Annotated in this window: 49 protein-coding genes and 2 tRNA genes (1 of these 51 only partly in view); 30 read left to right on the plus strand and 21 right to left on the minus strand. The window is 60.7% G+C overall.

Going from position 1 to position 56973, the window contains the following annotated elements; translation table 11 throughout:
• The 8 genes from dnaE to ispD all read left to right on the plus strand — a co-directional run.
• Positions 1-3060, plus strand: the 3' portion of a protein-coding gene (gene dnaE, locus ACZZ0Q_RS05200; RefSeq protein WP_463539855.1) for a DNA polymerase III subunit alpha. The gene continues 462 nt to the left of window position 1, outside the view; the window shows 3060 of its 3522 coding nt (coding positions 463-3522); its start codon lies off the left edge, out of view; it ends in the stop codon at positions 3058-3060.
• Between the two features lie 138 nt (positions 3061-3198).
• Positions 3199-4146: an acetyl-CoA carboxylase carboxyltransferase subunit alpha gene (locus ACZZ0Q_RS05205; protein ID WP_463542232.1), complete on the plus strand. Its 948-nt coding sequence runs from the start codon at positions 3199-3201 to the stop codon at positions 4144-4146.
• A 1-nt stretch (position 4147) separates the two neighbouring features.
• Entirely contained in the window at positions 4148-5461 is a 1314-nt protein-coding gene (tilS, locus tag ACZZ0Q_RS05210) for a tRNA lysidine(34) synthetase TilS (RefSeq protein ID WP_463539854.1), read from the plus strand.
• 185 nt (positions 5462-5646) lie between these two features.
• Positions 5647-7278 carry a CTP synthase gene (locus ACZZ0Q_RS05215; RefSeq protein WP_463539853.1) on the plus strand — a complete coding sequence of 544 codons (1632 nt, stop codon included), beginning with the start codon at positions 5647-5649 and terminating at the stop codon, positions 7276-7278.
• Positions 7275-8120: a 3-deoxy-8-phosphooctulonate synthase gene (gene kdsA / locus ACZZ0Q_RS05220; protein WP_122452614.1), complete on the plus strand. Its 846-nt coding sequence runs from the start codon at positions 7275-7277 to the stop codon at positions 8118-8120. Before ACZZ0Q_RS05215 ends, kdsA begins: the two co-directional genes overlap by 4 nt.
• Before the next feature lie 145 nt (positions 8121-8265).
• Entirely contained in the window at positions 8266-9555 is a 1290-nt protein-coding gene (eno, locus tag ACZZ0Q_RS05225; RefSeq protein WP_122494066.1) for a phosphopyruvate hydratase, read from the plus strand.
• A 61-nt stretch (positions 9556-9616) separates the two neighbouring features.
• Positions 9617-9895, plus strand: coding sequence for a cell division protein FtsB (gene ftsB / locus ACZZ0Q_RS05230; protein WP_122452616.1), 279 nt, complete (start codon positions 9617-9619; stop codon positions 9893-9895).
• The gene (gene ispD / locus ACZZ0Q_RS05235; protein WP_463539852.1) at positions 9892-10602 is read left to right on the plus strand and encodes a 2-C-methyl-D-erythritol 4-phosphate cytidylyltransferase; all 711 of its coding nucleotides are present in this window, start codon (positions 9892-9894) and stop codon (positions 10600-10602) included. The genes ftsB and ispD overlap by 4 nt, the downstream gene beginning before the upstream one ends.
• A 94-nt stretch (positions 10603-10696) precedes the next feature.
• Here the strand turns inward: ispD and ACZZ0Q_RS05240 are convergent, their stop codons facing one another.
• Positions 10697-11575 (minus strand): LysR family transcriptional regulator, encoded by an 879-nt coding sequence (locus tag ACZZ0Q_RS05240; protein ID WP_463539851.1) that lies wholly within the window; start codon positions 11573-11575, stop codon positions 10697-10699.
• 136 nt (positions 11576-11711) lie between these two features.
• Here ACZZ0Q_RS05240 and ACZZ0Q_RS05245 point away from each other — a divergent pair, with 136 nt between their 5' ends.
• The 8 genes from ACZZ0Q_RS05245 (at position 11712) to rpoS (ending at position 18869) form a co-directional block, all read left to right on the plus strand.
• Positions 11712-12824: an S-(hydroxymethyl)glutathione dehydrogenase/class III alcohol dehydrogenase gene (locus ACZZ0Q_RS05245; RefSeq protein ID WP_463539850.1), complete on the plus strand. Its 1113-nt coding sequence runs from the start codon at positions 11712-11714 to the stop codon at positions 12822-12824.
• A gap of 17 nt (positions 12825-12841) precedes the next feature.
• On the plus strand, positions 12842-13684 hold the full coding sequence (gene fghA / locus ACZZ0Q_RS05250; RefSeq protein WP_463539849.1) for an S-formylglutathione hydrolase: 843 nt from the start codon (positions 12842-12844) through the stop codon (positions 13682-13684).
• Positions 13685-13861: 177 nt separating this feature from the next.
• Positions 13862-14335 (plus strand): 2-C-methyl-D-erythritol 2,4-cyclodiphosphate synthase, encoded by a 474-nt coding sequence (ispF, locus tag ACZZ0Q_RS05255; protein ID WP_122452621.1) that lies wholly within the window; start codon positions 13862-13864, stop codon positions 14333-14335.
• On the plus strand, positions 14332-15390 hold the full coding sequence (gene truD / locus ACZZ0Q_RS05260) for a tRNA pseudouridine(13) synthase TruD (protein WP_463539848.1): 1059 nt from the start codon (positions 14332-14334) through the stop codon (positions 15388-15390). The genes ispF and truD overlap by 4 nt, the downstream gene beginning before the upstream one ends.
• On the plus strand, positions 15378-16127 hold the full coding sequence (gene surE, locus ACZZ0Q_RS05265; protein ID WP_463539847.1) for a 5'/3'-nucleotidase SurE: 750 nt from the start codon (positions 15378-15380) through the stop codon (positions 16125-16127). The genes truD and surE overlap by 13 nt, the downstream gene beginning before the upstream one ends.
• 41 nt (positions 16128-16168) lie before the next feature.
• A complete protein-coding gene (locus ACZZ0Q_RS05270) occupies positions 16169-16804 on the plus strand; it encodes a protein-L-isoaspartate(D-aspartate) O-methyltransferase (RefSeq protein ID WP_463384742.1) in 636 nt (211 codons plus the stop codon).
• A 79-nt stretch (positions 16805-16883) separates the two neighbouring features.
• The gene (locus tag ACZZ0Q_RS05275) at positions 16884-17759 is read left to right on the plus strand and encodes a peptidoglycan DD-metalloendopeptidase family protein (RefSeq protein ID WP_463539846.1); all 876 of its coding nucleotides are present in this window, start codon (positions 16884-16886) and stop codon (positions 17757-17759) included.
• Between the two features lie 105 nt (positions 17760-17864).
• Positions 17865-18869 carry an RNA polymerase sigma factor RpoS gene (gene rpoS / locus ACZZ0Q_RS05280; RefSeq protein WP_463560343.1) on the plus strand — a complete coding sequence of 335 codons (1005 nt, stop codon included), beginning with the start codon at positions 17865-17867 and terminating at the stop codon, positions 18867-18869.
• A gap of 521 nt (positions 18870-19390) precedes the next feature.
• On the opposite strand, the gene fdxA is transcribed toward rpoS, so the two are convergent.
• Both fdxA and mutS read right to left on the minus strand, forming a co-directional pair.
• A complete protein-coding gene (gene fdxA, locus ACZZ0Q_RS05285) occupies positions 19391-19714 on the minus strand; it encodes a ferredoxin FdxA (protein ID WP_122494056.1) in 324 nt (107 codons plus the stop codon).
• Positions 19715-19856: 142 nt separating this feature from the next.
• On the minus strand, positions 19857-22424 hold the full coding sequence (gene mutS / locus ACZZ0Q_RS05290; protein ID WP_463539845.1) for a DNA mismatch repair protein MutS: 2568 nt from the start codon (positions 22422-22424) through the stop codon (positions 19857-19859).
• Positions 22425-22495: 71 nt separating this feature from the next.
• On the opposite strand from mutS, the gene ACZZ0Q_RS05295 reads away from it, so the two are divergent.
• The 3 genes from ACZZ0Q_RS05295 (at position 22496) to recX (ending at position 24609) form a co-directional block, all read left to right on the plus strand.
• Positions 22496-22996 carry a CinA family protein gene (locus ACZZ0Q_RS05295; RefSeq protein WP_463539844.1) on the plus strand — a complete coding sequence of 167 codons (501 nt, stop codon included), beginning with the start codon at positions 22496-22498 and terminating at the stop codon, positions 22994-22996.
• Between the two features lie 85 nt (positions 22997-23081).
• Positions 23082-24140 (plus strand): recombinase RecA, encoded by a 1059-nt coding sequence (gene recA / locus ACZZ0Q_RS05300; RefSeq protein ID WP_122452630.1) that lies wholly within the window; start codon positions 23082-23084, stop codon positions 24138-24140.
• A 7-nt stretch (positions 24141-24147) separates the two neighbouring features.
• Complete coding sequence (gene recX / locus ACZZ0Q_RS05305; protein WP_463539843.1) at positions 24148-24609, plus strand: recombination regulator RecX; 462 nt, start codon at positions 24148-24150, stop codon at positions 24607-24609.
• A 108-nt stretch (positions 24610-24717) separates the two neighbouring features.
• On the opposite strand, the gene ACZZ0Q_RS05310 is transcribed toward recX, so the two are convergent.
• Positions 24718-25791 carry an LOG family protein gene (locus ACZZ0Q_RS05310; RefSeq protein WP_463539842.1) on the minus strand — a complete coding sequence of 358 codons (1074 nt, stop codon included), beginning with the start codon at positions 25789-25791 and terminating at the stop codon, positions 24718-24720.
• Between the two features lie 89 nt (positions 25792-25880).
• Positions 25881-26279 (minus strand): quorum-sensing-regulated virulence factor family protein, encoded by a 399-nt coding sequence (locus ACZZ0Q_RS05315; protein ID WP_463539841.1) that lies wholly within the window; start codon positions 26277-26279, stop codon positions 25881-25883.
• A gap of 53 nt (positions 26280-26332) precedes the next feature.
• Here ACZZ0Q_RS05315 and ACZZ0Q_RS05320 point away from each other — a divergent pair, with 53 nt between their 5' ends.
• From ACZZ0Q_RS05320 to ACZZ0Q_RS05330, 3 genes are all read left to right on the plus strand, one after another.
• The gene (locus ACZZ0Q_RS05320) at positions 26333-26575 is read left to right on the plus strand and encodes a hypothetical protein (RefSeq protein ID WP_463539840.1); all 243 of its coding nucleotides are present in this window, start codon (positions 26333-26335) and stop codon (positions 26573-26575) included.
• A 359-nt stretch (positions 26576-26934) separates the two neighbouring features.
• Positions 26935-28584: an OmpP1/FadL family transporter gene (locus tag ACZZ0Q_RS05325; protein ID WP_463539839.1), complete on the plus strand. Its 1650-nt coding sequence runs from the start codon at positions 26935-26937 to the stop codon at positions 28582-28584.
• Between the two features lie 143 nt (positions 28585-28727).
• Complete coding sequence (locus ACZZ0Q_RS05330) at positions 28728-29438, plus strand: tRNA-uridine aminocarboxypropyltransferase (protein ID WP_463539838.1); 711 nt, start codon at positions 28728-28730, stop codon at positions 29436-29438.
• A 139-nt stretch (positions 29439-29577) separates the two neighbouring features.
• On the opposite strand, the gene ACZZ0Q_RS05335 is transcribed toward ACZZ0Q_RS05330, so the two are convergent.
• On the minus strand, positions 29578-30477 hold the full coding sequence (locus ACZZ0Q_RS05335) for a DMT family transporter (RefSeq protein WP_463539837.1): 900 nt from the start codon (positions 30475-30477) through the stop codon (positions 29578-29580).
• Between the two features lie 159 nt (positions 30478-30636).
• On the opposite strand from ACZZ0Q_RS05335, the gene erdR reads away from it, so the two are divergent.
• Positions 30637-31287, plus strand: a complete 651-nt coding sequence (gene erdR, locus ACZZ0Q_RS05340; RefSeq protein WP_122494047.1) for a response regulator transcription factor ErdR — start codon at positions 30637-30639, stop codon at positions 31285-31287.
• Positions 31288-31370: 83 nt separating this feature from the next.
• On the plus strand, positions 31371-31736 hold the full coding sequence (locus ACZZ0Q_RS05345; RefSeq protein ID WP_463539836.1) for a diacylglycerol kinase: 366 nt from the start codon (positions 31371-31373) through the stop codon (positions 31734-31736).
• A 76-nt stretch (positions 31737-31812) separates the two neighbouring features.
• Here the strand turns inward: ACZZ0Q_RS05345 and ACZZ0Q_RS05350 are convergent, their stop codons facing one another.
• A complete protein-coding gene (locus ACZZ0Q_RS05350; RefSeq protein ID WP_122494045.1) occupies positions 31813-32739 on the minus strand; it encodes a LysR family transcriptional regulator in 927 nt (308 codons plus the stop codon).
• A gap of 120 nt (positions 32740-32859) precedes the next feature.
• Between ACZZ0Q_RS05350 and fpr the strand changes: the two genes are divergently transcribed.
• Positions 32860-33639, plus strand: coding sequence for a ferredoxin-NADP reductase (fpr, locus tag ACZZ0Q_RS05355; RefSeq protein ID WP_122494044.1), 780 nt, complete (start codon positions 32860-32862; stop codon positions 33637-33639).
• A gap of 198 nt (positions 33640-33837) precedes the next feature.
• On the opposite strand, the gene tsaA is transcribed toward fpr, so the two are convergent.
• From tsaA to rimO, 6 genes are all read right to left on the minus strand, one after another.
• The gene (gene tsaA / locus ACZZ0Q_RS05360) at positions 33838-34530 is read right to left on the minus strand and encodes a tRNA (N6-threonylcarbamoyladenosine(37)-N6)-methyltransferase TrmO (RefSeq protein ID WP_463539835.1); all 693 of its coding nucleotides are present in this window, start codon (positions 34528-34530) and stop codon (positions 33838-33840) included.
• A gap of 128 nt (positions 34531-34658) precedes the next feature.
• Positions 34659-35429, minus strand: coding sequence for an SDR family oxidoreductase (locus ACZZ0Q_RS05365; protein WP_463539834.1), 771 nt, complete (start codon positions 35427-35429; stop codon positions 34659-34661).
• Between the two features lie 177 nt (positions 35430-35606).
• Positions 35607-36071 (minus strand): YehS family protein, encoded by a 465-nt coding sequence (locus tag ACZZ0Q_RS05370; RefSeq protein ID WP_463539833.1) that lies wholly within the window; start codon positions 36069-36071, stop codon positions 35607-35609.
• 38 nt (positions 36072-36109) lie between these two features.
• Positions 36110-36820: an rRNA pseudouridine synthase gene (locus ACZZ0Q_RS05375; RefSeq protein WP_463539832.1), complete on the minus strand. Its 711-nt coding sequence runs from the start codon at positions 36818-36820 to the stop codon at positions 36110-36112.
• A 129-nt stretch (positions 36821-36949) separates the two neighbouring features.
• Complete coding sequence (locus ACZZ0Q_RS05380) at positions 36950-37891, minus strand: alpha/beta hydrolase (RefSeq protein WP_463539831.1); 942 nt, start codon at positions 37889-37891, stop codon at positions 36950-36952.
• Between the two features lie 172 nt (positions 37892-38063).
• Positions 38064-39392: a 30S ribosomal protein S12 methylthiotransferase RimO gene (gene rimO, locus ACZZ0Q_RS05385; RefSeq protein WP_463539830.1), complete on the minus strand. Its 1329-nt coding sequence runs from the start codon at positions 39390-39392 to the stop codon at positions 38064-38066.
• Between the two features lie 309 nt (positions 39393-39701).
• Between rimO and ACZZ0Q_RS05390 the strand changes: the two genes are divergently transcribed.
• Positions 39702-41588, plus strand: coding sequence for a potassium transporter Kup (locus ACZZ0Q_RS05390; RefSeq protein WP_463539829.1), 1887 nt, complete (start codon positions 39702-39704; stop codon positions 41586-41588).
• 85 nt (positions 41589-41673) lie between these two features.
• On the opposite strand, the gene ACZZ0Q_RS05395 is transcribed toward ACZZ0Q_RS05390, so the two are convergent.
• The 5 genes from ACZZ0Q_RS05395 to ACZZ0Q_RS05415 all read right to left on the minus strand — a co-directional run bounded on the left by ACZZ0Q_RS05395 (position 41674) and on the right by ACZZ0Q_RS05415 (position 46855).
• Positions 41674-42222 carry a cytochrome b gene (locus tag ACZZ0Q_RS05395; protein WP_463539828.1) on the minus strand — a complete coding sequence of 183 codons (549 nt, stop codon included), beginning with the start codon at positions 42220-42222 and terminating at the stop codon, positions 41674-41676.
• Positions 42223-42329: 107 nt separating this feature from the next.
• Entirely contained in the window at positions 42330-43592 is a 1263-nt protein-coding gene (locus ACZZ0Q_RS05400; RefSeq protein ID WP_463560345.1) for a virulence factor family protein, read from the minus strand.
• Positions 43592-46228, minus strand: coding sequence for a bifunctional lysylphosphatidylglycerol flippase/synthetase MprF (gene mprF, locus ACZZ0Q_RS05405; protein ID WP_463539827.1), 2637 nt, complete (start codon positions 46226-46228; stop codon positions 43592-43594). Before mprF ends, ACZZ0Q_RS05400 begins: the two co-directional genes overlap by 1 nt.
• Positions 46229-46573: 345 nt before the next feature.
• Positions 46574-46650, minus strand: a tRNA-Met gene (locus ACZZ0Q_RS05410).
• A gap of 128 nt (positions 46651-46778) precedes the next feature.
• Positions 46779-46855, minus strand: a tRNA-Met gene (locus ACZZ0Q_RS05415).
• A 137-nt stretch (positions 46856-46992) separates the two neighbouring features.
• Here ACZZ0Q_RS05415 and dinB point away from each other — a divergent pair.
• Positions 46993-48048, plus strand: a complete 1056-nt coding sequence (dinB, locus tag ACZZ0Q_RS05420; RefSeq protein ID WP_463539826.1) for a DNA polymerase IV — start codon at positions 46993-46995, stop codon at positions 48046-48048.
• A gap of 369 nt (positions 48049-48417) precedes the next feature.
• On the opposite strand, the gene ACZZ0Q_RS05425 is transcribed toward dinB, so the two are convergent.
• From ACZZ0Q_RS05425 to ACZZ0Q_RS05435, 3 genes are all read right to left on the minus strand, one after another.
• A complete protein-coding gene (locus ACZZ0Q_RS05425; RefSeq protein WP_463539825.1) occupies positions 48418-48822 on the minus strand; it encodes an META domain-containing protein in 405 nt (134 codons plus the stop codon).
• A 9-nt stretch (positions 48823-48831) separates the two neighbouring features.
• Positions 48832-49275 carry a hypothetical protein gene (locus tag ACZZ0Q_RS05430; RefSeq protein WP_122494033.1) on the minus strand — a complete coding sequence of 148 codons (444 nt, stop codon included), beginning with the start codon at positions 49273-49275 and terminating at the stop codon, positions 48832-48834.
• A gap of 85 nt (positions 49276-49360) precedes the next feature.
• Positions 49361-52120 (minus strand): response regulator, encoded by a 2760-nt coding sequence (locus ACZZ0Q_RS05435; protein WP_463560347.1) that lies wholly within the window; start codon positions 52118-52120, stop codon positions 49361-49363.
• A gap of 243 nt (positions 52121-52363) precedes the next feature.
• On the opposite strand from ACZZ0Q_RS05435, the gene cysM reads away from it, so the two are divergent.
• From cysM to relA, 3 genes are all read left to right on the plus strand, one after another.
• Positions 52364-53272: a cysteine synthase CysM gene (gene cysM, locus ACZZ0Q_RS05440; RefSeq protein WP_463539824.1), complete on the plus strand. Its 909-nt coding sequence runs from the start codon at positions 52364-52366 to the stop codon at positions 53270-53272.
• Positions 53272-54624: a 23S rRNA (uracil(1939)-C(5))-methyltransferase RlmD gene (rlmD, locus tag ACZZ0Q_RS05445; protein ID WP_463539823.1), complete on the plus strand. Its 1353-nt coding sequence runs from the start codon at positions 53272-53274 to the stop codon at positions 54622-54624. Before cysM ends, rlmD begins: the two co-directional genes overlap by 1 nt.
• A 77-nt stretch (positions 54625-54701) precedes the next feature.
• The gene (relA, locus tag ACZZ0Q_RS05450; protein WP_463539822.1) at positions 54702-56945 is read left to right on the plus strand and encodes a GTP diphosphokinase; all 2244 of its coding nucleotides are present in this window, start codon (positions 54702-54704) and stop codon (positions 56943-56945) included.
• The last annotated feature ends 28 nt before the right edge of the window (positions 56946-56973 follow it).

The following is a 56973-nucleotide window of genomic DNA, read 5'->3' on the forward strand; positions in this document are numbered from 1 at the left end:
CGCGAATGGCAGGAGGTGTTCCCGGATCGCTTCTACCTCGAGCTGCAACGCACCAGCCGTACTAATGACGAAGAATATTTGCACCTGGCCGTCGACCTCGCCGGTCGCTGCGACGCGATGCTGGTGGCCACCAACGACGTGCGCTTCATCAAGCAGGGCGACTTCGAAGCCCACGAAACCCGCGTCTGCATCGGTGAAGGCCGCGCCCTCGACGACCCTCGTCGTGCGCGCACTTACAGCGATCAGCAGTACCTGAAATCGCCGGAAGAAATGTGGGAACTGTTCAGCGACATTCCCGAGGCGCTGGAAAACACCGTCGAAATCGCTAAGCGCTGCAACATCGAAATTCTGCTGGGCAAGAGCTTCTTGCCGAACTTCCCCGTGCCCGATGGCATGACGATGGACGAGTTCTTTCGCAAGATCTCGTTCGAGGGTCTGGAAGAGCGCCTGGCGGTGTTGTGGCCGAAAGAAACCACGCCCAACTACGAAGAGAAACGTCAGGTTTACATCGATCGGCTGAATTTCGAGCTGGATATCATCATCCAGATGGGCTTCCCCGGTTACTTCCTGATCGTGATGGACTTTATCCAGTGGGCCAAACGCAACGGCATCCCGGTCGGCCCGGGACGGGGGTCAGGTGCCGGTTCGCTGGTGGCCTATGTGCAAAAAATTACCGACCTCGATCCGCTGCAGTACGACCTGCTGTTCGAACGCTTCCTGAACCCCGAGCGGGTATCGATGCCCGACTTCGACATCGACTTCTGCATGGACGGCCGCGACCGCGTTATCGAATACGTGGCCCAGGCCTACGGGCGCAACGCGGTTAGCCAGATCATCACCTTCGGTACCATGGCCGCCAAGGCCGTGGTGCGAGACGTGGCGAGGGTCCAGGGCAAGTCGTACGGCCTGGCGGATCGTTTGTCGAAGATGATTCCGTTCGAGGTCGGCATGACCTTGGAAAAAGCCTACGAGCAAGAAGAAGCGCTGCGCGATTTCCTCAAGATTGACGAGGAAGCGGCGGAAATCTGGGAGATGGCCAAGAAGCTTGAAGGCATCACCCGTAACGTCGGCAAGCACGCCGGTGGTGTGGTTATCGCGCCGACCAAACTCACTGACTTCGCCGCGATTTATTGCGATGACGAAGGCGGTGGTCTGGTTACCCAGTTCGACAAAGACGACGTGGAAGCCGCCGGCCTGGTGAAGTTCGACTTCCTCGGCCTGCGCACCCTGACCATCATCGACTGGGCGCTGAAAACCATTAACCGCGAACAGGCCAAGGCTGGCCTGGAACCGCTGAACATCGACTTCATTCCGCTGGACGACAAGCCGACGTACGCCTTGCTGCAAAAGGCGGAAACCACCGCCGTGTTCCAGCTTGAATCGCGCGGCATGAAAGAGCTGATCAAAAAGCTCAAGCCCGACTGCCTGGAAGACCTCATCGCACTGGTGGCCCTGTTCCGTCCGGGCCCGTTGCAGTCCGGCATGGTGGATGACTTTATCAACCGTAAGCACGGTCGCGCCGAGTTGGCGTATCCGCATCCTGACTATCAGTACGACGGTTTGCGCCCGGTATTGGCGCCGACTTACGGCATCATCCTGTACCAGGAACAGGTGATGCAGATCGCCCAGGTAATGGCCGGCTACACCCTCGGCGAGGCGGACATGCTGCGCCGCGCCATGGGTAAGAAAAAGCCCGAGGAAATGGCCAAGCAGCGCGGCGGTTTCATTGAGGGTTGCGCGAACAACAATATCGACGCGGACCTGGCCGGTAACATTTTCGACCTGGTGGAAAAGTTCGCCGGTTACGGCTTCAACAAATCTCACTCCGCCGCCTATGGCCTGGTTTCGTACCAGACGGCGTGGCTGAAAGCGCATTACCCGTCGCCGTTCATGGCGGCCGTGCTGTCGGCGGATATGCACAACACCGATAAGGTGGTTACGTTGATCGAGGAGTGCCGCAGCATGAAGCTGCGCCTCGATGCGCCGGATGTGAACACCTCGGAATTTAAATTCACCGTGAACGACGATGGCCGCATCGTCTACGGTCTAGGCGCCATTAAAGGCGTGGGCGAGGGGCCGGTGGAGGCGATTGTTGAATCGCGCCAGGCCGGTCCGTTCAAAGACCTGTTCGACTTCTGCGCCCGCGTTGACCTCAAGCGCATCAACAAACGCACCACTGATGCGCTCATTCGCAGCGGCGCGCTGGATCGTCTGGGCCCGTATTTCCACGACGAAATCAAAGCCTACCAAGCCAACATCGACCGCAATCGCGCGGTGCTGTTGGCGTCGATGGAAGAAGCCATTCAGGCCGCCGAGCAGACTGCCCGCAGCCATGACAGCGGCCACGCCGACCTGTTTGGCGGCGTGTTCGCCGATACCGATGCCGACGTCTATGCCAAGCACAAGAAGGCCAAAGAGCTGTCGCTGAAAGAACGCCTGCGCGGCGAGAAAGAAACCCTCGGCCTGTACCTGACCGGTCACCCGATTGACGAATACGAAGGTGAAATCCGCCGCTTCGCCCGCCAACGAATTATTGATCTGAAACCCGCCCGCGACAGTCAGACCATTGCTGGCTTGATCGTTAACCTGCGGGTGATGAAGAACAAGAAGGGCGACAAGATGGGCTTTATCACCCTCGACGATCGCTCGGGGCGCATCGAGGCCTCGCTGTTTGCCGAGGCCTTCAACTCGGCGCAAGCCTTGCTGCAAACCGATGCGTTGGTGGTGGTGGAAGGCGAGGTGAGCAACGACGACTTTTCCGGCGGCCTGCGCCTGCGGGCCAAGCGCGTGATGAGCCTGGAAGATGCGCGTACGGGCCTGGCCGAAAGCCTGCGCGTACGGGTGAAAAGCGATGCCTTGAAAGGTGATCGCCTACGCTGGTTGGCGGAGCTGTGTAAGCGTCACCGTGGCGGTTGCCCTATCACGCTCGACTACACCGGCAGCGAAGCCAAGGCGCTGCTGCAGTTCGGTGAAGGCTGGCGGATCGACCCGGCTGATGGATTGATTCAAACATTGCGTGACCAGTTCGGGCGCGACAACGTCTTTTTGCACTATCGCTAGCAAGTGCCACTTGATCGCTAGTAAGCGAGCGGCGCCGAGCGCCATTTTTACTCTCGACCTGAATGCGCCTGTTCCCGTAAGGTAAGGCGCTCAACGGACTCAGCCGCCGGCCCCTGGCCAGGCGCAAGACGGATGACTATGAACCCGAATTTTCTCGATTTCGAACAGCCGATTGCCGATCTCCAAGCAAAGATCGAAGAGCTGCGCCTGGTCGGTAACGACAACTCGCTGAACATCAGCGATGAAATTGCCCGTCTGCAAGACAAGAGCAACACGCTGACCGCCAGCATTTTCGGCAGCCTCACCAGCTGGCAAATCGCCAAGCTGGCCCGCCATCCCCGTCGGCCTTACACGCTCGACTACATCGAACATATCTTCACCGAGTTCGACGAACTGCACGGCGACCGTCACTTCTCCGACGACCCTGCCATCGTCGGCGGCGTGGCCCGTTTGAACGATCAGCCCGTCATGGTCATCGGTCACCAGAAAGGCCGCGAAGTGCGTGAGAAGGTTCGCCGCAACTTCGGCATGCCACGCCCTGAAGGCTATCGCAAAGCTTGCCGTCTGATGGAGATGGCCGAGCGTTTCAAAATGCCGATCCTGACCTTTATCGACACGCCCGGCGCCTATCCAGGTATCGACGCGGAAGAGCGCGGCCAGAGTGAAGCAATTGCCTGGAACCTGCGCGTGATGGCGCGGCTGAAAACCCCGATCATCGCCACCGTTATTGGCGAAGGTGGTTCGGGTGGTGCATTGGCCATCGGCGTGTGCGACCAGCTGAACATGCTGCAGTACTCCACCTACGCGGTGATTTCGCCAGAAGGCTGCGCCTCTATTCTGTGGAAAACCGCCGAGAAGGCGCCGGACGCTGCCGAGGCCATGGGCATTACGGCAGAGCGCCTGCGAGGCCTGGGCATCGTCGACAAAGTGATCGACGAGCCGTTGGGTGGCGCACATGCGGCCCCGGCCGTTGCTGCTGAATCGATCCGGGCGGCCCTGAGCGAGCAGCTGCAATCGCTGCAAAAGTTCGATATCGATGGGTTGCTGACCCGCCGTTACGAGCGCCTGATGAGCTACGGCGTCTAAGGTGAAGCTTCACGCCAGGTTGCTAGCGGGTCTGGCACCCTGGCGCAGCGCACCGGCCTGGCATGTGGCCTTGTCCGGTGGGCTTGATTCCACCGTGTTACTCCATCTTCTGGCTTCGCTCGGCAAAACCGAGCGCCTGCCGCCTCTCTCCGCCCTTCATATCCATCACGGCCTTCAGGCTTCGGCCGACGCGTGGCCGGCGCATTGCCAACAATTGTGCGACGGGCTGGGTGTGCCATTACGCGTGGCGAATGTGCAGGTTGCCGCTGGCGCGAGTGTCGAACGGGCGGCGCGGGAAGCTCGGTATCAGGCGTTCGCTCAGGTGTTGGGGCAGGGCGAGGTATTGCTGACGGCGCAGCATCGCGATGATCAGGCAGAAACGCTGCTGTTCCGCTTGTTGCGTGGCGCTGGGGTGCGGGGACTGGCGGGCATTCCGCCGAGTCGGCCGTTGGCGGCAGGTGTTGTGGTGCGGCCATTGCTGGATTGCTCGCGTGCCGAGCTGTTGGCGTATGCGCTCGAGCATGGTCTGAGCTGGGTGGAAGACCCCAGCAATAGCGATACCGGTTTTGCGCGCAACCATTTGCGTCACCAAGTCTTCCCGCAACTCGCCGTGCATTGGCCGCAAGCGGCGCAGACCATGGCCCGCACGGCTGCGCATTTACGCGAGGCGCAGGGGCTGCTGGATGACCTGGCTGCGCTCGATCTCGCTGCGGCGCGAACCGCCAATCCGCTGCCGTGGCTGAGCGTGCCATCGCTTGAACTGCAGCCGCTGCTCGGCCTTTCCCCCGAGCGCCAACGCAACGCGCTGCGCCATTGGCTGGCGCCGCTGACGCTGCTGCCCGACAGCGAGCATTGGGCGGGTTGGAACGGCCTGCGCGACGCGGCGGGCGATGCGAGACCGGTGTGGCGTTTAGCCGATGGCGAGTTGCATCGCAGTGGCGGGCGGCTGTGGTGGCTCGCGGGCAGTTGGCTCGCGGCACCCGAGCTGGCACCCGAGTGGACTCATCCGGGCCAGCCGTTGGCCTTGCCCGGCAATGGCGAGCTGCACATTGAGGGCGAGGCGCCGCAGGGTCCGTTGCGCGTTTGTTATCGCCAGGGCGGCGAAGTGATGAATGTGCCAGGCCGAGGCCATCGCGACCTCAAACGGCTGCTCAACGAACACGCCATGCCGACATTTGTGCGCAAGCGATTGCCCCTGTTGTATCGCGGCGACGAGCTTCTGGCGGTGGCAAACCTGTCTGCAATCCGCGGCCCTGCTGACGCTGGCTTGCGATTGCATTGGCAGCCACCGACGAATGACCAACGTTTGAGCTGAAAGGGTAGTTCCGGTAGACTACGCTCCCGTCTCATACAGCTAATGCGCAGACCTTCTGGTTCTCTGCACGGCTATCAATTTTCAAGGCACGGCCAACAGGCTTTGCTGGTAATGGTGGGCAGCAGCCCTCATTCAGCTTTCCCCGGCGGCGCAAACCGCCTAAACGCAGACTTCTAGGGTTTTTCATGACGCGCTACATATTCGTCACGGGCGGTGTTGTTTCTTCATTGGGGAAAGGCATCGCCTCGGCTTCATTGGCGGCTATCCTGGAGGCGCGGGGCCTGAAGGTCACGATGCTCAAACTGGACCCTTATATCAACGTCGATCCGGGCACGATGAGCCCGTTCCAGCACGGTGAAGTTTTCGTCACTCACGACGGTGCCGAGACCGACCTCGACCTTGGCCACTACGAGCGGTTCATCCGCACCACCATGACCAAGGGCAACAACTTCACCACCGGCCGCGTCTACGAAGACGTGCTGCGCAAAGAGCGCCGTGGTGATTACCTGGGTGCGACCATTCAGGTTATTCCGCACATTACCGACGAAATCAAACGCCGCATCATCAAGGGTGCCGGCGATGCCGACGTGGCCATGGTGGAAATCGGCGGTACCGTTGGCGACATCGAGTCCCAGCCGTTCCTCGAAGCCATTCGCCAACTGCGCGTGGAAGTGGGCGCCAAGCGCGCAATGCTGATGCACCTGACGCTGGTGCCGTACATCGCCACGGCAGGCGAAACCAAAACCAAGCCGACCCAGCATTCGGTTAAAGAACTGCGCTCTATTGGCCTGCAACCTGACGTGCTGATCTGCCGTTCCGACCACCCGATCGACGTGTCCTCGCGCCGCAAAATCGCCCTGTTCACCAACGTGGAAGAGCGCGCGGTAATCGGTCTGGAAGACGTCGACACCATCTACAAAATTCCTTCCGTGTTGCACGCCCAGGGCCTGGACGATTTCGTCGTCGAGCGTTTTGGCCTGGAATGCGGCGGTGCCGATTTGTCCGAGTGGGAGCGCGTAGTCGACGCCAAGCTCAACCCGGAAAAAGAAGTCAACATCGCCATGGTCGGTAAGTACATGGAGCTGCTGGACGCTTACAAATCGCTGATCGAAGCGATGAGCCATGCCGGCATCCAGAACCGCACCAAGGTCAATCTGCGTTACATCGACTCTGAAGACATCGAGCAAAAAGGCACCGGCCTGCTGGAAGGTGTGGACGCCATTCTGGTGCCCGGCGGCTTCGGTCTGCGCGGCGTGGAAGGCAAGATCACCACCGTGCAATACGCCCGTGAAAACAAGATTCCGTACCTGGGCATCTGCCTCGGCATGCAAGTGGCGGTTATCGAGTTCGCCCGTAACGTGCTGGGCTGGACCGACGCCAACTCCACCGAATTCGACAAGGTCAGCGGCCATCCTGTCGTGGGTTTGATCACCGAGTGGGAAGACGCCGGCGGCGGTGTGGAAATTCGCACCGAAGCCTCCGACCTTGGCGGCACCATGCGCCTCGGCGCGCAAGACTGCCACCTGGAAGCGGGCTCGAAAGTATTCGATTGCTACGCCAAAGAAACCATTGTCGAGCGTCACCGTCACCGCTACGAAGTGAACAACAACCTGCTGCCGCAACTGAAGGACGCCGGCCTGAAAATCACCGGTCGCTCCGCTGACGGCGCTCTGGTGGAAGTGGTTGAGGCGCCGGATCACCCGTGGTTTGTGGCCTGCCAATTCCACCCCGAGTTCACCTCCACGCCGCGCGATGGTCACCCATTGTTCAGTGGTTTCGTTAACGCCGCACTGGCGCAGAAAGCGAGAAAGGCATGACCCAGAAAGTTGTCAAAGTTGGCGCCATCGAAATCGCCAACGACAAACCCTTCGTGCTGTTCGGCGGCATCAACGTTCTAGAGTCGCGCGACCTGGCCATGAAGGCCTGTGAAGAGTACGTACGGGTTACCGAAAAGCTCGGCATCCCTTATGTATTCAAAGCCAGCTTCGACAAAGCCAACCGCTCTTCCGTCAGCTCTTTCCGTGGCCCAGGCCTGGAAGAGGGCATGAAGATTTTCGAGGAAGTGAAGAAAACCTTCGGCGTGCCGGTCATCACCGACGTGCACGAGCCTGAGCAAGCGGCGCCAGTCGCTGCCGTGTGCGACATCATTCAGTTGCCCGCTTTCCTGTCGCGTCAAACCGACCTCGTCGTGGCCATGGCCAAGACCGGCGCGATCATCAACATCAAGAAAGCCCAGTTCCTCGCTCCGCAAGAAATGAAACATATCTTGGCCAAATGCGTCGAAGCCGGGAATGACCAGTTGATCCTGTGCGAACGCGGTTCCAGTTTTGGCTACAACAACCTCGTGGTAGACATGCTCGGCTTCGGCATCATGAAGTCGTTCGAATACCCGGTGTTTTTTGACGTGACCCACGCCCTGCAAATGCCGGGCGGACGCTCCGATTCGGCAGGCGGTCGTCGTGCGCAAGTAACCGACCTCGCCAAAGCGGGCATGAGTCAGGGCCTGGCGGGCTTGTTCCTCGAAGCCCACCCGGACCCGGACAACGCCAAGTGCGACGGTCCGTGCGCCTTGCGTCTGGACAAGCTGGAGCCGTTCCTCACCCAGCTCAAAGCGCTGGATGATCTGGTCAAGAGCTTCCCGCCGATTGAGACTGCCTAAGCGCAGGAATCTTCGGTAAAGTGCCGCTCGGGCGAGCTCTGACCCGTGAGTCAGAGAGTCGTCGAGCGGGCTGGTTTGGTTTCAGGCAGCCTGCATCAACCTCTCTGCAGCGCCGTTTTCGTCAAATTTTGGAGTGTTAACAACAATGGCAAAGATCGTCGACATCAAAGGTCGTGAAGTTCTCGACTCCCGTGGCAACCCGACCGTCGAAGCGGACGTCATTCTCGACAACGGCATCGTCGGCAGCGCGTGCGCACCGTCGGGCGCTTCCACCGGTTCGCGCGAAGCGCTGGAACTGCGTGACGGCGACAAGAGCCGCTACATGGGCAAAGGCGTATTGAAAGCCGTGGCCAACATCAACGGCCCGATCCGCTCCCTGCTGCTGGGCAAAGACCCGGTTGATCAGAAGGCCCTCGACCACGCGATGATCGCCCTCGACGCCACTGAAAACAAAGCCAGCCTGGGCGCCAACGCCATTCTCGCTGTGTCGCTGGCCGCTGCCAAAGCTGCCGCACAAGACCAGGACCTGCCGCTGTACGCGCACATCGCCAACCTCAACGGCACTCCGGGCGTTTACTCCATGCCGGTGCCGATGATGAACATCATCAACGGCGGCGAGCACGCAGATAACAACGTCGACATCCAGGAATTCATGGTTCAGCCCGTTGGCGCGAAAACCTTCGCCGATGGCCTGCGCATGGGCACCGAAATTTTCCACCACCTCAAAGCCGTCCTGAAAGCACGCGGCCTGAGCACTTCGGTGGGTGACGAAGGCGGTTTCGCACCAAACCTGGCCTCCAACGAAGACGCGCTGGCTGCCATCGCCGAAGCCGTTGCCAATGCCGGTTACAAGCTGGGCACTGACGTGACCCTGGCCCTGGACTGTGCTTCGAGCGAGTTCTTCGAAGGCGGCAAATACGACCTGGCCGGCGAAGGCAAAGTGTTCGACGCCGCCGGTTTCGCTGACTACCTGGCTGGCCTGACCCAGCGTTACCCGATCATCTCCATCGAAGACGGCATGGACGAGTCGGACTGGGACGGCTGGAAAGTGCTGACCGATAAGATCGGCGACAAAGTCCAACTGGTCGGCGACGATCTGTTCGTCACCAACACCAAGATCCTCAAAGAAGGCATCGACAAGTCGATCGCCAACTCGATCCTGATCAAGTTCAACCAGATCGGCACCCTGACCGAAACCCTGGAAGCCATTCAAATGGCCAAGGCTGCCGGTTACACCGCCGTGATCTCGCACCGTTCGGGTGAAACCGAAGACAGCACCATCGCCGACCTGGCCGTGGGCACCGCTGCCGGCCAGATCAAAACCGGTTCGCTGTGCCGCTCGGACCGCGTGTCCAAGTACAACCAACTGCTACGCATCGAAGAGCAGTTGGGTGCAAAAGCACCGTACCGTGGTCGCTCCGAATTCCGCGGCTAAGCTGACGGTGGTAAAAGGGGCAGCGAAAGCTGCCCTTTTCATATGAGAAAAAGCCCGATTCATGCGTAGCCCCTATTGGTTATTCGTCGTTCTGATCCTTGTGCTGGCAGGCCTGCAGTACCGCTTGTGGGTGGGCGAGGGCAGCTTTGCGCAGGTCACCGACTTGCAGCGACAAATCGCCGAACAAAAGGGCGAAAACGAAAACCTGCTGGAACGTAACCGTATCCTCGAAGCTGAAGTCATGGAGCTGAAGAAAGGTATGGAAACCGTGGAAGAACGTGCCCGCCACGAACTGGGCATGGTGAAAGAGGGCGAAACCCTCTATCAGCTAACCGAATGACCTCTCCTGTTTTGCCTGCCTTCTGGGCCTTGATCCCAGCCGCAGGCGTCGGCGCTCGAATGCTCGCCGACCGGCCCAAGCAGTACCTGCAACTGGCCGGTAAAACCATTCTCGAACATACCCTCGACTGCTTCCTGGACCACCCGCAATTGCGCGGTTTAGTGGTGAGTGTGTCGGCGGACGATGCCTATTGGCCGACACTGCCCTACGCCCGTAACGAACGTATTCAGCGCGCGGATGGTGGTGCCGAGCGTGCCGACTCGGTGCTCAACGGCCTGATTCGACTGGCCGAACTGGGCGCCGGTGAAAACGACTGGGTGCTGGTGCACGACGCCGCACGGCCGAACCTGTCGCGCTACGACCTGGACTTGTTGCTCGCCGAACTGGCCGACGACCAAGTCGGCGGCCTGCTGGCCGTGCCAGCGCGCGACACTTTGAAACGTGCCGGAGCCGATGGCCGCGTCGCCGAGACAGTCGACCGCTCGGTGATCTGGCAGGCCTTCACGCCGCAAATGTTTCGCCTCGGCACATTGCACCGCGTGCTGGCGGATGCGTTGGTGTCCGGCGTGCAGGTCACCGACGAAGCCTCGGCCATCGAATGGGCCGGGCAATCGCCGCGCTTGATTGAAGGGCGGGCGGATAACCTCAAAGTGACCCGGCCGGAAGATTTGGAGTGGCTGCGTCAGCGGTGGGCGCATAAATCGTAGGAGCCAGCTTGCTGGCGAACCCTGCAAACGCTGATTGCGAATGTCGTTTCCACGGTTCGCCAGCAAGCTGGCTCCTACAGATAAATCGTGCCGTCTAACCCAAATGCCCCAACCCCGCCTTCAAGTGATCCACCAACTGCCTCACCTTCGGCGACAGATGCCGCTGCTGCGGATACAACGCCCACACCGCCGTATTCGGCGCCTGATGCTTTTCCAGCAGCGACACCAGCGCGCCACTGCTCAAGTGCTCCTGCACGTAGTAGTCCGGCAACTGGCACAACCCCAACCCTTGTAGCGCCGCGTCCAGAACCGCTTGCCCGCTGTTGCAGCGCCAGTTGCCGTGCACCCGTTGCGACACCTCGCGGCCTTCCTGCTGAAAGCTCCAACTGTCGCTGCTGCCGATCAGGCAGTTGTGCTGGTTGAGCTCCGACAAACTGTGCGGCCGCCCATAACGCTGCACATAGCCGGGCGCGGCGCACAGGTACATGCGGCGCGGCGCCAGGCGCGTGGCCACCAGTCGCGAGTCTTGCAAACGCCCCAGGCGAATGGCCAGGTCGAGGCCGTCCTGAACCATATCGAGGGTGCGGTTGCTCAGTTCTATATCCACCTTCAGCTGCGGATGGCGGCTCATAAATTGCGTCACCAGCGGCACGATAAAACGTTCGCCATAGGCCACCGCGCAGGTCATGCGCAGCAACCCTTTGGGCTCGCTGCCTAAATCGCCGACCGCACGCAGCGCTTCTTCGCGGGCATCTTGCAGGCGTTGGCAATGCTGCAAAAAGGTTTGCCCTGCTTCGGTCAGCGCGACGCGCCGGGTGCTGCGGTAGAACAGGCGGGTCTGCAGGCTTTCTTCGAGGCGAGCAATTTGCCGGCTGACTTGCGACGAAGAAAGCCCCAAGCGCTGCGCCGCCGCGGTGAACTGCCCGCATTCGGCCACCGCGACAAACTCGTCCAGCCCATCCCAACTGCTCATGGCGCGCCCCGTACCGTGTTGGTAAAGCCGTGATTATCCCTCACTGGCAATAATGTTTTGCTAACTCCGCGATTATTTACAGAAAGCACTGTGGACTACACTCTGCGCCACTGTTTAAACCCGCTGGAGAGCCACCATGATCAAGTCCCGTGCTGCCGTAGCCTTTGCCCCGAACGAGCCGCTGAAAATTGTCGAAGTCGACGTCGAAGCGCCGAAGGCCGGCGAAGTGCTGGTGCGCATTGTCGCCACCGGCGTGTGCCATACCGACGCGTACACCCTGTCGGGCGCTGACTCCGAGGGCGTGTTCCCAGCCATTCTCGGCCATGAAGGCGGCGGCATTGTTGAAGCCGTCGGCGAGGGCGTGACCTCCGTAAAAGTCGGCGACCATGTGATTCCGCTGTACACCGCCGAATGCCGCGAGTGCAAATTTTGCAAATCTGGCAAAACCAACCTGTGCAGCTCGGTGCGCGCTACTCAAGGCAAAGGCCTGATGCCCGATGGCACCAGCCGCTTCTCTTACCAAGGCCAGCCGATTTATCACTACATGGGCTGCTCGACCTTTTCCGAATACACCGTGCTGCCGGAAGTATCGCTGGCGGTCATCCCTAAAGAAGCGCCGCTGGAAAAGGTCTGCCTGCTGGGCTGTGGCGTCACCACCGGCATCGGCGCCGTGTTGAACACCGCAAAAGTGGAAGAGGGCGCCACCGTCGCCATCTTCGGCCTGGGCGGCATCGGCTTGGCGGCGATCATCGGCGCGAAAATGGCCAAGGCCTCGCGCATCATCGCCATCGACATCAATCCGGCCAAGTTCGATGTGGCTCGCGAACTGGGCGCCACTGACTTCGTCAATCCGAGGGACTACGACAAGCCGATTCAAGACGTCATCGTCGAACTCACTGACGGCGGCGTGGATTACAGCTTTGAATGCGTCGGCAATGTGCAACTTATGCGCGCCGCCCTGGAGTGCGCGCACAAAGGCTGGGGCGAGTCGGTGATCATCGGCGTAGCCGGTGCCGGTCAGGAAATTAGCACCCGTCCGTTCCAACTGGTGACCGGTCGCGTATGGCGCGGTTCAGCGTTCGGCGGCGTCAAAGGCCGCACCGAATTGCCGAGCTACGTGGAGAAAGCGCAGAAGGGTGAGATTCCGTTGGACACATTCATCACCCACACCATGGGCCTGGACAAAATCAACGAGGCGTTCGACCTGATGCACGAAGGCAAGAGCATCCGCACCGTCATCCATTACTGATCAGGGCGGGCTTTTCCATGACCCTTGAAATCGTTTCCAGCAACAAAGCGTTCGGCGGTTGGCACAAGCGTTATCGCCACCGCTCCAGCTCCCTTAATTGCGACATGGTGTTCGCCGTCTACCTGCCGCCTCAAGCCGAGCAGGGCGCCAAGCTGCCAGTGCTGTATTGGCTCAGCGGCCTGACCTGCACCGATGAAAACTTTATGCACAAAGCCGGTGCCCAACGCCTGGCGGCCGAGCTGGGCTTGATCATCGTCGCGCCGGATACCAGTCCGCGCGGCGAAGGTGTGCCGGACGACGCAGCCGGCGCTTATGACTTCGGTCTGGGTGCGGGCTTTTACGTCAACGCCACGCAGGAACCGTGGGCGCGCCACTATCGGATGTACGACTACGTGGTGCAGGAGTTGCCCGAGCTGATCGAAGCCAACTTCCCGGTTTCTGACAAACGCGGCATCAGCGGCCACTCCATGGGCGGCCATGGCGCGTTGATTTGTGCGTTGAAAAATCCGGGGCGTTACCAGTCGGTGTCGGCGTTCGCGCCGATTGCCAATCCGCTGAATTGCCCGTGGGGCGAGAAGGCCTTAGGCAACTACCTGGGCGCCGACCGTTCGCGTTGGCGTGAATGGGACGCCAGCGTGTTGATCGCTGATGCCAGCGAAAAGCTGCCGATTCTGGTGGACCAAGGCGACCGCGACGATTTTCTCGAAGGGCAACTTAAACCTCAGGCACTGGAAGCAGCAGCCAAGGCGGCGGGCCATCCGCTGACCCTACGGATGCAGCCGGGGTATGACCACAGCTATTACTTCATCGCCAGCTTTATTGATGACCACTTACGCCACCATGCGGCGGCATTGAAGTAGCACAAGGGCTGAGACGCCGATTGCCCGATCGAGGCTGAAGCCTCTCCTGCATGAGAACCGCGGTTCTTGTGGGAGAGGCTTCAGCCTCGATGCTTTTGCTCTAGCGGTTTCAAGTGCCAGCGGCGCTCACGGGGCCCTTCGGGTAAACTCCCGACTTTTCCCAGGACCCCTCGGCTCATGCGTATCGGCCACGGCTACGATGTTCACCGCTTTTGCGACGGCACCTTTATTACCCTGGGTGGCGTGCAGATTCCTCACAAGTTCGGGCTGCTCGCCCATTCCGACGGCGACGTGCTGCTGCATGCCTTGAGCGATGCCTTGTTGGGCGCTGCGGCGCTTGGCGATATCGGCAAACATTTCCCCGATACCGACCCGAACTTCAAAGGTGCCGACAGCCGAGTGTTGCTGCGTCATGTGGTCGGGCTTATTAAGGCCAAGGGTTGGAAAGTCGGCAACGTCGACGCCACCATTGTTGCCCAGGCGCCAAAGATGGCGCCGCATATCGAAACCATGCGCGCCGCCATCGCCGCCGACCTTGAGGTCGCGCTGGATCAGGTCAACGTCAAAGCCACCACCGAAGAAAAACTCGGCTTTACCGGCCGTGAAGAAGGTATCGCCGTGCACGCCGTCGCGTTGTTGGTGGCGCAATGAACGAGTTCGAATTGCTCGGTCCACGTGCGTTTGGTGAGGCGGCCGGGCGCGCGGTATTGAAGGCCACTGCCGAAGATTTTCAAGTCGACGAAGTGCTCGACATCCCGCTCGCTGGCGAAGGCGAACACTTGTGGCTGTGGGTGGAAAAACGCGGTCTGAATACTGAAGACGCCGCGCGCCGCCTGGCTAAAGCCGCTGGCGTGCCGTTGCGCATGATCAGCTACGCCGGGCTGAAAGACCGGCAGGCGCTGACCCGTCAGTGGTTCAGCCTGCACCTGCCCGGCAAGGCCGATCCGGATTTTTCCGCCGCGCAAAGTGACAGCCTGATCATCGTTAAAACCGCACGGCACAAGCGCAAGCTGCAACGCGGCGCCCACTCGGCCAACGGTTTCACCTTGCGGCTCACGCAACTGCAAGGCGACAGCGCCGCACTCGATGCGCGTCTGGAGCAGATCAAGGCCCATGGCGTGCCGAACTATTTCGGTGAGCAACGCTTCGCCTATCAGGGCGGCAACGTGGTGCATGCCCGCGATTTCGCCAGTCGCGGCGAGCTGCCGGATGCGCGCAATGTTCGCTCGCGTTTGCTCTCGGCGGCGCGCAGTTACGTGTTCAATCAGGTGTTGGCCGCACGTGTCGCCGACGGCAGCTGGCAGCGCGCGCAGGTCGGCGACTTGCTGGCCTTTACCGACAGCCGCAGCTTTTTCCCGGCCGGTGAGGCCGAGTGCAGCGACCCGCGCTTAGCCATTCTCGATCTGCATCCCACCGGTCCACTGTGGGGCGAAGGGCCTTCGCCAGCAGCCGGTGCGACCCATGAAATCGAACAAGCGGTCGCGGCAAAAGAGGCGGCGTTGTGCGACTGGTTAATCTCTGCGGGCATGGCTCACGAACGGCGTATCCTGCGCCTCCCCATCGGCGGTTTGACGTGGCATTATCCCGAGCCTGACATTCTGCAACTGGAATTCGTCTTGCCGGCTGGATGCTTCGCCACCGCTGTTGTGCGTGAAGTCGTCGAGTTGTTGCCGGCAGGGCAGACGGACAACTCATGCGTATTCTGATTTCAAACGACGATGGGGTGATGGCTCCCGGCCTCGCCGCGCTGCATGGCGCGCTGGCGGATTACGCCGAGTGCGTGGTGATCGCCCCCGACACGGACAAGAGCGGCGCCAGCAGCTCGTTGACACTCGATCGTCCGCTGCACCCGATGGTGTTGCCCAACGGTTTTATCAGCATCAACGGAACGCCAACCGACTGCGTGCACCTGGGCCTAAACGGCTTGTTGCCCGAGCTGCCAGATATGGTGGTTTCCGGCATCAACCTGGGCGCCAACCTGGGCGACGACGTGTTGTATTCCGGCACCGTGGCGGCGGCGCTCGAAGGGCGCTTCATCGGTTGCCCGGCCTTTGCCTTTTCTTTGGTTTCCCGGCAAACCGACAACCTGCCGGCCGCTGCGTACATCGCCCGCCGTCTGGTGGAAGCGCGAGGCAAACTCGATTTGCCGCCGCGTACCGTGCTCAACGTGAACATTCCCAACTTGCCGCTGGACCACATTCGCGGCATTCAGCTGACGCGCCTGGGCCACCGCGCCCGTGCCGCAGCGCCAGTGAAGGTGGTTAACCCGCGCGGCAAGGAAGGCTATTGGATTTCGGTGTCGGGTGATGCTGAAGACGGCGGTCCCGGCACCGACTTCCATGCGGTGGTGCAAGGCTACGTGTCGATCACGCCGCTGCAACTGGACCGCACCTTTAACGAGGCGTTTGCAACGATCACGCCTTGGTTGGAGGGGTTGCTCTGATGTCGCGCGGGCAAGACGATCTGCAACACCGTGGTATCGGCATGACCTCGCAGCGCACCCGCGAGCGCCTGATCCAACGCTTGTACGACGAAGGCCTTTCCAACGCCCGAGTGCTTGAAGTTATTCGCCGTACGCCGCGTCATCTGTTTGTCGATGAAGCGTTTGCGCACCGTGCCTACGAAGACACCGCGCTGCCCATCGGCCACAACCAGACCATCTCGCAACCTTATATGGTCGGGCGCATGACCGAGCTGCTGCTGGCGGCCGGGCCGTTGGACAAGGTGCTGGAGATCGGCACCGGCTCCGGCTACCAGACCGCTGTACTGGCCCAATTGGTTGAGCGAGTGTTTTCAGTGGAGCGTATCCAGGCTCTGCAAGAACGGGCGAAAGAACGATTGCTGGCACTCAACTTGCGCAACGTGGTCTTTCGTTGGGGCGACGGCTGGGAAGGCTGGCCGGCACTGGCCAGTTACAACGGCATTATCGTCACCGCCGCTGCGGCTGAAGTGCCCCAGGCGCTGCTGGATCAGCTGGCTCCAGGCGGGCGCCTGGTGATTCCGGTGGGAGCGGGCGATGTTCAACAGCTGATGCTGATCATCCGCGAAGAGCACGGCTTCTCCCGTCATGTGCTGGATGCGGTGCGCTTCGTACCCTTGCTGAACGGGCCCACCGCTTGAGTTGGGCGAGGGTGGCACTACTTAAGTATGGGTTTTGTCGTTTTACATTTTTCAACAGTCACCGGAAAGGGAGAGGCGGGTGAGTCTCACAGCCATTCAGCAGTGGATTTGCATCGCAGGCGCCAGACGTCTGGTGAGTGGCTGGGTCCTTGGAGTGTTACTGGTCGGTTGCAGCAGCGCCCCACCTGGCGGCGTACGTGTGGTTGATCGTACCGCTGGCGGTTCGACCAGCAGCACCAGCGCCGCCACACCGCAGCGTCCCGCCACCACCACTGGCCAATACCGCGTTCAGCGCAGCGACACCCTTTATTCCATCGCCTTTCGTTTTGGTTGGGATTGGCGCGCGCTAGCGGCTCGAAACAACATTCCGGCGCCGTACACCATCAAGGTCGGTCAGGTGATCCGCTTCGACGGTGGGCGTTCGCCAACGGTGGTCAAAGGTCCGATTGCAACAGCCAATAATGGCAATAAGCCGCCCTTGGTGGTGGTCCCGACCAACACCGTTCCAGTTATCGCCAGACCCGCCCAACCCCCGGTTGTTACCACGCCAGCGACCACGCCGGTGCAGGCTGTGAGTCGTTCTGCTACAGGCTGGGCGTGGCCTACAGGCGGTGCTTTGATCGGTAAATTCTCCTCAAACGGTAGTTTGAATAAAGGAATTGATATAGCTGGGGAATTGGGCCAGCCTGTTCTTGCCGCGTCGGATGGTTCTGTTGTGTACGCCGGAAGTGGATTACGGGGCTACGGCGAATTAGTAATCATCAAACACAGCGATACCTACGTAAGCGCTTACGGTCATAACCGCAAGTTGCTGGTAAGGGAGGGACAGCAAGTCAAGGTCGGGCAGACGATTGCCGAAATGGGTTCCACCGGCACCGATCGGGTGAAGCTCCATTTTGAGATTCGCCGACAGGGTAAACCTGTGGATCCGCTGCAATTTTTGCCTGCGCGTTGAAAGGTTGTCAGCCCGCTCCAGCCACGTAGGCCGGACGGGCTCAGGGATTGCCATGGATTAAGGTGATGCCGGGGCTTATGTCGAACTCAGCAAGGGATAAGAACAATGGCACTCAACAAAGAAGCGCCGGAGTTTGACTTGGATGATGACGTGCTGCTCATGGAGCCCGGCATCGTCTTGGACGACGTGCTTAACGATGAGCCGGAAGCTCCGGCCAAACGCACGAAGGCCAAGCAGTCCACTGCGGTCAAGCAACACAAATACATCGACTACACCCGGGCGCTAGACGCCACTCAGCTATACCTCAACGAAATCGGTTTCTCCCCCCTCCTGACTCCCGAAGAAGAAGTCCATTTTGCGCGGCTGGCGCAGAAGGGCGACCCTGCGGGCCGCAAGCGTATGATCGAAAGTAACCTGCGCCTGGTGGTGAAGATTGCCCGTCGGTACGTCAATCGGGGCTTGTCCCTGCTGGACTTGATCGAAGAAGGCAACCTTGGGCTAATTCGAGCGGTTGAGAAGTTCGATCCTGAACGCGGTTTCCGTTTCTCCACCTACGCCACGTGGTGGATTCGGCAGACCATCGAACGCGCGATCATGAACCAGACGCGCACCATTCGTTTACCTATTCATGTGGTCAAGGAGCTAAACGTCTACCTGCGCGCCGCGCGCGAACTGACGCAGAAACTTGACCACGAGCCCTCCGCTGAGGAAATCGCCAACCTGCTGGAAAAACCCGTGGGCGAGGTCAAGCGCATGCTTGGCCTCAATGAACGGGTGTCTTCGGTGGACGTTTCCCTCGGTCCGGACTCAGACAAAACCCTGCTCGACACCCTGACCGACGACCGCCCGACCGATCCCTGTGAACTGCTGCAGGACGACGATCTTTCGCAAAGCATCGATCAGTGGCTGTCGGAATTGACCGATAAACAGCGTGAAGTGGTGGTCAGACGTTTTGGTCTGCGCGGCCACGAAAGTTGCACGCTGGAAGAAGTAGGTCAGGAAATCGGCCTAACCCGTGAGCGGGTGCGGCAGATTCAGGTCGAAGCGCTTAAGCGACTGCGGGAAATCCTTGAAAAGAACGGTCTCTCCAGTGACGCGTTGTTCCAATAACCTCGTTAAGACCGCGCAAAAAACACCCGGCTCAGGCCGGGTTTTTTGTCGGTGTCTTCCTGCAAGTGTCAGCTTTGTAAGACATTGCTTACAGGTCGTGTAAGTGATTCGAGGAATGATTAGCCGGCGTATCGCCTGCGTTACACTTAGCTTGAATCGCAACTCATTGAATTATAACGAATAAGTTAATTTGCGAGAGTGCGCCAGACTGTCCGTTAGGCGATTTCGCGACTTGAACGGTATCTGGATATCGCTAATATCACCCCTGTGCTTACGGACTAGCACGGGCTGAAATGGATATCGGCCAGGAACCATCGAAGGACACGATTCATCAGGACGATGAGCAGGAAATAGAGGGATTAGGGACGAAAGAGTGGGCGGGTCAAACCGCCCCTTTTTTTTGCCTGCCGAAAGGTGGGCACAACAAAAGGCCCGCATTGCGGGCCTTTTGTCTTTCACGGTGCTTGTCCTGCAGCGGGAAGCACTCGTCGGTGCGTTCTCTCGCTCTGAAAGCCTGGCGCTTAGCGCTCCAGGAGTTCCAGTTTGTTTTTCTTGCCATCCCACTCTTCAGCGTCTGGCAGCGCTTCTTTGCGCTCGGTGATGTTCGGCCAGATTTCAGCAAGGTCGGTGTTCAACTGAATGAACTCTTGCATATCTTCAGGCACTTCATCTTCCGAGAAGATCGCTTGGGCCGGGCATTCTGGCTCGCACAGGGCGCAGTCAATGCACTCGTCCGGGTGGATCACCAAAAAGTTCGGGCCTTCGTAAAAGCAGTCCACCGGACACACTTCTACGCAGTCGGTGTACTTGCACTTGATGCAGTTGTCGGTGACGACGAAGGTCATTTCTAATTCTCTCCTCAGGCGGCTGGGGAGCCCGGTTCAGTAATTGAGCTCCTCGGCTCGGGAAACGAGAGCGGTAGTCCAGGCTAATAGACCACCGCTTTCCCAAAGCGCGCGGGATTCTAACAGCTTGCGCGCGCAGGCGTTAGATGCGTGCCTTCAATGTATATAACAGTTCGAGTGCGCGGCGCGGGGTTAAATCATCGGGATTGATGCGGCCCAATTCTTCAATTACCGGGTGCGGCGCGCTGGCGAACAAGTCGCTTTGCACCGGCACGGCGGGTTTCCCTGGCTCGCTACGCGGCTGCTCGTGGGGCAAGGCGGTGGTTTCCAGGCGCGCCAAGTGCTCCTTGGCCCGCACGATCACATCACCCGGAACCCCGGCCAACTGCGCAACTGCCAAGCCATAACTCTGGCTCGCTGGCCCTGGCAGCACGTGGTGCAGAAACACGATGCGCTCGTTGTGCTCGGTGGCGTTCAAATGCACGTTGGCGACAATCGGCTCGCTTTCCGGCAACACCGTCAGCTCGAAATAATGCGTGGCGAACAAGGTGTAGGCACGCAAGCGCGCCAAATGTTCGGCCGCTGCCCAGGCCAGCGACAGGCCGTCAAAGGTGCTGGTGCCGCGGCCGACTTCATCCATCAGCACCAGACTGCGTTCGGTGGCGTTGTGCAGAATGTTGGCCGTCTCGCTCATCTCCACCATAAAGGTGGAGCGACCACCTGCCAGGTCGTCGCTCGAGCCGATGCGGGTAAAGATGCGGTCCACCAGCGACAGCTCGCAACTGGCCGCCGGCACGAAACTGCCGATATGGGCGAGCAGCACAATGAGTGCGGTCTGGCGCATGTACGTGGACTTACCGCCCATGTTCGGGCCGGTGATGATCAGCATCCGCGTGTTGTCATCGAGGCTCAGATCGTTGGCCACGAACGGCGTGGTCAGCACCTGTTCCACCACCGGGTGGCGGCCCTGGTTGATGCGCATGCACGGCTCATCGACAAAGCGCGGGCGGTTGAGGTCGAGGGTCAGTGCGCGTTCGGCCAGGTTGCTCAGTACGTCCAACTCGGCCAATGCGCCGGCGGAATCCTGCAACGGGCCAAGGTGGCCGATCAAACGCTCCAGCAACTCGTCGTAGAGCATCTTTTCCCGCGCAAGCGCCCGGCTTTTCGCCGACAGCGCCTTGTCTTCGAACTCTTTGAGCTCCGGCGTAATAAAACGCTCGGCGCCTTTGAGCGTCTGGCGGCGGATGTAGTCGGCCGGCGCTGATTCGGCCTGCTTGCTCGGCAGCTCGATAAAGTAGCCGTGAATGCGGTTATAGCCGACCTTCAAATTGGCCAGACCGGTGCGGGCTTTTTCTCGCGCTTCCAAGTCCATCAGGAACTGGCCGGCGTTTTCGCTGAGCGATTGCAACTCGTCCAACTCCGGGTCGTAACCGGTCTTCAACACGCCGCCATCGCGGATCACCGCCGGCGGGTTGTCGATAATTGCTCGGGCCAGCAGCTCGGCCAGTTCCGGGTATGTGCTCACAGTACCGGCGAGGGTTTGCAGGTGCGGGCTTTCCAAATTGGCCATGGCCATTTGCAGCTCCGGCAACGCGGCCAGGGCATCGCGCAGACGCGCTAGATCGCGAGGCCGCGCATTGCGCAAGCCGATGCGCGCGAGAATGCGCTCTACATCGCCGATCTCTTTCAGTTGCGGCTGCAAATTCTCAAAGCGATAACGTTCGAGCAGGCAGGCAATCGATTCCTGACGGGCATCCAATACGGCGCGCTGGCGCAGCGGACGGTTCAGCCAGCGGGTCAGCAGGCGGCTGCCCATGGCGGTCTGGCAGCGGTCGACCACCGATTGCAGCGTGTTATCGCGGCCACCGGCGAGGTTGGTATCGAGCTCCAGATTGCGACGGCTGGCGCCATCGAGAATCACCGTGTCGTCAAGGCGCTCATGGCGCAGGCTGCGCAGGTGGGGCAGGGCGGTGCGCTGGGTTTCCTTGGCGTAGGCCAGCAGGCAACCGGCGGCGCCAATGGCCAGGGTCAGGGTTTCGCAGCCAAAGCCCTTGAGATCTTGCGTGGCGAACTGTTGGCACAGGCTCTTGTGCGCCGAATCGCGCTCGAAATCCCACGGCGCGCGGCGGCGAGAACCACGGCGTTTCTCAGCCGGCAGGCCTTGCGGCCAATCATCGGGAATCAACAACTCAACCGGATTCAGGCGCTCCAGCTCGGCCAGCAAATTCTCCCAGCCCGGTATTTCCAGCACGCTGAAACGGCCGCTGGTGATATCCAGCACCGCCAGACCAAACAGGCGCTCATCACCCAGCACGGCGGCGAGTAAATTGTCGCGGCGCTCATCGAGCAAAGCTTCGTCGCTGACCGTGCCGGGCGTGATGATGCGCACCACCTGACGTTCCACCGGCCCCTTGCTGGTGGCCGGATCGCCGATCTGCTCGCAAATAACAACCGACTCGCCCAGCTTCACCAACTTGGCCAGATAACCTTCGGCGGCGTGGTAAGGAATGCCGCACATGGGAATGGCCATGCCCGCCGATTGGCCGCGCGCGGTCAGGGTAATGTCGAGCAACTTCGCGGCTTTTTTCGCGTCTTCGTAGAAAATCTCGTAGAAGTCGCCCATGCGGTAAAACATCAACTGGTCGGGGTGCTGATTCTTCAGCCGCCAGTACTGCTGCATCATCGGGGTGTGTGCGGAGAGATCGCTCATTACCAGGCCTTGCGCGCAAAAGGCGCTAGTGTACGGTATCCCCCTCATCCTCTTTAAGCCCGGAGATTGCCTTGGACGCGATTACTCAACTGGCCGCGCAACTGGGCCAGCGTCTGCGTGCGCTGGACGCGCGCGTCACCACTGCCGAGTCATGTACCGGCGGCGGTATCGCCGAAGCCATCACGCGAATTCCTGGAAGCTCTGCTTGGTTTGAAGCCGGTTACGTCACTTATTCCAACGCTCAGAAGACCCGTCAGCTTGATGTGCCCGTCACTTTATTTGCCTCCGTAGGGGCGGTCAGCCGTGAGGTTGTCGAAGCCATGGCACGCGGAGCACAGGACAAAAGCGCTGCACAATTTTCCATAGCCGTCAGCGGCGTTGCCGGCCCGGACGGCGGTTCAGTCGACAAACCTGTAGGCACCGTCTGGCTGGCCTGGGCGAATGGCGACCAGGTGTTTACCCGCAAGCGTCTTTTTGCTGGCGACCGTGACGCGGTGAGACGACAAACGGTGGAAGCCGCACTGGCCGGGCTGATCCGACTAGCTGCAGGAGAAATTCCGGATCAGGGGTAGGCGCTCGACTTGCGCTGTGGAATAATACTGGCTACTTATACAGTTGTTAGCGGCCGCTAGGCCCTCTTGATCACGTGAGGATTCAATGGACGAGAATAAGAAGCGCGCCTTGGCTGCAGCCCTGGGTCAAATCGAAAAACAATTCGGTAAAGGCGCAGTCATGCGCATGGGCGACCATGAACGTCAGGCCATTCCGTCGATTTCCACCGGCTCCCTGGGCCTGGACATCGCCCTTGGCATTGGCGGCCTGCCACGCGGTCGTATCGTAGAAATCTACGGTCCGGAATCGTCGGGTAAAACCACACTTACCTTGTCCGTTATTGCTGAAGCACAGCGCATGGGCGCCACCTGCGCCTTCGTCGATGCGGAACACGCGCTCGATCCGGACTACGCCGGCAAACTCGGCGTCAACGTCGACGACCTGCTGGTTTCCCAGCCAGACACCGGCGAGCAAGCGCTGGAAATCACCGACATGCTGGTGCGTTCCAACGCCATTGACGTAATCATCGTCGACTCCGTTGCCGCCCTGGTGCCGAAAGCAGAAATCGAAGGTGAAATGGGCGACATGCACGTCGGCCTGCAAGCCCGTCTGATGTCGCAAGCGCTGCGTAAAATCACCGGCAACATCAAAAACGCCAACTGCCTGGTTATCTTCATCAACCAGATCCGTATGAAAATCGGTGTGATGTTCGGCAGCCCGGAAACCACCACTGGTGGTAACGCGTTGAAGTTCTACGCTTCGGTGCGTCTGGACATTCGCCGTACCGGCGCCGTGAAAGAAGGCGACGAAGTGGTCGGCAGCGAAACCCGGGTCAAAGTCGTGAAAAACAAGGTAGCCCCGCCATTCCGTCAGGCTGAGTTCCAGATTCTGTACGGCAAGGGCATCTACCGTAACGGCGAGATCATCGACCTGGGCGTTCAACTCGGTCTGCTGGAAAAATCCGGCGCCTGGTACAGCTACTTGGGTAGCAAGATTGGTCAGGGTAAAGCCAACTCGGCTAAGTACCTGGAAGACAACCCGGAAATCGCCAAAACCATCGAGAAGCAGATCCGCGATCAACTGCTCATGGCCGGTAAAGATGCAGCCGCAGCGGCCGCCGCTGCCGCTGTAAACAACACCGAAGACGATCTGGCAGACGCCTGAGTCTGTTATGTCCGTCGTACTCGACAGTCCTGCCGCAGTACGACGGACAGCCATGGACTTGCTCGCACGCCGCGAGCATGGCCGTGTCGAGTTAATCCGCAAGTTGCGCCAACGCGGCGCCCCGCCTGAACTCATCGAACCGGAACTCGACCGCTTGACCCAAGAAGGTCTGCTGTCCGAATCCCGCTACCTTGAAAGCTTCGTTTCCTACCGTGCCCGCTCTGGCTACGGGCCTATGCGCATTCGCGAGGAACTGGGGCAGCGTGGGCTGGCGCGCGCCGATATCGAACAGGCGCTGCGTGAATGCGGTATCGATTGGCGGGAACACATGACGCAAGTCTGGCAGCGCAAATTCGGCGAGCAGCCGAACGACGCCAAAGAGCGCGCCAAGCAAGGGCGCTTTCTGGCGTATCGCGGTTATTCCATGGACATGATCAGCCGCCTGCTGCGCGGCGAGCTGTACGATTGAAGTTCCCTTCCTGCCTATTCAAAACCTGACAAACAGCGCAGCACCGTAGGAGGGGCTTCAGCCGCGATGCTCTTGATTGGCGCCCCGCTCCTGGGAATCAACCTGGGTCTACGCCCAATTCTCCGGCGTATTCACAAACTCATACAGCTCACGCAACCGCCCGTATTCCCGACCACGGAAGGCAAACGCCAGGCGATGTAACGGAGCCAATTCCGGCTCATCCCCCTCGTTTTCAAACGCGCCTTGCTGCTGCACAAAGCCGCCGCTTTTGCAGAGGTCGGCGAACAGTTCCGGCAACTGACTCACCGCTTCAGCCGACAGCCCATGATGCAGGCGAACCACAAAGCGATCCTTCAGCCAGCGGCTCGAATGAAAATTGCTGTAGAAGCGCGTGATCTGTTCAACCGCTTCATCCGCGCTGTGCGCCATGGTCAGCAGTTTCAGGTCGCTGGGCAGAATGTAGCCGTTGCCTTCGAGTTGCCGTTGGATAAACGCCAAGGCGTCTTTCCAGAAGCTGCCGTCGGGCTCGTCCAGCAGTACCACCGGAACCAAGGGGCTTTTGCCGGTTTGGATGAGCGTCAGCACTTCCAGCGCTTCGTCCAAGGTGCCGAAGCCGCCGGGACAGAGCACCAGCGCGTCGGCTTCTTTAACGAAGAACAGTTTGCGGAGAAAGAAGAACTTGAATGACAGCAGATTGGTGCTGCCTTGCATGGTGGCGTTGGCGCTTTGCTCGAAGGGCAAGCTGATGTTCAGTCCCAGACTGTGCTCCAGCCCCGCGCCTTCATGGGCGGCGGCCATGATGCCGCCACCCGCGCCGGTAATTGCCATCAGCTCGTGACGGGCCAAGGCAGCGCCAAGATCTTTGGCCAGTTGGTAGACGGGATGGTTGGCTGGCGTGCGGGCCGAGCCGAATACGGTGACCTTGCGACGACGTTTGAACTGCTCCAGCACGCTGAAGGCATGTTCCATCTCACGCAGGGTTTGCAGCATGATTTTCGCGTCCCAGCGGTTGCGGTCGGCCTGGGCCATGCGAATGACGGTGGAGAGCATGTCGCGGTACAGCGACAGGTTGAGACTGGAATCAGGCGTGGCGAGGTCGAGCAATTCGTCGACTTTGGCGGCCAGGTCAACGCTCGGCGTTTGCACATGACGGTTGAGGTAATCGTCCGGTTCGTAAGGCATGGAACAGCTCCTTGAGGGTGAACCTTGGATCGGCAAGCGGTACAGGTTGGGTTTAACCGGTCGCGGCTCGACCCAACCTGAAGTAAAGCTTATTTGATCGAGCAGTCAGCTTTGCTGAAGTTTTCGGCGGCGATGTAGTTGTTGGTTTTGTACTCGCTGAATTGGTAACGCAGCACGGCGCCACGGGCCAGCAGTTGGCGGAAGCCGTTGTTCTGGCAGACGCTGGCGCCCAGTTGCTTGCGCACGGCGTCGGGGTTGCCGCGCATTTGTGCGGCGTGGGCAGGCTGAACGCTCAAGTGGTTGATCAGCACGTTGCCGTCAACGGTGTAGCCCTGATCGAGAATGTCTTCGTTAATGGCCCGCGGCGTGCCTTCGCTGCTTTGGGTGGCCACCTGATTGAGCAGCTTGTTCAGCTCGAAATCCTGAAGCGAGGCCGCGTGCGCAGCGGGAAGGGCGAAGCAAAAGGCCAGGGCCGTGAAGCGCAGCATGTAAGTCTCCATATCCATAAAGCGGGTTGGACCCTGGCCTCAAGGCTAGGTTCGTGACCCCGCAACTATTACGTGGGCCAGCGCTCAGCCCGGGTTGCATCCTGACCAACCGCCTGCGGCAGATCAAGCGCGAGCGCGCCACCTGCGCATTCCGAACAAGCGTTCTTCCGTTATTTGCGACCAACGCCGCTCAGCGCGCCGATATCGTCGGCAAACCGCCAGGTTCCTCCGGCTTGCGAAAATATCCGAATCTTTTTGAATTATTTGGTCATACAAATCTGTACGGCTTGGTGTGAAACGGTAACGGTTTTATTACACCGGCGCATGGGGCCTGAAGCCCCTGGCGGCGGGCCTCGGGGGAAACCGATGTTTTGCCAGGTGCAATCCGGCCACCTTCACAGCGGCTCGGGTGTTACCTCGGCCCAGGCCGGATAGGACCGCAGGCAGTACGAAGGATTGGGGATCGTCAGCAAAGGAGGCCGGTCACAGGTCGCATACCGCTTCATTCGAAAGTCGGTTTTATCGCTGCGCTACAGAAGTTCCGGTTGGCCTTACCGGAGACGTATCGCGGCTTATATCGTGCGTGTAGGAGTCGAGAATAATGATAAGAACTCGCCCATCTTGCTGGCAGACCGCGCTTTACAGCGGGAGCTTGATGTTGGTTTGGACCTCCGGAGCTATGGCGTCCGGTTACCACTTTGGTTCGCAGTCGGTGGCAGCCCAGGGCACAGCCCACGCCAACGGCGCGGAAGCGGTCGACCCCTCGACCATTTTCTACAACCCCGCAGGCCTTGCGCGCTTACCCGGCACCCAGGTCACCAACGGCATCACCATCGTCATTCCCAAGGGCAGCTTTAAAGACAACGGCAGCACCGATGTTTTCGGTAACTCCACCGGCGGCACGGGCGCCGGCTCCTACCTGCCAGACGCCGCTGCCGCACCGGACTTCTACTTTTCCAGCCAGATAAACGACAACGTCACCGTCGGCCTCGGCATCTTCGTGCCCTACGGCGCCAAGCTCGATTACAAGGAGAACTGGAGCGGCCGCTACGGCATTCAGTCGGCGAACCTGGAAACGGTGAATATCAACCCGAGCATTGCCTACCGCTTCAACGAGCACCACAGCATTGGTTTCGGGTTGTCGGCGCAGTACATCAAGTCGATTCAGCGCGGGGCGGCAGATGTTCAGGGCGCGTCGCGGCAGTTAGCCGGGCAGTTCGTCAAAGCCAACCAGGAGCTGACAGAACTGGCCGCCAACCCGATTGGGCAGATTGGTATTCCTTTGCTGTATCCCGGTCTCACGGTACCGGACGAAATCACCAGCTGTAACGGCCAGCAGAATGATGCGTTTGTCGATTGCGTGGCGCAGAACTTCGCCGAGAACGTGAGCGGCGATGGGTATTTCCGCGTCAAAGGGGACGACTGGGGCTTTGGTTGGAACATCGGTTACATGTGGGAACCTACCGACTCGACGCGCTTCGGCGTGTCGTACCGTTCGAAAATCAGCCACACCTTAGAAGGTAAATCGAAATGGAGCTTTGCTGACGTCGAAGGCGCGGTACCGAATCCATCTACCGATCTGACGCCCGATGGCGGTACGTTTCTTGGCCTGGTCGGCCTGCCACCCCGCGACCAGTTGGGCCAAGTGCTCGACCCGAGCAATTGGATCAATCCAGGCAATTTCGCTGCCAGCAACCTGCACCCGAACTCGGACGCAAAAACCAGCATCGATACGCCCGAGTCGTTCTCGATCAACGCCTTCCACCAGTTGAACGACAAAGTGGCGCTGATGGGCGACGTGACCTGGACGCGCCACTCGCGCCTGGACCAGATCGGCATTCAACTGAAAGAAGTTAATGGCTACCCCTACTTCAACGGCGTAAATGAAGGCGACGCCACGGTCGATCAGGACTGGAACGACACCTACAAAATCTCCCTCGGTATGAACTACCAATGGGACAAAGACCTGATGCTGCGCACCGGCGTCGCCTACGACAAATCCCCAGTCAGCGGCAGCGATAAACGTCACCCGGCGTTCCCGGATTCCGACCGTTACTGGTTGTCCTTCGGCGCCAACTACAAGTTCGACGAGGACACGTCGGTCGATCTCGCCTACAGCTACGTGCAATTTGCCAGCGGCAAGATGGATTACAAAGACGGCTGCTCGCCGGCGGGTTGGGCGCCAGGCGGAGGCAGTCTTTACGTCGACAGCGGCGACCACTGCACCGGCAACGGCGGCAACTTCAAGGGTGAATACGAAACCCGTATTCACTTCGTAGGCTTGGCCTTCAACCAGTCGTTCTAACCCCCTCGCCCGGCGGGTCGTCTGTCGACCCGCCTCAGGCCCGCTGCGGTTTTGCCCAGCGCCTCTGCTAGACTCGCCGGCTTCTTTTTTGCTGGTCGGATGCAGTCGATGATCTCCTTTTCTTCCCGCGCGGACCGCCCGCAATGAGCCACGCCGTCTCGCGTTTACGCCTGGAGCGGCTGGAGCTCAGCACCAAGCCGTTTACGGCGCGTGGTTCCCGAGCGCCGCGTTGCGAGGGCTGCCGTGTAATTCCGGAATACTGCCTGTGCGCGCTGCGGCCGAAGGTGCCGACCAATGCCGGCATGTTTCTGCTGATGCACGACGTCGAACCGTTGAAGCCGACCAACACCGGCTGGCTGATCGCCGACCTGGTTACCGACACGTTCGCCTACCGCTGGTTTCGCACCTCGGTGGAGCCGGAAATTCCAGCGCTGCTCAACGACCCGCAATGGCAACCGTACGTGGTCTTTCCCGGTGAGTTTGTTGCGCCTGAGCGGGTGGTCGCTGAAGTGAAGGTGGAGGAGGGCAAGCGACCTCTGTTTATCTTGCTCGACGCGACCTGGACCGAGGCCCGCAAGATGTTTCGCAAGAGCCCGTATCTGGACAAATTTCCGGTGCTCAGTTTGCAGCCCGAACAGCTGTCGCGTTATCGCCTGCGTCGGTCCAAGCGTGACGACCATTTGTGTACGTCGGAAGTGGCGGCGCTCTGTCTGGAGCTAGCGGGCGAACCGCGTGCTGGGGCGGCGTTGGATGCTTATCTGGATGTGTTTACGGCCCATTATTTGGGGGCCAAGTTTCAGCGGCCGGTGGATTTGGAGGATGAGGTGCATCGGCGGATGGGGGAGTATTTGTAGGGTGACCGGCTAAACGCTTGCCCTCTTCCTAACCCTCTCCCGCAGGCGGGAGAGGGGACCGACCGAATCGCTTGTCAGCCCCCTCGCCCCTCGGGGAGAGGGTTGGGGAGAGGGGGCTGCGGTCTGGAGCCGGCGCGCCCTAAACCACCTTCCCCTCAACCACTTCTTCCGCCACCTTGCGCGGCCACAGCTGCGCCACCAACATGCCGGCAAACATCAGCGCGCAACCGATATAGCCGCGCAAGTGCAGCGACTCATCGAGAAACACCGCTCCGGCCACCGCCGCGAACACCGCCTCGAGCGAAAAGATGATCGCCGCGTGCGAGGCGATGGCGTGCTTCTGCGCAATCACCTGCAAGGTGTAAGCGATGCCAACCGAAATAAGCCCGCCATAAACAATCGACGGCCCGGCAGCAACGATGCGGGCCATTTGAATATCTTCCAGCGTGACGGCGAGGCCCAGGCTGATGACGGCGCAGACGGCGAATTGAATTGCTGCCAGGCGGATCGGGTCGAAGCGGCCAGCAAAATAGCCCACCAGCAAAACGTGCGTGCCCCACACAAATGCACCCGCCAGTTGCAGCCAATCGCCGGAGGCCACGTGGAAACCGTCGCCGACGCTGAGCAGAAACATGCCGACCACCGCCAGAATGCAACCGAGCCACGTGCCTATGCCGGTTTTATGGCCGAGAAAAAGGCCCACCAGCGGCACGATGATGACGTACAACCCGGTGATAAAGCCGGCGTTGGTTACGCTGGTGAACAGCAGTCCCACCTGCTGCAAGTTAATGCCTAGGGCCAAAACCAGGCCCATCAATCCGCCGCCTATAAATAAGCCGCGATTGAACGGTTGTTTGTTGCCGCGGCTGAGCAGGTAGACCACCGGCAACAACACCAGCGTGCCCAAGGCGAAGCGCAGGCCGGAGTATAAATATGGGCCGATGGAATCCATGCCCATGCGCTGCGCCACGAAGGCGCTGCCCCAGATAAGCGCGGTGGTCAGCATTAACAGGTCGGCGCGCAGGGCTTGGTTTCGCATGGTCGGTCTCGGCAGGAAAAGCCTCGAACTGTGCCGCAAACCTAAAGGCTTGACCACCCCATTTTGGCTCGGCATGCTGGGCGCCGCCGCTGCGCTGCACACCCCGCGCGGCGGTACTTTCGTACACCGAGAAGCGCCCCCTTAAAACAAGAGCAGCCCATGGCCGACTACGAAATCCTGATTGCCGATGATCACCCGCTATTTCGCAGTGCGCTGCATCAGGCCCTCACCTTGGGCCTTGGCCCGCAGGTGCGTCTGGTCGAAGCGGCGAGCATCGCCGAGCTTGAAGCGCGACTCGGGGAAAAGTCGGATTGGGATCTGGTCTTGCTCGACCTCAACATGCCCGGCGCCTACGGTTTTTCCGGTTTGGTGATGGTGCGCGGACAGTATCCGCAGGTGCCGGTGGTGATGGTGTCGGCCCAGGAAGAAGCAGCGGTGGTGGCCCGCGCCCGTGAATTCGGCGCCAGCGGGTTTATCCCCAAATCCAGCCCCCTGGAAACCATTCAGCAAGCGGTGCGCGAGGTCCTTGACGGCGACGTCTGGTGGCCGCCGCAGTCGGAAGAAAGTGCCGGCCTGTCTGCCGAGGCGAAAGCGGTAAGCGCCGGTTTGGCCAGTCTCACGCCGCAGCAGTTTCGCGTGTTGACCATGGTGTGCGATGGCTTGCTGAATAAGCAGATCGCCTATGAACTGAACGTGTCCGAGGCCACTATCAAGGCCCACGTCACCGCCATCTTCCGCAAGCTGGGTGTGCGCACCCGAACGCAAGCGGCCTTGCTGTTGCAACATCTGGAATCCATTCCCGCCAGTTAACGTCAGCAGGCTATTGGTTTTTCACGCATTTTTGACCGCGTTTGACGTAGCCTGCGGCCTCACAAATTTTGGTCGTATTTCCCATGTCGCCATTCAAAGGCCAGACCGGCTTTAAACGGGTCCTCAACGCCACCGGCTATTCCTTCGACGGCCTGCGCGCCGCCTTCACCGGTGAAGCGGCGTTTCGCCAACTGGTGTTGCTCAATGTGGTGTTGATTCCGCTGGCGTTCTGGTTTGACGTCAGTCGTGGCGAGCGCGCTTTGATGATCGGCGTGTGCCTGGTGGCGCTGATCGTGGAATTGCTCAACTCGGCCGTGGAAGCGGCCATTGACCGCATTTCGCTGGAGCTGCATCCGCTGTCAAAAAACGCCAAGGACATGGGCAGCGCCGCGCAGTTTGTGGCGCTGAGCCTGATTGGTGTTGTCTGGTTGGTAATTCTTCTGGGTTGAAAGCAAAAAGCATCGCGGCTGAAGCCGCTCCTACGAATCGCACAATTTGTAGGAGCGGCTTCAGCCGCGATGCTTTTCAAGCAATCGAGGGCAACACAATTTCATCGCTACGCCGCACCCCGGCGGTGAGTTTGCGGCACTGTTCGAGAAACTCGCGCATGGCGCTGGTCTGGTACTTCTGCTTGTGCCAGATGAAATAGAACTGCCGCGTCAGGTCCAGCTCCGGGGTTTCCACCGGCACCAGGCTGCCGCGGCGAAACGCATCGCGCAGGGCCAGGCGGGAAATACAGCCGATGCCCAGGCCCGACTCGACGGCTCGTTTGATTGCTTCGGTGTGTTCCAACTCCAAACGAATGTTCAGCGCCGTGGGGTGATGGCGCATGGCTTGGTCGAAGGTCAGGCGCGTGCCGGAGCCTTGTTCGCGAAGAATCCAGGCTTCCTGCGTAAGCTCCAACAGCGAAGCGCGGCCGTTGGCGGCCAACGGATGCTGCGGCGCGCAAAACACCACTAACTCGTCTTCTACCCAGGGCTGCACTTCAATGTCCGGGTGCTGGCAGTCGCCTTCGATCAAGCCCAAATCAATTTCGTAATGCGCCACCTGCTGTACAACGTGCGCCGTGTTTTGCACGTGCAACTTCACTCGGCATTCGGGGTGTTGCTGCATGAAACTGCCGATTAGCAAGGTGGCCAGGTAATTACCGACCGTCAGCGTGGCGCCCACAGACAGCGAGCTAAAACCGCCCTGGCCGTTGAGCATGCGCTCGATCTCTTTGGCTTGATCGAGCAGGGCAACCGCCTGCGGCAATAGCTGATGACCCAAGGCGTTCAGCGACAGGCGTTTGCCGGCGCGGTCGAACAACTGGCACGCCGATTGGCGCTCCAATTCGGTAACCGCAGTGCTTGCCGCCGACTGCGACAGCGCCAGCGACTCAGCCGCCCGCGAGACGCTTTCCTGTTGGGCGACGGCGACGAAAACCTGAAGTTGGCGGAGTGTGAAACGCATATCTATATAACCGATAACCTATATCTTAATAATCCACTTAACAGATATGGTTGTCGCCCTTAAAATGCCGCGCATTGGCACCCGTCGGTCGGGTGAGCGCGATTCATCGAGGAAGCAAGCATGAGCAACTTGAACGTCGAGCGTGTGCTCAGCGTCCACCACTGGAACGACACCCTGTTCAGCTTCAAAACCACCCGCAACCCGGGCCTGCGTTTTGAAAACGGCCAGTTCGTAATGATCGGCCTGCAACAGGAAAACGGTCGCCCGCTGATGCGAGCTTACTCGATTGCCAGCCCGAACTATGAAGAGCACCTGGAGTTCTTCAGCATCAAGGTTCCGGATGGTCCGCTGACTTCCCAACTGCAGCATTTGAAAGTTGGCGACGAGCTGATGGTCAGCCGCAAACCCACCGGCACCCTGGTGCTGGACGATTTGTTGCCAGGCAAACACCTCTACCTGCTCAGCACCGGCACCGGTTTGGCGCCGTTCATGAGCGTGATTCAGGACCCCGAAACCTATGAGCGTTTCGAAAAAGTCATCCTGATTCACGGCGTGCGCTACGTGAACGAAGTCGCCTACCGCGAGTTCATCACCGAGCACCTGCCGAAGAACGAATTCTTCGGTGAAGCGCTGAAAGAAAAACTCATCTACTACCCGACCGTAACCCGCGAGCCCTTCGAGAACATGGGCCGCCTCACCGACCTGATGCGCAGCGGCAAGCTGTTCACCGACATCGGCCTGCCACCGATCAACCCGCAGGACGACCGCGCCATGATCTGCGGCAGTCCAAGCATGTTGGACGAGACCAGCGAAGTGCTGGATGGCTTTGGTCTGAAGATTTCGGCGCGCATGGGTGAGCCGGGCGACTACTTGATCGAACGCGCATTCGTGGAGAAGTGATGAAAAACCCGCCTATATGGCGGGTTTTTCATCACTGACCGATCGGCTGCGCGTCGGCATTGCGGCGTTAAAAATGTTTTTTAAATGCTCATTGGCTACAGCCAACTGCGCTTTAAAAAACATTTTTGCCTTGCACTGCTCTAGCTGGCTCGATCTCGAGAGGCGTGATGCTGAGATCGCAAAAGAGCGATACGGCGGTTACGCTGCAACCACTTCAACCACACAAATCTGCTCGGGCGTCGGGTAATGCCAGCGCACCTGAACGTCCCACAATTGCGTGCCGTAAATACGGCTAGGCTCAGGCTGCTGGTATGCCGGCCGAGGGTCTTGCGCCAGGCATTGTTCGATCAACTCACGCACCGGTTGCTGCAACCGCTGGCCATGCTCCAGCGCCTGAACCAGGGCTGCATCGCTCCACACAACATCTATCAGCGTCGGTGCGCCAGCGGCCATGTGGTTGAACGCGCCGGTCACCGCGTCGGCGTAAGGAACGTAGGGTTTGATATCCAGCACTGGCGTGCCGTCGAGCAGGTCGATGCCGGACAGCCAGAGCTTGCCGGCCTCAACCTTTTCAAGTTTCACCACCGACTGCCCGATGCCGTTGGGCCTGTGCGTGGCGCGGGTGGCGAATACGCCCATGGACTGGTTGCCGCCCAGGCGCGGCGGGCGCACTTTCAGCCGCGGTTTGTCTTCCAGGGCCTGGTGAAAAAGGAATAGCAGCCACACGTGGCTGACCTGCTCCAAGCCTTCGACTGCCTCGCCGCTATCGAATGGCGGCACCAACTCCAACACCCCGCGCGCGGCAGGGGCCAGTTGCGGTTGGCGGGGAATGGCGAACTTCTCCTTGAAGCAGGAGTGTACGAAGCCGACAGGAGAGACTGAATAAGACATAAAAAAGCCCGGTGGGAAACCGGGCCAATCATACCTGTCGCCGCTCAACAGCATCGAGGCTAAAGCCTCTCCTACAGAAAACGGTGTCTGTAGGAGAGGCTTCAGCCTCGATGCTCTTGACCTTGCAGTCACATCGCAAAACCGCCGTCGATGGGGACCACTGCGCCGGTCATATAGGCGCCTGCCTTACTAGCCAGCGCAATCGCCAACGCGCCCATTTCCTCTTCACGTCCCCAACGCTTCATCGGAATGATCGCGGTGTCTTCAGCCAGCGCTTCTTCATCGTTGGCGATATGGCTGGTCATCTTGCTCGGGAATCGGCCGGGCGCTATCACGTTGACGTTGATGTGCTGGCTCACCAAGTCCCGCGCCAGCGAGCGCGACAAATGATGCAGCGCCGCCTTGCTCGGGCCATAGGCGTAGGCCTCTTCGCCGTACGAGGTAATGCCGGCCACCGAGCCGATGTTGATCACCCGTGCCGGGCTCTCGCTGTTGCCGGCTTTGCGCAGCAGCGGCAGGAGCTTCTGGATGCACAGGAACACCGAGGTCACGTTCAACTGCATGACCTTTTCAAAACCCTTCACCGGATAGGTTTCCAGCGGCGCGCCCCAGGTGGTGCCGGCGTTGTTGACCAAGATGTCGAGCTTGTCGATTTGCCCGCTCAGTTGCTCTGCCAAGGCGACCACACCTTCCTCATGGGCAAGGTTGGCGGCGATGCCATGGCATTCACCGAAGGCCGACAATTCGGCGGCCGTGGCGGCGCACGCTTCGCCATCGCGGGCGCATACATATACGCGGGCGCCGGCTTCAACGAATGCTTTGGCGATCATTTTGCCAATACCACGGGTGCCGCCGGTGACCAGCGCGGTGCGGCCTTGCAGGGAAAAGTAGGAATGCATGGGGAGCGCTCTTTTAGGGTTGTTGTGCAACTACCCTAATGCGCGGGGCGCGATTACGCAGGAACTATTGCCGCTGAGAATGCGAGGTTATGGAGAACGCTGTTCGTGGGGGAGCGGCTTCAGCCGTGATGCGTTTCATGGCTAAAGCAGCACGGCTGAAGTCGCTCCCACAGCTGATTATTTGTCGCGCACGCGCAGGGTCAAACCTTTGAGGAAGTTGCGCAGCAGTTGGTCGCCACAGGTGCGGTAGTTGCTGTGGCCGAACTTGCGGAACAAGGCGCTGAGTTCCGGTTTGCTCACGGGGAAATCCACGCTTTGCAAAATCTCGTGCAGGTCTTCTTCTTTAAGCTCGAAGGCGACGCGTAGTTTTTTCAGCACCGTGTTGTTGGTGACCGGCAGCTCGATGGGCTGCGCCGGGCGGCTGTCGTCTTTGCCGCGCAGGTGCACGATCAGGCCGTCGAGGAAATGCGCGAGCACGTCGTCGTCACACTCCAGGTAACCCTCTTCTTCATCCTTTTTCAGGTAGGCGCGCAGGGTGTCGAGGTCCACGTCCAGGCCGGACAGTTTGATGACCTGCACCACCTTCGCGTCGCTGAGGTCGAGCATGTAGCGCACGCTGCGCAGTACGTCGTTGTTGATCATGAGAGCGGTCCTGAAAAGGGAAGGGCGGCGCGGCGGCCTCAGAATTTTTCGGTTTTGGCCAGGTAGCGCCACTGCCCGGCAGACAGTTTGCCCATCGACACGCCACCGATGCGGATGCGCTTGATGCTGGTCGGCGTCAGGCCAACGCTGGCGCAGAGCGCGGCAACCAGCCCCGGCGCCGCATTCTTCAGCGCAAAGCGCAGGCGCGTTTCGCTCTGCCAGCTGGCTTTAACCGGTGGCAGCACCTGGCCTTTGTGGGTGCGGCCCTGGTTGAGGCGGCTCAAGCCGTGCTCGATCATTTCGCCGCTGACTTCCACCACGTACTCCTGCTCGATCTTGGCCAGGTCGTCGGTGAGCTTGCGCAGAATCTTCCAGTCCTGGGTGAACACCAGCAGGCCCGACGCGTTTTTCTGCAACGGCGCGCCGCTGTTCAAACGCAGAAAATGGCCCTTGAGCGGGCGGGTGCCGAAGCGGTGCTCGGCAGAAAGTGTGGCAGGGCTTATCAGCGCGTGAGCAGCGTCGATGTCCAGGTCCGGCAGTTGGTTGAACAGGATGGTGACCGGCTCAGGCGCCGTCAGCACGGCGTCCGGCAGCAGGGCGACGGTTTGCTCGCCGACCTTGAATTGCGGCTCGTCGACTACTTCGCCATCCACCGTCACCCAGCCGCCTTCGATATACAGTTCGGCCTCGCGGCGCGAGCAGCCGATCACTTCGATCAGGCGTTTGGAAAGGCGAATGGGGTCTGTCATGACGAGGGCCGTAAAGAAGTGGGCGGGCATTGTACCCGCCTGGGCTGAGTAAGGCCCGCCTGATTGGTATCGGGCGGGCGTACGGCCAGGCCGCTATCGCCGCGGCGGCGCTTGTCAGTCTAGACGCCTCTAGCGCGCCAAATGCTTAGCTACGGTGAGGTCCAGCCCGGTCATAAAGCGTTCCACCGCGTCGGTGTAGGCGCCGGGCGTACCGAGCAGTTGGTTGATTTCCTTATGGCTCATGTCTTGTTTCAGCACGCTGATGCGCACGTTCAGCGCTGCGACGTGGTCGGCAAACCGCTGCGCCTGCTCGCAGGACACCTCCCGCCGGGTCGAGCACACCGCCAGCATGGGCGGCGCGCCACTGGCCAGCACGTAATTGGGGGACGTTTGCTGCCAGTAGCTGGGGTCGCTACCGAACGCTTGGTCGTAAAAACGCATGTGCCGCGCCTGCATGATTGTTTCCACATCCAGCGCAGCGCTATCGAGCGCCACCGTGCCCAACCAGGGCGTTACGCCCTGGGCGGTAGCGAGCGACGGCGAACTGGTCAGCAGCGCGACCAGATGCGCCCCGGCCGAGTGGCCGATCACAATCAGGTGCTCAGCCGAACCGCCCCAACTGGCTGCTTTTGCCTGGGTCATGGCCAGCGCCTTGGCAACCGCTTCGGCCTGCTGCAACGGTTTGGTGTCCGGTAGCAGCGGGTAATTGATGCTGACCAGAATGAAGCCCTTGCTGACCCAACGCGCGACCTTGTTGGCCACCACTTGCTCGGCGCTTTTGTCACCGGTGCGCCAGGCGCCGCCATGCACCATGAAGATGATCGGTGCGGCGCTGGGCGACTTGGGCAGGTAAACATCCATGCGCTCGCGGGGCTCGCGGCCGTAGGCAAGGTCTTTGATGACCGTGGCGCCGTCGGGCAGTTTTAGCGCCGCGCTGGTTTCACTGCTTTGCTCGCGCTCGGCACGGCGCTCTTTGATTTTCTCCAGCAACGGGCCGGCACACGCCGTTTGCAACACCAGGCTAATAAGCAGCACGAACGCAAGGGGAGAGCGGTGGGAACGCAGCGACATGGGAGGCTCCAGGCAACGCAGTTATCGAGACGTGCGACAGGGGATTTAAGATCATCGCCCACCCAGTCGCCGATACGCACCGCACAGTTTTCGCAGGCGCTCAGGGCAAGCGCGGCAGCGCGCACCGTGAAGGCCAGCCATAAAAAAGCCCCGCATCAGCGGGGCTCTTTCGTTACAGGGTTTCGGCCCAGAGGTCGTACTCGTCGGCGTCGGTGACGCGGCACATCACTTTGTCGCCGGGCTTGAGGTCCTGGTCGCTGTCCACATACACGCGGCCGTCAATTTCCGGGGCGTCGAAGAAGCTGCGGCCGATGGCGCCTTGCTCGTCTACTTCATCGATCAGCACTTCAATCTCTTTGCCGATTTTCAGCTGCAAACGGGCGGCGCTGATGGCTTGCTGGTGTTCCATGAAACGGTCCCAGCGCGATTGTTTGACGTCGTCCGGCACCACTTCCGCATCCAGCAAGTTGGCCGGAGCGCCTTCAACGGGCGAGTACTGGAAGCAGCCGACGCGGTCGAGCTGGGCTTCGGTCAGCCAGTTGAGCAGGTACTGGAAGTCTTCTTCGGTTTCGCCGGGGAAGCCGACGATAAAGGTGGAGCGAATAATCAGTTCCGGGCACTGCTCGCGCCAGCTTTTGATGCGGGCCAGGGTGCGGTCTTCAAACGCCGGGCGCTTCATGGCTTTGAGGATTTTCGGGCTGGCGTGCTGGAAGGGGATGTCCAGGTACGGCAGGATTTTGCCCGCCGCCATCAGCGGAATAACGTCGTCGACGTTCGGGTACGGGTACACGTAGTGCAAACGCACCCACACGCCCAATGTGCTGAGTGCTTGGCACAGCTCGAGCATTCGGGTTTTCACCGGCTGGCCGTTCCAGAAATCGGTTTTGTATTTCACGTCAACGCCATAGGCGCTGGTGTCTTGCGAAATCACCAGCAGCTCTTTGACGCCCGCTTTAACCAGACGCTCAGCCTCGCTCAGCACCTCTCCCACCGGACGGCTGACCAGCTTGCCGCGCATCGACGGAATAATGCAGAAGCTGCAGCTGTGGTTACAGCCCTCGGAAATCTTCAGGTAGGCGTAGTGGCGCGGGGTGAGCTTGATGCCTTGCGGTGGCACCAGGTCGATAAGCGGGTTGTGGTCTTTGCGCGGCGGAATCACGTCGTGCACGGCGTTGACCACTTGCTCGTACTGCTGCGGGCCGGTAACGGCCAGTACGCTGGGGTGCACGTTGCGGATGGCGCTTTCTTCGACGCCCATGCAGCCGGTGACAATTACTTTGCCGTTTTCGGCGATGGCTTCGCCGATCACTTCCAACGATTCAGCTTTGGCGGTGTCGATGAAACCGCAGGTGTTGACCACCACCACGTCGGCGTCCTGATAGGTCGCCACGACTTCGTAGCCTTCCATGCGCAACTGGGTGAGGATGCGTTCGGAATCGACGAGTGCCTTGGGGCAACCCAGGGATACGAAGCCGACTTTCGGCGTGGCGACGGTGGACATGACTAACCTCAGGCGTTTGGACGGGCGCTTTGGGCGCCTCTGGTCAAAAAGTGCGCAATTCTAGCGGCAGGCCACCCGCTTGACCAGCCTCCATCCGGCAGGTGAGGCCTCAGCTATGCTCTGGGCGGGCGCTGCGCGGGCAGACGCGCTTGAATTGCTTGGGGTAACGGTCGTTCATTTATAGAAAAGCTGCGTTTGTTTGTTCGGGTTTGCCGGCTCAGCCAGCGTAAACAGGTGCTCTGCACGCTGATATTCAGGTATAAAGCCGCCCAGTTTCAGGTGCACACGATTCATTCAGGAGCTTAGTGCATGTCCAAAGCGCAGTCCGCGCCCGGTAAGTCCTCGACCGTCAGCTTGATGGTCGCCGCCGTCGGTGTGGTGTTTGGCGATATCGGTACCAGTCCGCTGTACACCCTTAAAGAAGTGTTCAGCCCGCACTATGGCGTGCAGGCCAACCACGACGGCGTGCTTGGCATCTTGTCGCTGATCTTCTGGTCGCTGTTCTGGGTGGTGTCGCTCAAGTACGTGCTCTTTATGCTGCGCGCCGACAATCAGGGAGAGGGCGGGGTCATGGCCCTGACCGCATTGGCCCGTCGCGCGGCCAACGATTATCCGAAACTGCGCAATGTGCTGGTACTGCTCGGCCTGTTCGGCGCGGCGCTGTTCTACGGCGACAGCATGATCACGCCGGCCATCTCGGTGCTCTCGGCCGTAGAAGGCTTGGAACTGGCGTTCGACGGCATCGACCATTGGGTCGTGCCGTTGTCGCTGGTGGTGCTGGTGGCGTTGTTTCTGATTCAAAAGCACGGCACCGCGCGCATCGGCATTCTATTCGGCCCGGTGATGCTCACCTGGTTCAGTGCGCTCAGCGTGCTGGGCATCTACGGCATCATGCAAAGCCCCGAAGTGCTGCATGCACTGAACCCGTATTGGGCGGTTAACTTCTTTATTTCCCACCCCGGCATTGGCATCACCATTCTCGGTGCGGTGGTGCTGTCGCTGACCGGCGCCGAGGCGCTGTATGCCGACATGGGCCACTTCGGCCGCAAGCCGATTGCCCGCGCCTGGTTTGTGCTGGTGCTGCCGGGCTTGGCGCTGAACTACTTTGGCCAAGGCGCCTTGCTGCTGCAAAACCCTGAAGCGGCGCGCAACCCATTCTATTTGCTGGCGCCGAGCTGGGCGCTGTTGCCGATGATTCTGCTCTCGACCTTCGCCACCATCATTGCCTCGCAGGCGGTGATTTCCGGGGCGTTTTCCCTGACGCGTCAGGCCATTCAATTGGGCTACGTGCCGCGCATGTTTATTCAGCACACCTCCAGTCACGAGCAGGGCCAGATCTACATCGGCGCGGTGAACTGGACGTTGATGGTGGGCGTGGTGTTGCTGGTGCTGGGCTTCGAATCGTCCAGCGCCCTGGCTGCCGCGTATGGCGTGGCGGTGACGGGCACCATGTTGATCGACACGTTGCTGGTGTCGGCGGTGGTGCTGCTGCTGTGGCGTTGGTCGCCGTGGGTGTCGGTGCCGATGCTGCTGGCGTTCTTTCTGGTCGATAGCCTGTTCTTCGCCGCCAACCTGCCCAAGGTGCTGCAAGGCGGCGCCTTCCCGGTGGTTGCCGGTAGCGCATTGTTTATTCTGATGACCACCTGGAAGCGCGGTCGCCAATTGCTCGTGGATCGCCTCGACGAGAGCGCCATCCCGCTGCCGCTGTTTATCAGCAGTATTCGCGTGCAACCGCCGCATCGCGTGCAAGGCACCGCCGTATTCCTCACCGCCCGCGCCGACGCGGTACCGCACGCGCTGTTGCATAACCTGCTGCACAACCAGGTGCTGCACGAAACGGTGGTGTTGCTGACGGTGATGAACGAAGACGAGCCGCGAGTCGCTAACGAGCGACGTTTTGAAGTGGATGCCTTCGGCGAAGGCTTCTACCGCGTGGTGTTGCATTTTGGCTTTATGGACGAAACCGACGTGCCTGGCGCGCTCGGCCTGTGTCACCTCGAAGGGCTGGACTTCAGCCCAATGCGCACCACGTACTTCCTCAGCCGCGAAACCATTATTTCCACCAAGCTGGTGGGCATGGCGCGCTGGCGGGAAATGCTGTTTGCCTTCCTGCTGAAGAACGCCAACGGCAACTTGCGCTTCTTCAACTTGCCGCTGAATCGGGTGATCGAGCTGGGAACGCAGGTCGAGATTTAACCTCGTGTAAAAGACGTTGGGCTTCCCTCATCAGCCCAATCTACGATTTTGTAGGTTGGGCTGATGAGGGAAGCCCAAGTCGTTTTCAGCGCCGGCTCGGCAACATGCGCCGCAGCGTGTTATCGCGAATCACGTAGTGATGCGCCAGGCCAGCCACGGCGTGCAGGCCTATCAGCCAGTACCCCACCGAACCGCCTAACTCGTGCCATTCCTTGATCTGCTTGGCCAGGTCGGGGTTCTTGTCCACCAACGGCGGCAGCTCAAGCCCGAAGAACGGCACCGGCTTGCCGGCCGCGCTGAGAATCAGCCAGCCCGCGAAGGGCAGCCCGATCATTAGCAGGTAAAGCGCCGCGTGCACGAGTTTGGCGGCGAGCATTTGCCAGGTCGGTGGCGCCGGCGCGATCAGCGGGGTAGGGCTGATCAGGCGCAGCAGCAAGCGCAGCCACACCAGCAGGAACACGCTCAGGCCGAGCATGAAGTGAAACTGCTTCATCAGGTCGCGTTCCACGCTGTCTTTGGGAAAGATCCCGCGCAGTTCGATGCAGGCGTAAACCGCCGCCAGCAGAAGTACCATCAACCAATGCAGAGCGATATTGGCGCTGCCGTAGCGCGCTTCGGTGTTTTTCCAACTCATCAGGTTTTCCTTTTCGATAAAAAGCCCGCTCTGCGGCGGGCTGAAAAGAGACCTTAGCATTTTGCCGGCCTCTGTCTGTGAAGCCGGCGTTACGAAAAACCGAAAGGTTACGGCGCGGGGCGTTTTTCGATGTCTTTGATCAGGCGTGCAGCGAGGGCTGGGTAGTCTTCGTCGAAGTGGTGGCCGCCGGGCAATTCCAGGCGCTCGCCGACGGTGGTGCTTTCGGTGCAGCCACTTTCGTTGGCTTCGTCTTTGCCATACACGCACAACACTTTGGCCGCCGGCAGTTTCGCTACTTCCGGGCCCGTGGCGGCTTCTTTGCCGGCCGTGCCGAGCCAGCCTTGCACTTCGATTTCAAAGCTGCCGCTGCGTGCCAGGGCGATCAGTTGAATGGCCCGCACTTGTTGCTGCTGCGCGGCTGGCAGGCGGTTGTAGATGGCGGGCAGCACGTCGGCGCCGAACGAATAGCCGATCAGCACGAAGTTTTTCGCCCCCCACTTTTCCCGGTACAGCTTCATCAGCTTGGCCAGGTCGGCGGCGCTTTGTTCCGGGCTTTTGTGCTGCCAGTAGTAGCGCAGAGCATCAACGCCCACGACCGGGTAATTGCGCTTGGCCATTTCTTCGGCGACGTCGCGGTCCAGGTCGCGCCAGCCGCCATCGCCCGAGTAGAACAAGCTGACGGTGTCGGAGGCTTTGTCGGCGTCGATGGCCGGCACTTCTACCACCGGCATGGCATCGCTCTCGCCTTGCAGCAGGTTGCGCAGCTCTTTATCCAGCACTTGCGGCAACGTGGTGTCGTAGTCGCTGATGCTGGTGACGCCGTTGGTTTGCTCGCGGGCGAAGGCGGCGCTGGGGTCGTCGGGGTTGTCGTTCCAGGCAGCCACCCAGCGGCCGTGGGGCGCTTTTGGCGGTTGTGGGCAGTCGGGTTTTTCGATGGAGAAATCCACCGACAAGGCTTTGGCCTGGTCGCTGGTTTGTCCGGCCAGCCAGTTCCACGCCAGGGTGGCGCCTGGGCCAATACCGGCCACCAGTGTCGCGGGGCCGTTGAGCTGGGCCAGGCTTTCTGCCAGGCGTTTTTGTTGCATCGCGCAGTCGGTACCCTCGAGGGTGAACTGCACCAGTTGCGCCTGGCTGTCGCGGGCCAAAGCCAGCAATTGCGCGTCGGTGAGCTGCATGTCGGGCGGCACGCCGATTGCCACCTGGGCCTTGGCCGCCGTGGCTGGCACTGCCTTCGACAACGCGCTGCCGTCGCTCAATTGCAGATGTTCCACCGTCGGCGCGCCACCGCGACTTTTGTACAACAGCGCGGCGACGGCCACCGCGGTTATCAGCAGTGCGACCAACAGCGGTCGCCAATAGCGTCGAGTCATTAGCGTTTCACCAATCCTGTCAGTCCGCCGGCAATCAGCGCGGCGGTGTCGGCCAAGGCCACCAGTGGGTCGAGGCCGGCCGGTACGGCCATGTAGCGCGGCTCCCAGTCGGGCTGGAATTTGTCTTTGAAGCGGCGCAGGCCCTGGAAGTTATACAACTGCTCGCCACGGCGAAACACCATGGCGCCCAGGCGTTGCGTCAGCGGCGCGCCGCGTCGTGGTTGCAGGCCCGACAACGGCACCATGCCCAGGCTGAAGCGGCTGTAGCCGGCCTGCTTGTAATGCAGGATCAGGCCGAGCATCAGAAATTCCATGGTCAGCTTCGGCGCCTCGGGGTGGGCGCGCATCAGGTCCAGGCTGGCGAGTTCCGTGCTGTGGGTTTCCAGAAGGTTGGCGAATGCCACCGCGCGGCCTTCGAAGCGAATCACCGCGATGCGGAAGTGCTTGAGGTACGACTCGGTAAAGCGACCCAGGGAGAAACCTTTCTCCCGCACATTCTTGCCTTCCACCCACGCTGCTGAAATGGCTTGCAGCTCGTCCATTGGCGCGGCGCCGGCTTCGAAGATTTCCAGCGACAGACCGTCGCGCCCGCCACGGTTCCAGGTGTAGCGCAGGTCTTTCATCTCTTTGCCTTTGGCTTCAAGATCAAAGGCCGGCAGATCAACGCGGGCCTCTTCGCCGAGCTTCAGCGCGGTCAGGCCGATGTCCATGTAGAACGGCAGGTTCTCGGCACGCACTTGGTAGAACACCGGGCGCGCATGGTGCAGGTCGCAAAGGTCGCGGAATTGCCAGATCAACTCAGCACGCTGTTGCGCCGGGCCGATGGGGTCGTACAGCGCAATCATGCTGCGGCCACGGCGGGCGTACATCAGGAAGGCGTCGTTGTCTTTGTGGAACAGCAGCGCTTTGTCGCCGGTCAGGGCCAGGCCGCCATCGGGTTGGTCGGAGGCGCGCAGGATGCGGGCGGCGTTGTCGAGGTCGGCTTCATCGGGCAGACGAATTTCCGGTGGCTCGGTGCGCAGCAGCCAGGTCAGCACCACGATCACCAACAACAAAGCACTGCCCAATGCCGAGCGCAGCGCACGCGGGGCGCCGGCGTCGAGCGCGAACTGCCACCACAACTCGTGGTTGTACGGCACGTCCTGGTAGGCGAAGAACATCAGCCAGATCGAGGCACCGAGCACACACAGAGCGGCCACCAGGTACACCGAGGAAAACGGCAGTTCCAACAGGCGGCTAGGGCGATAGAACGAGCGGCGGAAAACGGCGAGCAGGCTGGCGGTGAGAATCAGCAGGCTGGCCTCTTCCCAATCGAAGCCCTTCATCAGCGACAGCAAGGCGCCGACCAGCAACAACACCATGGTCAGCACCCAGGCTGCCGACAAGCGTCGACGCAAACCTTGAGCCAGCAACAGACAGAGCACGCCGATCAGGCTGGCGCCCAGGTGCGAGGCGTCGATCAGGCGGTGGGGAATTAGAAAACCGAGATCTTCGATGCGTGAGTCGATGGCCGGGGTGGCGCCGGAAAACAGCAGCACCATGCCGGAGATAAACACCAGCAGTGCCAGCACCGGCGCGGCCAGGCCTGAGGCGACGCGTACCGCCTGGTGCTTGACGATCAGTCGGTAGGCTTCGTTGAACAGCAGCAGCAGACACGCCACCAGCAACGGCAGTACCACGTAAATCAGGCGGTACAGCAACAACGCGGCGGCCAGCGGCGCGCTGCCAAGTTGGTCGGCGAAGGCGGCCAGCAACACCGCTTCGAACACGCCGACACCGCCTGGTACGTGGCTGAGTACGCCGGCAGCCAGGGCCAACAAGTAGATAAGCAAGAACGCGCCGAAGGGCGGCGCCTCGGGCAGCAGCAGGTACAACACGGTGGCGGCTGCGGCGACGTCCAGTGCGGTGATGACCAACTGCAACGCCGCCAATCGCCAGCCCGGCAGGCGCAGGGTTCGTCGGCCCAACTGAATCAGCACGTTATGGGGGAATGGTTGTTCAGGCAGGCGACGGCGCTTGATCGCCATTAGCAGTGCGCCACAGCCCAGCAGAATGGCCACGGCAATCGCAGCCAATACGCTAGCCGGCAGGCGCAGGGCGCTGGCGGCGGCGGGCAGGTCGCTGAGGGTGGCAAGCGCGGCGAGTACGGGCAGGGCGCAACCCAGCGACAAGCTGGCAAACAGCGTCATGCGTGCGACTTCACCAGGGCCAAGGCCATGACGCGCGTAAAGGCGGTAGCGCACCGAACCGCCCGACAGCATCGACAGGCCCACCGCGTTGCCAATGGCAAAGGCGTTGAAACCACCAAACGCCAGCGCCGGCAACGGCAGGTTCACATTGGCGAAGCGGCTGGCAGACCATTCGTAGCCGAGCAGAATGACAAAACCCACGGCGGTGGCCGCCAGCGCACCGAGCAAGGCGCTGGTGGGAACATGCAGCACCGATTCGCGCAGGGAATCGGGATCCAGGTCGTTGACCAAATGGCGGCAGGCGATCAGCGCAATGGTAAATAACAGCAGCGTAACGGCCAGGCCGAGGGGCTGGCGATACGTGCTCAGGCGCTCCATCCACTGCAAGCGTGACGGATGAACGTCGGACGCTGGCGGGTGTTGCGCGTCGGGAGGGTTAGCGCGCATGCGGCACCTCAACAGTGCAATGGGTGGCCGATAGGCGAGCGAGACAGAATGGGGCGGCGCAGGTGGGTCGCGAAGCGCGGTGCGGTCCTGGATAAAGCATGCATGACTCCCTATGGCGAACGAGCCCGGCAATGATCAGCTGCGTGGCGGCGCGGAGCAACCGGTTTGCACTTCCGTCGGCGCTTGTTTCGCAGGAGAGCAGGCGGGCGAGGTTCACGGCCGACGGCAACCCTTCTTTCTATATAGAAGAAACCGACGCCTGATGACGGCGGAGCAGGCAAGGCAGGGTTTTCCAAACGCCAGAAACACAAAAGGCCACTTGTTTCCAAGTGGCCTTTAAATGTTTGGTTGCGGGAGCCGGATTTGAACCGACGACCTTCGGGTTATGAGCCCGACGAGCTACCAGACTGCTCCATCCCGCGCCGGCAATTCTACAGTTCGAGGCGTTTGTGTCAACCGTTAATTTCTTTTTTATCAAAGAGTTATGCGCCAACAAAAACGCCAGGCAACAAAAAAGGGCCACTTAGTGATAAGTGGCCCTTTATATATCTGGTTGCGGGAGCCGGATTTGAACCGACGACCTTCGGGTTATGAGCCCGACGAGCTACCAGACTGCTCCATCCCGCGCCGCACATTCTACAGTCGAAGTCTTGGCTGTCAACCTTTAATCTTGAAAAACTGTTGTTTGTTCAGATGCTTAGCGCAGCCGCGATGCTACACTGCGCCTTCCCAGCCCATGCCAGACGGGGCTTACCGGACTTTTCGTGCGCAAGATTATCCACGTGGATTGTGACTGTTTTTACGCAGCCATCGAGATGCGCGATGACCCGCGTCTGGCCAACAGACCCATCGCCGTGGGCGGTTCGGCGGATCGTCGTGGGGTTATCGCCACCTGCAACTACGAAGCGCGTGCATATGGCGTTCGCTCGGCGATGTCGTCGCGCCATGCGCTCAAGCTGTGCCCCGACCTGCTAATCGTGCGGCCGCGTATGGACGTATATAAGGAAGCGTCCCGCGAGATTCAGGGGATCTTCCGCGAGTACACCGACATCATCGAGCCGTTGTCGCTGGATGAAGCCTACCTGGATGTATCCGATTGCCCGCATTTCGCCGGCAGCGCCACGCGTATCGCCCAAGATATTCGTCGGCGGGTTTCCCTGCAGGTGCATATCACCGTCTCGGCCGGCGTCGCGCCAAACAAGTTCCTGGCCAAAATCGCCAGCGACTGGCGCAAACCCAACGGCCTGTTTGTGATTACCCCGGACGAGGTGGAAGGGTTTGTCGCCGTGCTGCCTGTGAGCAAACTGCACGGCGTGGGCAAGGTGACCGCCGATAAGATGCTGCGCCTGGGCATTGAAACCTGCGCGCAGCTACGCGAGTGGAGCAAGGTGGAACTGGCGCGCGAATTCGGCAGCTTTGGCGAGCGCCTGTGGAACCTGGCGCGCGGCATCGATGAGCGTCAGGTGCAGGTAGACCACCGCCGCCAAACCATGAGTGTCGAGACCACCTACGACAAGGACCTGCCCGATCTGGAAGCTTGCCTTGAACGCTTGCCAGGACTGCTGGACGAGCTGGACCGCCGCATGCAGCGCCTCGACGACAGCTACCGGCCAGACAAACCCCTGGTGAAACTGAAATTCCACGACTTTACCCAGACCACGCTGGAACAGGCCGGTGCCGGGCGGGATTTGGACAGTTACCGGAAATTGCTCAGCAGCGCGTTTGAGCGCGGGGGCAAGCCGGTGCGGTTGATTGGGGTGGGGGTGCGGTTGATTGATTTGCGGCGGGTGAGTGAGCAGTTGGAGTTGTTTGAGCGGTGAGTGGGGGCTTGCTGATTGACTCGTTACTTGGAGGACTCGGAATCCGGATTCGCCTGGCGAGCACCGCTACTTGAAACATACTGGATCCCGAATCGTCGGACCGCCGCATTCGCGGGGATGACGGTGTGGGTTCCAGCAGATGGTCATCCTCGCGCTCAAGCCGTACGGCGCTTATACAACACGCACCGTCATCCTCGCGAACGCGGGGATCCAGAGTCGTCCGTCGAGCACAGTTACCTAAAACATACTGGATCCCGAATCGTCGGACCGCCGCATTCGCGAGGATGACGGTGGGTGTTCAGTACTCTCTGTCATTCTCAGATGGGTGGTCACGGTGACGGTAAAGCAATCATCTCCCCCCCCCAACCCTCAATACTCCGCCGCCCACAACCGAATCGGTTTCCCCTGCGCTGGCCACAGCTGCAGCTGGTCAATTGCCGAAATATCCCAACGCTCAACGGCACTCAATGCATCCAGAAAGCGTTGCTCCTGCTCCATCAGCGCCGGGGCGCACATTTTTCGGGTGCTGCCGGCCTGGCTGAAGCTGATTTGCTGACCCTTGAGGCTGTATGCCGCGAACCAATGGTTGCAGCCGGCGCTGCCGTAAGCGCGGCCGTCGGCGCCTAGGGTGAGCGTTAGGTGGCTGTTGTCTATCAGCGGACGCTCACCGATCCATTCCACTTGGTAGGCGCTGTCCTGTTGCAGTTGCGGGGTGTTGCTGGCGCAGCCCAGCAAGCTGAGGGCGAGCGCGCCGAGGGCGAGGGGTGCTTTCATGACGGGTCCTTATTGCGGCTGGTCCTTGGTTTGGCACGCCGGGCACAGGTGGCGTCCGTCGCGGTTTTGCCAGTGCAGTTCGGCGATTCGGGCTTCGGCAGCCGGCGCATGGGCCTTCTTGCCAAGCGCCGCATCCACGGCAAATTCAAAGTCCAGCTGCTTGTCGCAGCTGTCGCATTTCACGTGCCAGTTGAGGATAGACAATTCGGTAAACACCGGACCCTGCGCAACGGCGACCCACTGGCCGGTCGGGTTGATCAGGTGGCGAACCTTGTCGACGTTAAGGCGCATGCTCAAGTCGCGGCTGCCTTTGAGGGTGACCAGCAGCACGTCGCCGCTTTTTACCGAGCCGCCATTGCCGGTGACCTGGTAGCGGCCGGGCACCAGGGCGCGGCATTCGATCAGGGTGTGTTCAGGGTTGAGCAGGTTGTAGCGAAAGTCGTGTTCGGCCATGGCGCAGGTTCAATTCGTTCAGAAAAACAAGGGCGGCATGGTAGCACGCGCCTTGCCGGCTGCCGGCCTGCAGCGGGCCGGCACGTCAGACGGCATGTGCAGTTTCCGCCAGGCGGAGCATTGCCGCGTCCAGTTCATCGAGTGCCTCGCGGTACGCCGGGTCAGCTTGTTTGAGCAGCGTTTCGGTGCGTTGGCAGATGGCGCGCAATTGCGGCACACCGCAGTAACGGGTGGCGCCATGCAGGCGATGGACGCGTTCGATCAGTGCGCCGCGATCGTCACTGTCACGCGCCTGGCGGATGGTTTCCCGGTCGCCCTCAAGCGAGGCCAGCAGCATCGCCAGCATGTCCGCCGCCAAGTCAGGTTTGCCAGCAGCCAGGCGTAAGCCTTCTTCTTCATCGAGAACCTTGTGCTGCGGCTGGGACTGGAGCGGCGCTGTTTCCGTTGCGCGCTCGCTGCCTTGGTTGCGCAAACCCAGGCCGGTCCACTTCAGCACCACTTGGGCCAATTGCCGCTCGCTGATGGGCTTGGTCAGGTAGTCGTCCATGCCGCCCTGGAGTAGCGCACGTTTTTCGTTGGCCAAGGCATGAGCGGTAAGGGCGATGATGGGCGTGGGCACGGCTTCCTGCTCGGCTTCCCAATGGCGGATTTCTTCGGTGGCCTGGCGCCCGTCCATGCCGGGCATTTGCACGTCCATGAAGATCAGGTCGAAGGACTTGTGCTTGACCACATCGACCGCCGCGTAGCCGCTGTCCACTGCGGTGACGTCGGCACCCATGTCGCTGAGCAAGGTGTACACCAGCTTTAGGTTGGCGGGGTTGTCGTCTACGCACAGCAGCTTTGGAGGCCGGCTGGTGGCGGCCGGCGCGGGTGGCTCGCTGGGTTGATGGCGCGGACCGAGCAGCTCGATCAGCGCGCGTTGCATTTTGCGCGTGCACGCCGGTTTGGCCTGTAGCTGGCTGTGCGCGTCGGGCAGCGACTCGTGATACAGCGCCTGCTCGGTCGTAGGGCAGAGCACCAGGCTCTTGCAACCGATGCGTTCCAGGTCCCACACGCGCTGGCTCAACTGCTCCGGCGGCAACTCCTGGGTGGTCACGCCCAGTACCGCCAGGCTGATGGCGCTGTCGGTGTACTGCTGCGCGCTGACTGCGCTGAGCAAGCTGTCCAGGTGTTGATGGTGAACCACCACCAGACCGCAATCTTCCAGTTGATGCTGCAACGCTTGGCGCGCCAGCGAGTGCTGTTCAACCACGGCCACGGTGCGACCCAGCAGCGGCGCTTGAGGTTGATCTTCGGCATCTTCCCGCGCCTTGGGTAACGTCAGGCTGACCCAAAATTCCGAACCTTCCCCCGGCGTGCTGGCCACGCCAATCTCGCCGCCCATCTGTTCGATCAGTCGTTTGGAAATCACCAGGCCCAAACCCGTACCGCCGGCTTGGCGCGACAGCGAGTTGTCGGCCTGACTGAATGCCTGGAACAGCGCACGCAGGTCTTCATCCGATAAACCGATGCCCGTGTCCTGCACGCTGATGCGCAGCTGCGCCCGCTCGCCGCTGTCTTCCTCGACCATGGCGCGGATGGCGATGGTGCCGTCGCGGGTGAATTTGATGGCGTTGCTCACCAGGTTGGTGAGCACCTGCTTGAGCCGCTGCGGGTCGCCGATCAGCGAGATGGGCGTGTCGCGATAGACCAGGCTCACCAGCTCCAGCCCCTTGGCATGTGCCGTGGGAGCGAGAATGGTGAGGGCGTCTTGCAGGACGTCGCGCAGGTTGAAGGGGATGTTCTCCAGCACCAGCTTGCCGGCCTCGATTTTCGAGAAGTCGAGAATCTCGTTAATGATGCCTAACAGGCTGTCGGCGGACTTCTCGATGGTGCCCAGATAGTCTTGCTGGCGCGGCGTCAGCTCGCTTTTTTGCAGCAGGTTGGTGAAGCCGAGAATGCCGTTGAGCGGGGTGCGAATTTCGTGGCTCATGTTGGCCAGAAATTCGGATTTAATGCGGCTCGCTTCCAGTGCTTCCTTACGGGCGAAGTCAAGTTCGATGTTCTGGATTTCGATGGTTTCCAGGTTCTGGCGCACGTCTTCGGTGGCTTGGTCGATGCTGTGTTGCAGTTCTTCCTGAGCGTTTTGCAGCGTCTCGGCCATGCGATTGATGCCCGAGGCAAGTTCGTCCATCTCGTGGCTGCCCAACGGCGGCAGGCGCGTTTCCAGTCGGCCTTCTTTCAGCAACGCCACGCCTTGTTTGATGCGCCGCAGCGGGTCGTTGATCGAGCGGCTCATCTGCACCGCCAGCAGCGCCGTGACGCCAAGGCCGGTGATGATTAACAGCAGGCTGGCGAACAAACTGCGGTAGCCGCGCAGCAAGGTGCCGTGGTGGGAAAGCTCCAGCTCGACCCAGCCGAGCAAACGGTCCGGATCGTCAGCCACCGGGTCGCCCGACAAGCTGCGATGGCGGCCGAATACTGGCAGCAGAAAGCGCGTGGCGTCATTGCCGCTGCGCAGCTGCAGCACGCGGTTATCGCCGTCGGGCATCGGGTTGAGCATGCTCGGGCCAGCGTTGGCCAGGCGCGAATGGTCTTCGCCGAGGAAGTGCACCGAGCGCACGTCAGGTTGCTCTAGCACCTCGTTCGCGATGCGCTCCAGCAGGGCCGCATCGCTGCGCGCCAGGGCCGGCGCGGCAATGGGCGCCAACTGCTCGATGGTCATTTGTCCACGTTGTAGCAACTGCGCCTGCAAGTCAGACAATTGCATCCAGGTGAAATAGCCGCCCAACACCAATGCCAACAAACTGGTGGGAAGCAGAGTGAGCAGCAGCACGCGGCCCTTGATACTGAGATCCTTGAACACACCGCCCTCGCTGAAAATACTGGCTCCAAGCCCCGTTCCGCAGTGTAGCGTCTGGGCTTTGTTCGTAACGTTTGAATTTTACTCAAACTGCCGCAGCTTGCGGCGGCGCCTGCGCGGATGCACGGGGTGTTTGCTTACCGAACGGCGCACACGCCCAAGCGACCTTTCGCGGACGATCAGGAGGTTGCGCAGGCAATTTCTCGCTATCATGTCGCCCCCGCTGGAACGGATCGGACCGCTTTCATGACTACCCCTGTTACCTACCCAACGATCGCCGACACCGTCGGCAACACCCCACTGGTGCGCTTGCAGCGCCTGCCGGGCAACACCAGCAATACGTTATTGGTGAAGTTGGAAGGCAATAACCCCGCCGGTTCGGTAAAAGACCGTCCGGCCTTGTCGATGATTACCCGCGCCGAACTCAGTGGCGCGGTGAAGCCTGGCGATACGCTGATCGAAGCCACTTCCGGCAACACCGGCATCGCCCTGGCCATGGTCGCGGCGATCAAGGGCTACCGCATGATTCTGATCATGCCGGACAACATGAGCGCCGAGCGCAAAGCGGCCATGACCGCTTACGGTGCCGAGCTGATCATTGTCAGCAAAGAGGACGGCATGGAAGGCGCACGAGACCTGGCCGAGCGCATGCAAGCCGAAGGCAAAGGCATCGTGCTGGATCAGTTCGCCAACGGCGACAACCCGATTGCGCACTACACCGGCACCGGTCCGGAAATTTGGCGGCAGACCCAGGGCACGATCACCCATTTCGTCAGCTCCATGGGCACCACCGGCACCATCATGGGCACCTCTCGGTATTTGAAAGAGCAGAACCCGGCGATTCAGATTGTCGGTCTGCAACCCATGGAAGGCTCGGCGATTCCCGGCATCCGCCGGTGGCCGCAAGAGTACTTGCCGAAGATTTACCAAGCCGAACGCGTGGACCGCATCATCGACATGCTCCAGCGCGAAGCCGAAGACACCATGCGCCGCCTGGCGCGCGAAGAAGGCATTTTCTGCGGCGTGTCGTCGGGCGGCTCGGTGGCAGCGGCGTTGCGTTTGTCGCAAGAAGTGGAGAACGCCACCATCGTCGCGATCATCTGCGACCGCGGCGACCGTTACCTGTCCACCGGCGTCTACGATGACCCACGCTAATGGCTAAGAAACCGGCGGGGCTGCGCTTTCAACCCAGCGGCGGCACGCGTGCGGTACAGATTCCGGTTGGCAAGAAACAGCGCCTGGAGATTGAGCGCCTGGCCAACGACGGCCGTGGTATCAGCTTTTTCGAGAACCGCACCTGGTTTGTTGCGGGCGCCTTGCCGGGCGAGCAGGTGGAAGCGCGGGTGCTTGCCGCCCGCAGCCAAATTGTGGATGCCCGCGCGGAACGCATACTTGTTGCGGCGCCATCCCGTCGCGCCGAGCCGTGCCAGCACGCGAGGGTTTGCGGCGGTTGCAGCCTGCAACACATGCCCCACGAACAACAGTTGCTGTTGAAGCAACAACAGTTGACCGAGCAATTGAGCCGCATCGCCGGCGTGCAGCCTGAAGAGTGGGCGCCGCCGCTGGTTGGCCCCGAGTTCGGCTACCGCCGCCGTGCGCGTATCGCCGTGCGCTGGGACGCCAAAGCCAAGCGCCTGGACGTGGGTTTCCGCGCCGCCGCCAGCCAAGACATCATCGCCATCAGCGAATGCCCGGTGCTGGTACAGCCCTTGCAGACCATCGTGCAGGTGTTACCGCAGGTATTGCGCGGGTTGTCCAAGCCGCAGGCGCTGGGCCACGTCGAGTTGTTCAGCGGAACGGCCAGCGCCGTTTTGGTGCGCCACACCGCCGCGCTGCCTGAGGCCGATGTGGCCTCGTTGCAAGCGTTCTGTGCCGAGTATGACGCGCAGCTGTGGCTGCACGGTGTAGACGATCCGCAACCTTTGGATACTACGTTGGCACTGGGGTACCGCTTGGCTCAGTGGGATTTGCAGCTAGCCTATCGCCCCGGTGATTTTGTGCAGGTGAACGCGCCGGTTAACGAGGCAATGATCGCCCAGGCGCTAGACTGGTTAGCACCACAAGCCCATGAACGGGTGCTGGATTTGTTTTGCGGCCTGGGCAATTTCAGTCTGCCGCTGGCCCGACAGGCGCAGGAAGTGGTCGCGGTGGAAGGCGTGCAAGTGATGGTGGATAGGGCGGCGAGCAATGCCTTGGCCAATGGTCTGAGCAACGCGCACTTTTACCAGGCCGACTTGTCGAACTCGCTTGCCGGCGCCACCTGGGCCGCTCAAGGTTTTTCCGCAGTACTGCTAGACCCCCCGCGAGACGGCGCATTGCAGGCCGTCGAGGGCATGGCGAAATTGGGCGCCAAGCGCGTGCTGTACGTGTCTTGCAACCCCGCCACGCTGGCCCGTGACGCGGCGGTATTGGTGCAACAGGGTTACCGGCTAAAACGTGCCGCAATCCTCGATATGTTTCCGCAGACGGCGCATGTCGAGGCGATGGCGTTATTTGTGGCGGACTAGGATGTTCGCGTAACCGACTGGCCCGCAGAGGTCAGCGTATTCGGCGCGTTTACTGCGCGTCGTAGGGAAGGTAAACGATGGTACAGGTTAGAGCGCAGCAACCGATCAACACGGATGGCAGCATCAACCTAGAGGCCTGGCTCGATTACGTGCTAAGCGTCGACCCGGCGCTGGATCGAGAGGCCCTGCGAGCCGCGTGCGAGTTCGCTCGCGAAGCCGAGCAGCAAGCTAACGCGGCCCAGAACCTGTGGACCGAAGGCACGTCCAGCTTTCGCACGGGCCTGGAAATCGCCGAAATTCTCGCCGACCTCAAACTCGACCAGGACTCCCTGGTGGCCGCCGTTGTGTACCGCGGCGTGCGAGAGGGCCAAATTCCCCTGGCCAACGTGCAGCAGCGCTGCGGTGCGGTGGTCGCCAAGCTGATCGAAGGCGTGCTGCGCATGGCCGCCATCAGCGCCAGCCTCAACCCGCGTGAATCGCTGGTGCTGGGCACTCAGGTGCAAGTCGACAACCTGCGCAAAATGCTCGTGGCCATGGTTGATGACGTGCGCGTGCCGCTGATCAAGCTGGCCGAACGGACCTGCGCCATCCGCGCCATCAAAAACGGCGACGACGAAAAGCGCCAGCGCGTGGCCCGCGAAGTGTTCGATATTTACGCGCCGCTAGCCCACAGGCTCGGTATCGGTCATATCAAATGGGAGCTGGAAGACCTGTCTTTCCGCTACCTCGAGCCCGAACAGTACAAACAGATCGCCACGTTGCTGCATGAGCGGCGGCTAGACCGCGAGCGCTTTATCACCGACGTAATGGCCCAGCTCAAAGACGAACTGGCCGCCACTGGCGTGCAGGCTGACATCAGCGGCCGAGCGAAACACATCTATTCCATCTGGCGCAAAATGCAGCGCAAAGGGCTGGCCTTCAGCCAGATCTACGACGTGCGAGCGCTGCGCGTGCTGGTGCCGGAAATGCGCGATTGCTACACCGCGCTCGGCATCGTCCATACCCTGTGGCGGCACATTCCCAAGGAGTTTGACGATTACATCGCCAACCCTAAGGAAAACGGCTACCGCTCGTTGCACACCGCGGTAATCGGTCCGGAAGGCAAGGTGCTGGAAGTGCAAATTCGCACCCACGCCATGCATGAAGAAGCCGAACTCGGCGTATGCGCGCATTGGCGCTACAAGGGCACCGACGTTAAATCCGGCTCCAATCACTACGAAGAGAAAATTTCCTGGCTGCGCCAAGTGCTGGAATGGCACGAAGAGCTGGGCGATATCGGCGGGCTGGCCGAACAGCTGCGCGTGGACATCGAGCCGGACCGCGTTTACGTATTCACCCCTGACGGCCACGCCATCGACCTGCCCAAAGGCTCCACGCCGTTGGACTTCGCCTACCGCGTGCACACCGAGATTGGCCACAACTGCCGGGGCGCGAAAATCAACGGGCGCATCGTGCCGCTCAACTACAGCCTGCAAACCGGCGAGCAGGTGGAAATCATCACCAGCAAGCACGGCGTGCCGAGCCGCGACTGGCTGAACAGCAACCTCGGTTACGTCACCACCTCGCGGGCGCGCGCCAAGATTGTTCACTGGTTCAAGCTGCAAGACCGCGACCAGAACGTGGCCGCCGGTCGTTCCATGCTGGAGCGTGAATTGGCGCGTCTGGCGCTGCCTAGCGTCGACTTCGACAAAGTCGCGGACAAGGCCAACATGCGCACCGCCGACGACCTGTTCGCTGCGCTGGGCGCTGGCGACTTGCGCCTGGCACAAGTGGTCAACGCGGCGCAGCAATTGGTCGAACCAGAGCGTGGCAACGAACAACTGGAGCTGATTCCGCGCCGCCACACCGCCTTTAAACCGGGCAAGCGCGGCGACATTCAGATTCAGGGCGTCGGCAACCTGCTCACGCAAATGGCCGGCTGCTGCCAGCCGTTGCCGGGCGATGCCATCGTCGGCTATATCACCCTGGGCCGTGGCGTCAGCATTCACCGTCAAGACTGCGCCTCGGTGCTGCAACTGGGCGGCCGCGAACCCGAGCGCATCATTCAAGTGAGCTGGGGCCCGGTGCCGGTGCAAACCTACCCGGTGGACATCATCATTCGCGCCTACGACCGCTCGGGGCTGCTGCGCGACGTGTCGCAGGTGTTGCTCAACGAGAAGATCAACGTGCTCGCGGTTAACACCCGGTCCAACAAAGAAGACAACACGGCGGCGATGTCATTGACCATCGAGATTCCGGGGCTGGATGCGCTGGGCCGTTTGCTCGGTCGCATCTCGCAGTTGCCGAACATTATCGAAGTGCGCCGCCACCGAACCTCCTGACCTACTGCGCTCGGTCTGGCTTCGTTGA

It is taken from the genome of Pseudomonas sp. AC070, from assembly GCF_979258635.1.

Excerpts from the sequence above, each read along its gene's own strand:
- ACZZ0Q_RS05205 (WP_463542232.1), top strand. The coding sequence starts at position 3,199 with ATGAACCCGAATTTTCTCGATTTCGAACAGCCGATTGCCGATCTCCAA.
- ACZZ0Q_RS05215 (WP_463539853.1), top strand. The coding sequence starts at position 5,647 with ATGACGCGCTACATATTCGTCACGGGCGGTGTTGTTTCTTCATTGGGG.
- kdsA (WP_122452614.1), top strand. The coding sequence starts at position 7,275 with ATGACCCAGAAAGTTGTCAAAGTTGGCGCCATCGAAATCGCCAACGAC.
- eno (WP_122494066.1), top strand. The coding sequence starts at position 8,266 with ATGGCAAAGATCGTCGACATCAAAGGTCGTGAAGTTCTCGACTCCCGT.
- ftsB (WP_122452616.1), top strand. The coding sequence starts at position 9,617 with ATGCGTAGCCCCTATTGGTTATTCGTCGTTCTGATCCTTGTGCTGGCA.
- ispD (WP_463539852.1), top strand. The coding sequence starts at position 9,892 with ATGACCTCTCCTGTTTTGCCTGCCTTCTGGGCCTTGATCCCAGCCGCA.
- ACZZ0Q_RS05240 (WP_463539851.1), bottom strand. The coding sequence starts at position 11,575 with ATGAGCAGTTGGGATGGGCTGGACGAGTTTGTCGCGGTGGCCGAATGC.
- ACZZ0Q_RS05245 (WP_463539850.1), top strand. The coding sequence starts at position 11,712 with ATGATCAAGTCCCGTGCTGCCGTAGCCTTTGCCCCGAACGAGCCGCTG.
- fghA (WP_463539849.1), top strand. The coding sequence starts at position 12,842 with ATGACCCTTGAAATCGTTTCCAGCAACAAAGCGTTCGGCGGTTGGCAC.
- ispF (WP_122452621.1), top strand. The coding sequence starts at position 13,862 with ATGCGTATCGGCCACGGCTACGATGTTCACCGCTTTTGCGACGGCACC.
- truD (WP_463539848.1), top strand. The coding sequence starts at position 14,332 with ATGAACGAGTTCGAATTGCTCGGTCCACGTGCGTTTGGTGAGGCGGCC.
- surE (WP_463539847.1), top strand. The coding sequence starts at position 15,378 with ATGCGTATTCTGATTTCAAACGACGATGGGGTGATGGCTCCCGGCCTC.
- ACZZ0Q_RS05270 (WP_463384742.1), top strand. The coding sequence starts at position 16,169 with ATGACCTCGCAGCGCACCCGCGAGCGCCTGATCCAACGCTTGTACGAC.
- rpoS (WP_463560343.1), top strand. The coding sequence starts at position 17,865 with ATGGCACTCAACAAAGAAGCGCCGGAGTTTGACTTGGATGATGACGTG.
- fdxA (WP_122494056.1), bottom strand. The coding sequence starts at position 19,714 with ATGACCTTCGTCGTCACCGACAACTGCATCAAGTGCAAGTACACCGAC.
- mutS (WP_463539845.1), bottom strand. The coding sequence starts at position 22,424 with ATGAGCGATCTCTCCGCACACACCCCGATGATGCAGCAGTACTGGCGG.
- recA (WP_122452630.1), top strand. The coding sequence starts at position 23,082 with ATGGACGAGAATAAGAAGCGCGCCTTGGCTGCAGCCCTGGGTCAAATC.
- recX (WP_463539843.1), top strand. The coding sequence starts at position 24,148 with ATGTCCGTCGTACTCGACAGTCCTGCCGCAGTACGACGGACAGCCATG.
- ACZZ0Q_RS05310 (WP_463539842.1), bottom strand. The coding sequence starts at position 25,791 with ATGCCTTACGAACCGGACGATTACCTCAACCGTCATGTGCAAACGCCG.
- ACZZ0Q_RS05315 (WP_463539841.1), bottom strand. The coding sequence starts at position 26,279 with ATGCTGCGCTTCACGGCCCTGGCCTTTTGCTTCGCCCTTCCCGCTGCG.
- ACZZ0Q_RS05325 (WP_463539839.1), top strand. The coding sequence starts at position 26,935 with ATGTTGGTTTGGACCTCCGGAGCTATGGCGTCCGGTTACCACTTTGGT.
- ACZZ0Q_RS05330 (WP_463539838.1), top strand. The coding sequence starts at position 28,728 with ATGAGCCACGCCGTCTCGCGTTTACGCCTGGAGCGGCTGGAGCTCAGC.
- ACZZ0Q_RS05335 (WP_463539837.1), bottom strand. The coding sequence starts at position 30,477 with ATGCGAAACCAAGCCCTGCGCGCCGACCTGTTAATGCTGACCACCGCG.
- erdR (WP_122494047.1), top strand. The coding sequence starts at position 30,637 with ATGGCCGACTACGAAATCCTGATTGCCGATGATCACCCGCTATTTCGC.
- ACZZ0Q_RS05345 (WP_463539836.1), top strand. The coding sequence starts at position 31,371 with ATGTCGCCATTCAAAGGCCAGACCGGCTTTAAACGGGTCCTCAACGCC.
- ACZZ0Q_RS05350 (WP_122494045.1), bottom strand. The coding sequence starts at position 32,739 with ATGCGTTTCACACTCCGCCAACTTCAGGTTTTCGTCGCCGTCGCCCAA.
- fpr (WP_122494044.1), top strand. The coding sequence starts at position 32,860 with ATGAGCAACTTGAACGTCGAGCGTGTGCTCAGCGTCCACCACTGGAAC.
- tsaA (WP_463539835.1), bottom strand. The coding sequence starts at position 34,530 with ATGTCTTATTCAGTCTCTCCTGTCGGCTTCGTACACTCCTGCTTCAAG.
- ACZZ0Q_RS05365 (WP_463539834.1), bottom strand. The coding sequence starts at position 35,429 with ATGCATTCCTACTTTTCCCTGCAAGGCCGCACCGCGCTGGTCACCGGC.
- ACZZ0Q_RS05370 (WP_463539833.1), bottom strand. The coding sequence starts at position 36,071 with ATGATCAACAACGACGTACTGCGCAGCGTGCGCTACATGCTCGACCTC.
- ACZZ0Q_RS05375 (WP_463539832.1), bottom strand. The coding sequence starts at position 36,820 with ATGACAGACCCCATTCGCCTTTCCAAACGCCTGATCGAAGTGATCGGC.
- ACZZ0Q_RS05380 (WP_463539831.1), bottom strand. The coding sequence starts at position 37,891 with ATGTCGCTGCGTTCCCACCGCTCTCCCCTTGCGTTCGTGCTGCTTATT.
- rimO (WP_463539830.1), bottom strand. The coding sequence starts at position 39,392 with ATGTCCACCGTCGCCACGCCGAAAGTCGGCTTCGTATCCCTGGGTTGC.
- ACZZ0Q_RS05390 (WP_463539829.1), top strand. The coding sequence starts at position 39,702 with ATGTCCAAAGCGCAGTCCGCGCCCGGTAAGTCCTCGACCGTCAGCTTG.
- ACZZ0Q_RS05395 (WP_463539828.1), bottom strand. The coding sequence starts at position 42,222 with ATGAGTTGGAAAAACACCGAAGCGCGCTACGGCAGCGCCAATATCGCT.
- ACZZ0Q_RS05400 (WP_463560345.1), bottom strand. The coding sequence starts at position 43,592 with ATGACTCGACGCTATTGGCGACCGCTGTTGGTCGCACTGCTGATAACC.
- mprF (WP_463539827.1), bottom strand. The coding sequence starts at position 46,228 with ATGCGCGCTAACCCTCCCGACGCGCAACACCCGCCAGCGTCCGACGTT.
- ACZZ0Q_RS05425 (WP_463539825.1), bottom strand. The coding sequence starts at position 48,822 with ATGAAAGCACCCCTCGCCCTCGGCGCGCTCGCCCTCAGCTTGCTGGGC.
- ACZZ0Q_RS05430 (WP_122494033.1), bottom strand. The coding sequence starts at position 49,275 with ATGGCCGAACACGACTTTCGCTACAACCTGCTCAACCCTGAACACACC.
- cysM (WP_463539824.1), top strand. The coding sequence starts at position 52,364 with ATGACTACCCCTGTTACCTACCCAACGATCGCCGACACCGTCGGCAAC.
- rlmD (WP_463539823.1), top strand. The coding sequence starts at position 53,272 with ATGGCTAAGAAACCGGCGGGGCTGCGCTTTCAACCCAGCGGCGGCACG.
- relA (WP_463539822.1), top strand. The coding sequence starts at position 54,702 with ATGGTACAGGTTAGAGCGCAGCAACCGATCAACACGGATGGCAGCATC.